The 53625-nt window shown below is 63.9% G+C and carries 63 protein-coding genes (2 of these 63 running past the window's edge); 35 read left to right on the forward strand and 28 right to left on the reverse strand.

The annotated features are described in order from the left end of the window. The 3 genes from AC3CD9_RS03650 to AC3CD9_RS03660 all read left to right on the forward strand — a co-directional run. Nucleotides 1-951 carry the 3' portion of an NAD(P)H-quinone dehydrogenase gene (locus AC3CD9_RS03650; RefSeq protein ID WP_488366346.1) on the forward strand. Its footprint begins 474 nt before the window's first position, so the window shows 951 of its 1425 coding nt (coding positions 475-1425); the start codon falls outside the window, past its left edge; its stop codon occupies nucleotides 949-951. A 121-nt stretch (nucleotides 952-1072) separates the two neighbouring features. Beyond that, on the forward strand, nucleotides 1073-1414 hold the full coding sequence (locus tag AC3CD9_RS03655) for a YciI family protein (RefSeq protein ID WP_139907488.1): 342 nt from the start codon (nucleotides 1073-1075) through the stop codon (nucleotides 1412-1414). Further along, a complete protein-coding gene (locus AC3CD9_RS03660) occupies nucleotides 1414-2691 on the forward strand; it encodes an RNA polymerase sigma factor (RefSeq protein ID WP_488366348.1) in 1278 nt (425 codons plus the stop codon). Before AC3CD9_RS03655 ends, AC3CD9_RS03660 begins: the two co-directional genes overlap by 1 nt. 70 nt (nucleotides 2692-2761) lie before the next feature. On the opposite strand, the gene AC3CD9_RS03665 is transcribed toward AC3CD9_RS03660, so the two are convergent. The 3 genes from AC3CD9_RS03665 to AC3CD9_RS03675 all read right to left on the reverse strand — a co-directional run bounded on the left by AC3CD9_RS03665 (nucleotide 2762) and on the right by AC3CD9_RS03675 (nucleotide 6453). Beyond that, entirely contained in the window at nucleotides 2762-4573 is a 1812-nt protein-coding gene (locus tag AC3CD9_RS03665; protein WP_488366349.1) for an acetyl/propionyl/methylcrotonyl-CoA carboxylase subunit alpha, read from the reverse strand. Between the two features lie 123 nt (nucleotides 4574-4696). Next, complete coding sequence (locus AC3CD9_RS03670; protein WP_488366351.1) at nucleotides 4697-5425, reverse strand: Maf family protein; 729 nt, start codon at nucleotides 5423-5425, stop codon at nucleotides 4697-4699. Further along, nucleotides 5422-6453: an SGNH/GDSL hydrolase family protein gene (locus AC3CD9_RS03675; RefSeq protein WP_488366352.1), complete on the reverse strand. Its 1032-nt coding sequence runs from the start codon at nucleotides 6451-6453 to the stop codon at nucleotides 5422-5424. Before AC3CD9_RS03675 ends, AC3CD9_RS03670 begins: the two co-directional genes overlap by 4 nt. A 64-nt stretch (nucleotides 6454-6517) precedes the next feature. Between AC3CD9_RS03675 and AC3CD9_RS03680 the strand changes: the two genes are divergently transcribed. After that, nucleotides 6518-7978, forward strand: a complete 1461-nt coding sequence (locus AC3CD9_RS03680) for an AI-2E family transporter (protein ID WP_488366353.1) — start codon at nucleotides 6518-6520, stop codon at nucleotides 7976-7978. Between the two features lie 125 nt (nucleotides 7979-8103). On the opposite strand, the gene greA is transcribed toward AC3CD9_RS03680, so the two are convergent. Beyond that, the gene (gene greA / locus AC3CD9_RS03685; protein WP_101546580.1) at nucleotides 8104-8598 is read right to left on the reverse strand and encodes a transcription elongation factor GreA; all 495 of its coding nucleotides are present in this window, start codon (nucleotides 8596-8598) and stop codon (nucleotides 8104-8106) included. Between the two features lie 257 nt (nucleotides 8599-8855). Continuing rightward, nucleotides 8856-9281 carry a DUF4307 domain-containing protein gene (locus AC3CD9_RS03690; RefSeq protein ID WP_139466807.1) on the reverse strand — a complete coding sequence of 142 codons (426 nt, stop codon included), beginning with the start codon at nucleotides 9279-9281 and terminating at the stop codon, nucleotides 8856-8858. Nucleotides 9282-9404: 123 nt separating this feature from the next. Between AC3CD9_RS03690 and mca the strand changes: the two genes are divergently transcribed. Both mca and AC3CD9_RS03700 read left to right on the forward strand, forming a co-directional pair. Beyond that, nucleotides 9405-10415: a mycothiol conjugate amidase Mca gene (mca, locus tag AC3CD9_RS03695; protein WP_488366355.1), complete on the forward strand. Its 1011-nt coding sequence runs from the start codon at nucleotides 9405-9407 to the stop codon at nucleotides 10413-10415. Nucleotides 10416-10471: 56 nt separating this feature from the next. Further along, entirely contained in the window at nucleotides 10472-10795 is a 324-nt protein-coding gene (locus AC3CD9_RS03700; protein ID WP_488366356.1) for a hypothetical protein, read from the forward strand. Between the two features lie 105 nt (nucleotides 10796-10900). Here AC3CD9_RS03700 and trhA read toward each other — a convergent pair whose 3' ends face one another. Further along, nucleotides 10901-11686: a PAQR family membrane homeostasis protein TrhA gene (gene trhA, locus AC3CD9_RS03705; protein WP_488366357.1), complete on the reverse strand. Its 786-nt coding sequence runs from the start codon at nucleotides 11684-11686 to the stop codon at nucleotides 10901-10903. 103 nt (nucleotides 11687-11789) lie between these two features. On the opposite strand from trhA, the gene AC3CD9_RS03710 reads away from it, so the two are divergent. Together AC3CD9_RS03710 and phoH2 are read left to right on the forward strand one after the other, a co-directional pair. Then, on the forward strand, nucleotides 11790-12551 hold the full coding sequence (locus AC3CD9_RS03710; protein ID WP_488366358.1) for an isoprenyl transferase: 762 nt from the start codon (nucleotides 11790-11792) through the stop codon (nucleotides 12549-12551). A gap of 211 nt (nucleotides 12552-12762) precedes the next feature. Then, nucleotides 12763-14070 carry an RNA 5'-3' helicase PhoH2 gene (gene phoH2, locus AC3CD9_RS03715; RefSeq protein ID WP_139466815.1) on the forward strand — a complete coding sequence of 436 codons (1308 nt, stop codon included), beginning with the start codon at nucleotides 12763-12765 and terminating at the stop codon, nucleotides 14068-14070. A gap of 168 nt (nucleotides 14071-14238) precedes the next feature. On the opposite strand, the gene AC3CD9_RS03720 is transcribed toward phoH2, so the two are convergent. The 3 genes from AC3CD9_RS03720 to glpX all read right to left on the reverse strand — a co-directional run bounded on the left by AC3CD9_RS03720 (nucleotide 14239) and on the right by glpX (nucleotide 17545). Then, nucleotides 14239-15642, reverse strand: coding sequence for a class II fumarate hydratase (locus AC3CD9_RS03720; protein WP_488366359.1), 1404 nt, complete (start codon nucleotides 15640-15642; stop codon nucleotides 14239-14241). Nucleotides 15643-15733: 91 nt separating this feature from the next. Beyond that, nucleotides 15734-16360: a carbonic anhydrase gene (locus AC3CD9_RS03725; RefSeq protein ID WP_488366360.1), complete on the reverse strand. Its 627-nt coding sequence runs from the start codon at nucleotides 16358-16360 to the stop codon at nucleotides 15734-15736. A gap of 60 nt (nucleotides 16361-16420) precedes the next feature. Then, entirely contained in the window at nucleotides 16421-17545 is a 1125-nt protein-coding gene (glpX, locus tag AC3CD9_RS03730; RefSeq protein WP_488366361.1) for a class II fructose-bisphosphatase, read from the reverse strand. A 117-nt stretch (nucleotides 17546-17662) separates the two neighbouring features. Here glpX and AC3CD9_RS03735 point away from each other — a divergent pair, with 117 nt between their 5' ends. Next, entirely contained in the window at nucleotides 17663-18313 is a 651-nt protein-coding gene (locus AC3CD9_RS03735) for a DUF4245 domain-containing protein (protein ID WP_488366362.1), read from the forward strand. A gap of 20 nt (nucleotides 18314-18333) precedes the next feature. Here AC3CD9_RS03735 and AC3CD9_RS03740 read toward each other — a convergent pair whose 3' ends face one another. Together AC3CD9_RS03740 and xseA are read right to left on the reverse strand one after the other, a co-directional pair. Further along, the gene (locus AC3CD9_RS03740; RefSeq protein ID WP_025778102.1) at nucleotides 18334-18573 is read right to left on the reverse strand and encodes an exodeoxyribonuclease VII small subunit; all 240 of its coding nucleotides are present in this window, start codon (nucleotides 18571-18573) and stop codon (nucleotides 18334-18336) included. 52 nt (nucleotides 18574-18625) lie between these two features. After that, a complete protein-coding gene (gene xseA, locus AC3CD9_RS03745; RefSeq protein ID WP_488366363.1) occupies nucleotides 18626-19933 on the reverse strand; it encodes an exodeoxyribonuclease VII large subunit in 1308 nt (435 codons plus the stop codon). A 91-nt stretch (nucleotides 19934-20024) separates the two neighbouring features. Here xseA and AC3CD9_RS03750 point away from each other — a divergent pair, with 91 nt between their 5' ends. Further along, nucleotides 20025-21041 (forward strand): 4-hydroxy-3-methylbut-2-enyl diphosphate reductase, encoded by a 1017-nt coding sequence (locus AC3CD9_RS03750; RefSeq protein ID WP_488366364.1) that lies wholly within the window; start codon nucleotides 20025-20027, stop codon nucleotides 21039-21041. 6 nt (nucleotides 21042-21047) lie between these two features. On the opposite strand, the gene AC3CD9_RS03755 is transcribed toward AC3CD9_RS03750, so the two are convergent. Further along, complete coding sequence (locus AC3CD9_RS03755) at nucleotides 21048-22244, reverse strand: DNA recombination protein RmuC (protein ID WP_488366365.1); 1197 nt, start codon at nucleotides 22242-22244, stop codon at nucleotides 21048-21050. 72 nt (nucleotides 22245-22316) lie between these two features. On the opposite strand from AC3CD9_RS03755, the gene ychF reads away from it, so the two are divergent. Continuing rightward, nucleotides 22317-23402 carry a redox-regulated ATPase YchF gene (ychF, locus tag AC3CD9_RS03760; protein ID WP_488366366.1) on the forward strand — a complete coding sequence of 362 codons (1086 nt, stop codon included), beginning with the start codon at nucleotides 22317-22319 and terminating at the stop codon, nucleotides 23400-23402. A 100-nt stretch (nucleotides 23403-23502) separates the two neighbouring features. On the opposite strand, the gene AC3CD9_RS03765 is transcribed toward ychF, so the two are convergent. The 3 genes from AC3CD9_RS03765 to AC3CD9_RS03775 all read right to left on the reverse strand — a co-directional run bounded on the left by AC3CD9_RS03765 (nucleotide 23503) and on the right by AC3CD9_RS03775 (nucleotide 26517). Next, a complete protein-coding gene (locus AC3CD9_RS03765) occupies nucleotides 23503-24708 on the reverse strand; it encodes an MFS transporter (protein WP_488366367.1) in 1206 nt (401 codons plus the stop codon). 67 nt (nucleotides 24709-24775) lie between these two features. Next, the gene (locus AC3CD9_RS03770; protein ID WP_488366368.1) at nucleotides 24776-25405 is read right to left on the reverse strand and encodes an isochorismatase family protein; all 630 of its coding nucleotides are present in this window, start codon (nucleotides 25403-25405) and stop codon (nucleotides 24776-24778) included. Nucleotides 25406-25446: 41 nt separating this feature from the next. Then, nucleotides 25447-26517 (reverse strand): LLM class flavin-dependent oxidoreductase, encoded by a 1071-nt coding sequence (locus tag AC3CD9_RS03775; RefSeq protein ID WP_488366369.1) that lies wholly within the window; start codon nucleotides 26515-26517, stop codon nucleotides 25447-25449. Nucleotides 26518-26611: 94 nt separating this feature from the next. Here AC3CD9_RS03775 and AC3CD9_RS03780 point away from each other — a divergent pair, with 94 nt between their 5' ends. The 4 genes from AC3CD9_RS03780 to AC3CD9_RS03795 all read left to right on the forward strand — a co-directional run bounded on the left by AC3CD9_RS03780 (nucleotide 26612) and on the right by AC3CD9_RS03795 (nucleotide 28355). Next, nucleotides 26612-27208: a CGNR zinc finger domain-containing protein gene (locus tag AC3CD9_RS03780; RefSeq protein ID WP_488366370.1), complete on the forward strand. Its 597-nt coding sequence runs from the start codon at nucleotides 26612-26614 to the stop codon at nucleotides 27206-27208. Between the two features lie 154 nt (nucleotides 27209-27362). Beyond that, a complete protein-coding gene (locus AC3CD9_RS03785; protein ID WP_488366371.1) occupies nucleotides 27363-27644 on the forward strand; it encodes a type II toxin-antitoxin system RelE/ParE family toxin in 282 nt (93 codons plus the stop codon). Next, nucleotides 27619-27933, forward strand: coding sequence for a HigA family addiction module antitoxin (locus AC3CD9_RS03790; RefSeq protein WP_488366372.1), 315 nt, complete (start codon nucleotides 27619-27621; stop codon nucleotides 27931-27933). Before AC3CD9_RS03785 ends, AC3CD9_RS03790 begins: the two co-directional genes overlap by 26 nt. A gap of 131 nt (nucleotides 27934-28064) precedes the next feature. After that, nucleotides 28065-28355 carry a hypothetical protein gene (locus AC3CD9_RS03795; protein ID WP_488366373.1) on the forward strand — a complete coding sequence of 97 codons (291 nt, stop codon included), beginning with the start codon at nucleotides 28065-28067 and terminating at the stop codon, nucleotides 28353-28355. 41 nt (nucleotides 28356-28396) lie between these two features. On the opposite strand, the gene AC3CD9_RS03800 is transcribed toward AC3CD9_RS03795, so the two are convergent. The 3 genes from AC3CD9_RS03800 to AC3CD9_RS03810 all read right to left on the reverse strand — a co-directional run bounded on the left by AC3CD9_RS03800 (nucleotide 28397) and on the right by AC3CD9_RS03810 (nucleotide 31304). Next, nucleotides 28397-28912, reverse strand: coding sequence for a GNAT family N-acetyltransferase (locus tag AC3CD9_RS03800; protein ID WP_488366374.1), 516 nt, complete (start codon nucleotides 28910-28912; stop codon nucleotides 28397-28399). Between the two features lie 341 nt (nucleotides 28913-29253). Then, entirely contained in the window at nucleotides 29254-30294 is a 1041-nt protein-coding gene (locus AC3CD9_RS03805; RefSeq protein WP_488366375.1) for a methionine synthase, read from the reverse strand. Between the two features lie 17 nt (nucleotides 30295-30311). After that, nucleotides 30312-31304: a putative oxygenase MesX gene (locus tag AC3CD9_RS03810; RefSeq protein ID WP_488366376.1), complete on the reverse strand. Its 993-nt coding sequence runs from the start codon at nucleotides 31302-31304 to the stop codon at nucleotides 30312-30314. A gap of 123 nt (nucleotides 31305-31427) precedes the next feature. Between AC3CD9_RS03810 and AC3CD9_RS03815 the strand changes: the two genes are divergently transcribed. Further along, entirely contained in the window at nucleotides 31428-32375 is a 948-nt protein-coding gene (locus AC3CD9_RS03815; RefSeq protein WP_488366377.1) for a LysR family transcriptional regulator, read from the forward strand. A 313-nt stretch (nucleotides 32376-32688) separates the two neighbouring features. Here the strand turns inward: AC3CD9_RS03815 and AC3CD9_RS03820 are convergent, their stop codons facing one another. Beyond that, nucleotides 32689-33543, reverse strand: coding sequence for an SDR family oxidoreductase (locus tag AC3CD9_RS03820; RefSeq protein WP_488366378.1), 855 nt, complete (start codon nucleotides 33541-33543; stop codon nucleotides 32689-32691). A gap of 128 nt (nucleotides 33544-33671) precedes the next feature. On the opposite strand from AC3CD9_RS03820, the gene AC3CD9_RS03825 reads away from it, so the two are divergent. From AC3CD9_RS03825 to AC3CD9_RS03840, 4 genes are all read left to right on the forward strand, one after another. Beyond that, complete coding sequence (locus AC3CD9_RS03825; RefSeq protein WP_488367495.1) at nucleotides 33672-34304, forward strand: TetR/AcrR family transcriptional regulator; 633 nt, start codon at nucleotides 33672-33674, stop codon at nucleotides 34302-34304. Between the two features lie 207 nt (nucleotides 34305-34511). Beyond that, nucleotides 34512-35741, forward strand: coding sequence for an alpha/beta hydrolase (locus tag AC3CD9_RS03830; RefSeq protein WP_488366379.1), 1230 nt, complete (start codon nucleotides 34512-34514; stop codon nucleotides 35739-35741). A 221-nt stretch (nucleotides 35742-35962) separates the two neighbouring features. Continuing rightward, nucleotides 35963-36316 (forward strand): DUF1801 domain-containing protein, encoded by a 354-nt coding sequence (locus AC3CD9_RS03835; RefSeq protein ID WP_488366380.1) that lies wholly within the window; start codon nucleotides 35963-35965, stop codon nucleotides 36314-36316. 164 nt (nucleotides 36317-36480) lie between these two features. Continuing rightward, a complete protein-coding gene (locus tag AC3CD9_RS03840) occupies nucleotides 36481-36921 on the forward strand; it encodes a YtoQ family protein (RefSeq protein WP_488366381.1) in 441 nt (146 codons plus the stop codon). Nucleotides 36922-36998: 77 nt separating this feature from the next. Here the strand turns inward: AC3CD9_RS03840 and AC3CD9_RS03845 are convergent, their stop codons facing one another. Continuing rightward, a complete protein-coding gene (locus tag AC3CD9_RS03845) occupies nucleotides 36999-37472 on the reverse strand; it encodes a phage tail protein (RefSeq protein ID WP_488366382.1) in 474 nt (157 codons plus the stop codon). 145 nt (nucleotides 37473-37617) lie between these two features. On the opposite strand from AC3CD9_RS03845, the gene AC3CD9_RS03850 reads away from it, so the two are divergent. The 4 genes from AC3CD9_RS03850 to AC3CD9_RS03865 all read left to right on the forward strand — a co-directional run bounded on the left by AC3CD9_RS03850 (nucleotide 37618) and on the right by AC3CD9_RS03865 (nucleotide 40537). Then, nucleotides 37618-38013, forward strand: a complete 396-nt coding sequence (locus AC3CD9_RS03850) for a hypothetical protein (RefSeq protein WP_488366383.1) — start codon at nucleotides 37618-37620, stop codon at nucleotides 38011-38013. A 124-nt stretch (nucleotides 38014-38137) separates the two neighbouring features. Next, nucleotides 38138-39109 (forward strand): alpha/beta fold hydrolase, encoded by a 972-nt coding sequence (locus AC3CD9_RS03855; protein ID WP_488366384.1) that lies wholly within the window; start codon nucleotides 38138-38140, stop codon nucleotides 39107-39109. A gap of 34 nt (nucleotides 39110-39143) precedes the next feature. After that, nucleotides 39144-39671 (forward strand): GNAT family N-acetyltransferase, encoded by a 528-nt coding sequence (locus AC3CD9_RS03860; RefSeq protein ID WP_488366385.1) that lies wholly within the window; start codon nucleotides 39144-39146, stop codon nucleotides 39669-39671. After that, a complete protein-coding gene (locus AC3CD9_RS03865; RefSeq protein ID WP_488366386.1) occupies nucleotides 39668-40537 on the forward strand; it encodes a GNAT family N-acetyltransferase in 870 nt (289 codons plus the stop codon). Before AC3CD9_RS03860 ends, AC3CD9_RS03865 begins: the two co-directional genes overlap by 4 nt. Nucleotides 40538-40543: 6 nt before the next feature. Here AC3CD9_RS03865 and AC3CD9_RS03870 read toward each other — a convergent pair whose 3' ends face one another. From AC3CD9_RS03870 to AC3CD9_RS03885, 4 genes are read right to left on the reverse strand one after another with little or no spacing between them, the layout of a single operon-like run. Beyond that, entirely contained in the window at nucleotides 40544-41038 is a 495-nt protein-coding gene (locus AC3CD9_RS03870) for a mycothiol transferase (protein WP_488366387.1), read from the reverse strand. 45 nt (nucleotides 41039-41083) lie between these two features. Next, the gene (arfB, locus tag AC3CD9_RS03875; protein WP_488367496.1) at nucleotides 41084-41527 is read right to left on the reverse strand and encodes an alternative ribosome rescue aminoacyl-tRNA hydrolase ArfB; all 444 of its coding nucleotides are present in this window, start codon (nucleotides 41525-41527) and stop codon (nucleotides 41084-41086) included. Nucleotide 41528: 1 nt separating this feature from the next. Then, nucleotides 41529-42134 (reverse strand): 1-acyl-sn-glycerol-3-phosphate acyltransferase, encoded by a 606-nt coding sequence (locus AC3CD9_RS03880; protein ID WP_488366388.1) that lies wholly within the window; start codon nucleotides 42132-42134, stop codon nucleotides 41529-41531. 33 nt (nucleotides 42135-42167) lie between these two features. Further along, complete coding sequence (locus tag AC3CD9_RS03885; protein ID WP_488366389.1) at nucleotides 42168-42749, reverse strand: hypothetical protein; 582 nt, start codon at nucleotides 42747-42749, stop codon at nucleotides 42168-42170. Nucleotides 42750-42837: 88 nt separating this feature from the next. On the opposite strand from AC3CD9_RS03885, the gene AC3CD9_RS03890 reads away from it, so the two are divergent. Next, a complete protein-coding gene (locus AC3CD9_RS03890) occupies nucleotides 42838-43524 on the forward strand; it encodes an SDR family oxidoreductase (RefSeq protein WP_488366390.1) in 687 nt (228 codons plus the stop codon). 137 nt (nucleotides 43525-43661) lie between these two features. On the opposite strand, the gene AC3CD9_RS03895 is transcribed toward AC3CD9_RS03890, so the two are convergent. Next, the gene (locus tag AC3CD9_RS03895; protein WP_488366391.1) at nucleotides 43662-44300 is read right to left on the reverse strand and encodes a dihydrofolate reductase family protein; all 639 of its coding nucleotides are present in this window, start codon (nucleotides 44298-44300) and stop codon (nucleotides 43662-43664) included. A gap of 120 nt (nucleotides 44301-44420) precedes the next feature. Here AC3CD9_RS03895 and AC3CD9_RS03900 point away from each other — a divergent pair, with 120 nt between their 5' ends. Continuing rightward, on the forward strand, nucleotides 44421-44912 hold the full coding sequence (locus AC3CD9_RS03900; protein ID WP_488366392.1) for a winged helix-turn-helix transcriptional regulator: 492 nt from the start codon (nucleotides 44421-44423) through the stop codon (nucleotides 44910-44912). Nucleotides 44913-44923: 11 nt separating this feature from the next. Here AC3CD9_RS03900 and AC3CD9_RS03905 read toward each other — a convergent pair whose 3' ends face one another. Next, nucleotides 44924-45784: a sigma-70 family RNA polymerase sigma factor gene (locus AC3CD9_RS03905; RefSeq protein ID WP_488367497.1), complete on the reverse strand. Its 861-nt coding sequence runs from the start codon at nucleotides 45782-45784 to the stop codon at nucleotides 44924-44926. A gap of 77 nt (nucleotides 45785-45861) precedes the next feature. On the opposite strand from AC3CD9_RS03905, the gene AC3CD9_RS03910 reads away from it, so the two are divergent. The 3 genes from AC3CD9_RS03910 (at nucleotide 45862) to AC3CD9_RS03920 (ending at nucleotide 47150) form a co-directional block, all read left to right on the forward strand. Continuing rightward, nucleotides 45862-46251, forward strand: coding sequence for a DoxX family protein (locus AC3CD9_RS03910; RefSeq protein WP_488366393.1), 390 nt, complete (start codon nucleotides 45862-45864; stop codon nucleotides 46249-46251). Between the two features lie 103 nt (nucleotides 46252-46354). Beyond that, entirely contained in the window at nucleotides 46355-46687 is a 333-nt protein-coding gene (locus AC3CD9_RS03915) for a VOC family protein (protein ID WP_488366395.1), read from the forward strand. Further along, complete coding sequence (locus AC3CD9_RS03920) at nucleotides 46680-47150, forward strand: SRPBCC domain-containing protein (protein WP_488366396.1); 471 nt, start codon at nucleotides 46680-46682, stop codon at nucleotides 47148-47150. Before AC3CD9_RS03915 ends, AC3CD9_RS03920 begins: the two co-directional genes overlap by 8 nt. Here AC3CD9_RS03920 and AC3CD9_RS03925 read toward each other — a convergent pair. After that, nucleotides 47140-48042 carry a carbohydrate kinase family protein gene (locus tag AC3CD9_RS03925; RefSeq protein ID WP_488366397.1) on the reverse strand — a complete coding sequence of 301 codons (903 nt, stop codon included), beginning with the start codon at nucleotides 48040-48042 and terminating at the stop codon, nucleotides 47140-47142. The genes AC3CD9_RS03920 and AC3CD9_RS03925 overlap by 11 nt on opposite strands. Before the next feature lie 119 nt (nucleotides 48043-48161). Between AC3CD9_RS03925 and AC3CD9_RS03930 the strand changes: the two genes are divergently transcribed. The 6 genes from AC3CD9_RS03930 to AC3CD9_RS03955 are packed head-to-tail and all read left to right on the forward strand — an operon-like array spanning nucleotide 48162 to nucleotide 53502. Further along, nucleotides 48162-48620, forward strand: a complete 459-nt coding sequence (locus AC3CD9_RS03930; protein WP_488366398.1) for a DUF2695 domain-containing protein — start codon at nucleotides 48162-48164, stop codon at nucleotides 48618-48620. Between the two features lie 27 nt (nucleotides 48621-48647). Next, the gene (locus AC3CD9_RS03935; RefSeq protein ID WP_488366399.1) at nucleotides 48648-49808 is read left to right on the forward strand and encodes a nucleoside hydrolase; all 1161 of its coding nucleotides are present in this window, start codon (nucleotides 48648-48650) and stop codon (nucleotides 49806-49808) included. Continuing rightward, nucleotides 49805-50677 (forward strand): histidine kinase, encoded by an 873-nt coding sequence (locus AC3CD9_RS03940; RefSeq protein WP_488366400.1) that lies wholly within the window; start codon nucleotides 49805-49807, stop codon nucleotides 50675-50677. Before AC3CD9_RS03935 ends, AC3CD9_RS03940 begins: the two co-directional genes overlap by 4 nt. Beyond that, a complete protein-coding gene (locus AC3CD9_RS03945; RefSeq protein WP_488366401.1) occupies nucleotides 50674-51513 on the forward strand; it encodes an energy-coupling factor transporter transmembrane component T family protein in 840 nt (279 codons plus the stop codon). Before AC3CD9_RS03940 ends, AC3CD9_RS03945 begins: the two co-directional genes overlap by 4 nt. A gap of 1 nt (nucleotide 51514) precedes the next feature. After that, the gene (locus AC3CD9_RS03950; RefSeq protein WP_488366403.1) at nucleotides 51515-52921 is read left to right on the forward strand and encodes an ATP-binding cassette domain-containing protein; all 1407 of its coding nucleotides are present in this window, start codon (nucleotides 51515-51517) and stop codon (nucleotides 52919-52921) included. 41 nt (nucleotides 52922-52962) lie between these two features. Next, nucleotides 52963-53502, forward strand: coding sequence for an HXXEE domain-containing protein (locus AC3CD9_RS03955; RefSeq protein ID WP_488366404.1), 540 nt, complete (start codon nucleotides 52963-52965; stop codon nucleotides 53500-53502). Here AC3CD9_RS03955 and AC3CD9_RS03960 read toward each other — a convergent pair. After that, a protein-coding gene (locus AC3CD9_RS03960; protein WP_488366405.1) for a YrhK family protein crosses the window boundary here: on the reverse strand, nucleotides 53435-53625 show its 3' portion. The gene runs 97 nt beyond the window's last position; 191 of the gene's 288 nt are visible here — the last part of the coding sequence; the start codon falls outside the window, past its right edge — the gene reads right to left on this strand; it ends in the stop codon at nucleotides 53435-53437. The two genes, AC3CD9_RS03955 and AC3CD9_RS03960, sit on opposite strands and share 68 nt — an antisense overlap.

Genomic DNA, 53625 nt, shown 5'->3' on the forward strand with positions numbered 1-53625 from the left:
GGCGCCCACCCGCGTGAGCTGCCCACTGCGCAGCCTGACGGTGAGCGCATCCTCACCTGGACCCAGCTCTACGACCTCGACGAACTGCCCGAGCACCTCATCGTCGTCGGCTCCGGTGTCACCGGTGCCGAGTTCGCTTCGGCCTACCGGGCACTGGGCACCGAGGTGACGCTCGTGTCCTCGCGTGAGAAGGTCCTGCCCGGCCAGGACGAGGACGCGGCCGATGTGCTCGAATTCGTCTTCCGCAACAAGGGCATGAATGTCCTCTCCCGCTCCCGCGCCGCCTCGGTGACCCGCACCGACGACGGAGTCGAAGTGGTGCTCGCCGATGGTCGCCGTGTCGAAGGATCCCACTGCCTCATGGCCGTCGGCTCGATTCCGAACACCGAAGGACTCGGCCTGGAGAAGGCCGGTGTCCGCGTCAGCGAGTCCGGACACATCGTCGTCGACGGCGTTTCGCGGACCTCGCGGGCAGGAATCTACGCGGCCGGTGACTGCACCGGAGTGCTGCCCCTGGCCTCGGTGGCAGCGATGCAGGGGCGGATCGCCATGAACCACGCGCTCGGCGACGCCGTGCAGCCGCTCAAACTGCGCAATGTCGCATCGAACGTGTTCACCGCACCCGAGATCGCCACCGTTGGCTTCACTCAGCAGAACTATCGCGAGAACCCGACGGACATCGACACCGTGATGCTGCCGTTGGACACGAACCCACGCGCCAAGATGCTCGGCATCGAGGACGGCTTCGTCAAGATCTTCGCTCGGCGCGGATCCGGCTCCATCCTCGGCGGAGTCGTCGTCGGTCCCCGAGCCAGTGAGCTCATCCTGCCGATCACCATGGCAGTCGAGAACCGGCTGACCGTGGACCAGCTCTCCGCCTCCTTCGTCGTCTACCCCTCGGTGAGCGGTTCGCTGACCGAAGCGGCACGGAAGCTCCACCGTCACCTCTGAATCGTCGATCCGACGATCGCAGGAAAGTTTTTCTCCGCAGCTGTCGATCCGGTCGCTCCTCGACCGTCATCATGGTGTCAGGCCGCCCGGCATGACATGAGGAATGACGAAGGAGAACGACATGAAGTACGCACTTCTGCTCATGGGACGCACACAGGATCCTGACTGCGGTGAGGACGGCGGAGCGGATCCAGAAGAATTCATGGCATTCGACAAGGAGATCAGCGAGGCGGGGATCGTCGTCGGCGGCTTCGCTCTGGAAGGACCCGAACTCGGGGTCCGGGTGAGCGGATCAGGAGGCGAATCGCTTGTCACCTCGGGCCCGTTCGCCGAATCGAACGAGTTCGTCGGCGGCAGTTACGTCATCGACGTCGCCGATATCGACGAGGCGATCGCCTGGGCGAAGAAGAGCCCCGCAGCCAAGGCCGGACACATCGAGATCCGTCCGGTGGCCGACTACTGATGGACTCCGACCCCGATGCGGCCGCCCGCGTCCTCAGCGCCATCGGCGAGGAGGATTACGGGCGGCTGCTCGCGGCGTTGGTCACCCGGTTTCGTGACTTCGACCTTGCCGAGGAGGCCCTCCACGACGCCGTGCTGCGCGCGGTCGAGACATGGCCGGGCAGGGGAGTGCCCGAACGCCCTCAGGCGTGGCTGATGGCCACGGCGAAGAACCGCGCCATCGATCTCATCCGCTCCGATGAGGTGCGCACCCGGCACCTCGCCCGCCTGCGCATCGAGGACGATCTGCGATCAGGTGACCACGACGATCACGCGGAGCGCCTCGGCGAGGAGATGGATGCAGCGGATCTGCCCGACGAGCGCCTCGGACTGTTCTTCACCTGCTCCCACCCGACCCTGCGCCAGGACGAACGCATCGTGCTCATCCTGCGCTTCCTCTCGGGGCTGACCACCGCCGAGGTAGCCGCCGGGTTCCTCATCGAGACCGCGACGATGCAGCAGCGGATCGTCCGTGCCAAACAGCGGATCCTCAAGACCGGGATTCCCTTCGGCCGCCCCGCGCCCGCTGAGGTCGGCGACCGGTTGCCAGGTGTGCTGCGCGTCCTCTATCTCATCTTCACTCAGGGCATCAACGCCACGGCAGGGCCCGCACATACGCGAGTCGATCTGCAGCACGAAGCCATCCGGCTGACCCGACTGCTCGTCGGATACCTGCCCGAGCAGACCGAAGCCCGTGGCCTGCTGGCTCTGCTTCTGCTCACACGGGCACGTGGGGCCGCGCGCGTGACGCCGGATGGCCAGCCGGTGCCGCTGGCCGAGCAGGACCGCAGCCTGTGGGACTCACGCCTCATCGCCGAAGGGACCGGACTCGTCGACGTGGCCGCCGGCGAACTGGGAGCCGGGGCATTCACCATCCAGGCGGCGATCGCGGCCCTTCACGCCGACGCCGCGCGATTCGCCGACACGGACTGGAAGCAGATCCTCGTGCTCTATCGGATGCTGTCCGGCCTCGAGTCGTCGCCGGTCGTCGCTCTCAACACCGCGATCGCCCTCGGGCGGGTCTCGGGCCCCGAAGCTGCCATGAGCGCCCTCGACGAACTGGCCGACGATCCGCAGCTGCTGCGTTACAGGCCCTTCCACATCGCGCGGGCGATCACCCTCGATGAACTCGGTCGCACGGCGGAGGCCGAGGACGCCTATGCCGCCGGTCTGGAATGCCCCGGCAATGACGCCGAGTCCGAATACATCACTGCCCGGATCACCGATCTTCAGCGGTGACCCGGGCAGGAAGGTTATGAACTCGGCTCCTGTTCGGCACGAAGCGACCGGCGGCAGGAGGCAGTTCGGCTCAGGCGGCGAAGCGGATGATCGCCTCACCGGACTTCACCGAGGCACCTGCATCGACGAGCACCTCGGAGACGGTGCCCGAGTGACCGGCCTTGAGCGGCTGCTCCATCTTCATCGCTTCGATGACGGCGAGAGTATCACCGGCTTCGACGGTGTCACCGGGATTGACGGCGACCGAGACGATGGTGCCCTGCATGGGAGCGTTGACCGCGTTCGAGTCGTCGACGATCTTCGCACCCTTGCGGCTGCTGAGCCCGCGCTTGCGCCGCGGCACACTGGGGCTGGGAACATGACCGAGGTCGGAGATGACGTCTTTGGGGACCGAAACGGTCATCCGGCGACCATCGACCTCGACCACAACACTGAAGCTGTCGGCTGCAGTACTCATCTGTTCTCCTAGTTGTGGATCGGCAAGCGGATTGACGAAAGCGGTTTCGAGCCAGTTGGTCCAGACCTTGAAGTCGGTGGCGAACGCCGGCTCGTTGACGAGCACACGATGCAGCGGCAGCAACGTCGAGACTCCCTCGATGCGGTATTCGGCCAGAGCGCGGCGGGCTCTGGCCAGAGCCTCGTCACGGGTGGCACCGGTGACGACGAGTTTGGCCATCATCGGATCGAAGTCCGTGCCGACGACACTGCCTTCGCCGATGCCCGAGTCCAGACGCACACCGGGACCCGAAGGCGCACGGTAGTTCTTCACCGCACCGGTGGCGGGGAAGAACGTTGTGGGGTCCTCGGCGTTGATGCGGAACTGGAAGGAGTGTCCGCGCACGGCGGGGAATTCGTCGGGCAGGGCCTCGCCCGAAGCGATGCGCACCTGCCAGCCGACGAGGTCGACTCCGGTGACCTCCTCGGTGACGGTGTGCTCGACCTGGATGCGCGCATTGGCTTCCATGAAGATGATCGTGCCGTCCTCGCCGAGGAGGAACTCGCACGTCGCTGCGCCGACGTAGCCGACGTGGGCGAGCAGGCGTGCCGAGGCTTCGGAGACGATGCGCTCCTGTTCGGCGGTGAGGAACGGAGCGGGTGCTTCCTCGATGATCTTCTGGTTGCGGCGCTGCAGAGTGCAGTCACGCGTGGACACGATCCGCACGTTGCCGTGGGCATCGGCCAGGCACTGGGTCTCGAGGTGACGGGGGCGCACGATCTGCTTCTCGATGAGGCACTCACCGCGCCCGAAGGCACTCTGTGCCTCGCGGGTCGCCGCAGTATAGGCGGCTTCGAGATCCTCGGCGGCAGCGCAGGCGCGGAAACCACGCCCGCCTCCGCCGTGGACTGCCTTGACGACGACGGGGAACCCGATCCGGCTGGCCACCTCGGCGGCCTCAGCCAGATCGGCTACGGCGCCGTCGGAACCGGGCGCAACCGGAGCGTCGACGGCTTCGGCGACGGCACGGGCTCCGGACTTGTCACCGAGGAGCTCGATCGCCGCCGGGGGAGGACCGACCCAGATCAGCCCGGCATCGATGACGGCCTGCGCGAATTGCGCGTTCTCGGCCATATAGCCGTAACCGGGGTGGACGGCATCGGCGCCGGAGCGCTTGGCCAAGGCGAGGATCTTCTCGATATCGAGATACGTCTCCCCTGCTCCGGAACCGTCCAGCAGCCACGCGTCGTCGGCGAGTTCGACGAAGTCGGCATCGGAGTCGGCACGGGTGTACACGGCGACGGCCTTGATGCCGAGGTCGTGGGCGGCCCGGATGATGCGCAGAGCGATCTCACCGCGGTTGGCGATGAGGACTCGGCGGACGGCCCCGGTCGGAACAGTGGTGCTCAGTACCGAGGTCGTGGAGTCGGAGAGGACTGTTGTCATGGTGCTCCTTTGTATGATCACAGAACAATTTAGAGAACAGCACCAAGGGTTTGTAGGACAGCGATAAAAAATTGGGACGAGAACTTCAATGTCCTCGGGCGTGTCACCGGACCAGGGTCGAGTCTACCGCTTGAGAGCCCACAGATCGGGCCAGAACAGCCCCATGTCGGTGACCAACTCGCGCACGACGGGCAGACTGAGGCCGAGGACGGTGAGATGGTCGCCGTCGAGCCGGTCGACGAACGCCCCACCGTAGCCGTCGATCGTCAGCGCCCCGGCCACGTGGAAGGGCTCTTCGGTGGCGATGTACGCTTCGAGCTCCTCCGTGCTGGGTGAGCCGATGAGCACCGAGGTGGCCGACCGCTGCGAGCGCAGAGCGCTGAGTTCGAAGGGTGCTGAGCCGGTTCGATCGGCATCGTCGCCGCGGTCGTCAGCTCCCGCTCGCCCGACTGCGCCGTTCGCCTGCTGCGCCCGCGTGAGCACGGCGACCGTATGGCCCGAATGCAGCTGTGTCCACTGACCGGCGATCGCCGACCACACGTTGCGAGTGCGTTCGGCCGTTCCCGGTTTGCCGATGGCCTGTCCGTCGAATTCGAGCAGGGAATCCCCGGCGACGACGACCACGGTGTCCGCGCCGTCAAGTGTCGGGGGAGCGGACGCGATGATCCGGTCGATGACCGCTCGAGCCTTCGCCTCCGACAAGGCTGTGGTGAGTTCGCCGACGGAGCCGGTGAAATCGTCCTCGAGGGCGCGTTCGTCGACCTCGGAGACGATGATGACCGGGTCGATCCCGCCGTCCCGGAGGATCTGGCGACGTGAAGGGGACTGGGAGGCGAGGACTACAGGGATCACGAGGCGGCTTCCGAACGGTTCGGGACCGGTTCGGCCCTGACGTCCTCTGTCACCGCTGTTTCTTCGGCATCTGGCTGCGCCTCGGCGCCGGTCTGCGCCTCGGCATCCGAACCGTTCTGGGCAGCAGATTGCGCCTCGGCGCCGGGGGCCAGTTCGTGTCGGCGGGCGGTTTCGCCCTTCTCCGGGATGTCGAGGCTGCGGTCGACGACGACCGGTGCATCGATGCGTTCGGCGATTGCGGCCAACAGCGTCGAGGACAGCTGCGCATAGCCGAGTTCGCTGGGGAACCGGCCCGAGCCGTTGAGCAGAGACCGGCGTGTCGTTCCGCTCAGCGATCCCGTCGACCGCAGCGGAACCGCACGCGCGGCCAGGGCGGCCAGCCATTGAGAGCCGGCGAGGACCCGAGAGGTTCGGCGCAGCGACGTCTTGAGCGGATCGCGCAGCCCCGGCAGACCGCCGAGATTGGGGCAGACGAGAACGAACACGGTGTAGCGGCCCTCGCGTTGGAGCCGGTTGATGGCCTGGTTGAGCACGGGTACGCCGATGGTCGCCTGGATCGGGTGGATGATGTCGCCGGTGCCGATCGAGATGATCGCGAACCGGCGGTCGTCGCTCCAGCGGTCCGAAAGCTGACGGGAGAGCCACGGCGAGCGCAGGACTTCGTCGACTTGTCGGTGCAGATCATCCGACAGCGCCGAGGGGCGGGCGGTTGTCTGGACCCGGACGGTGGTGCCGAGCATCCGCGCCAGGCCTCGCCCGATGAAAGTCGGGGGCGCCTGCTCCGGGTCGACGTCGACCCCGCACAGCCAGGAGTCGCCGATGATGGCAAGGGCGGCGGAGTCGTCATCGTCGTTGTCACGTGGGGCGGCGATCGCCTCGGTGAAGGTGGAGAAGCGACGGTTCTTGTCGTCGTCGAAGGAACGGCGCAGCGATCCGGCCTGGTGGCGGAGCAGTCCCGCCGCCGAGGCGCCGGCACCGACGACGGTCGCCCCCATGGTCGCCAGCGTATAGATCAAGCGTCTTCCCACTGATTTCCCTCCTCCGGCGTCATCATTGCACCTTTGTCAGTGCATCAACAACTATTGTTGAGTCATGAGCAAAAACGATCAGCAGCATCCTCCGAACCGATTCCGAGGGGCATGGGAGGCGTTCCGGCGCGGACGCGGATCCTCTCACTCCGAGTCCGAACCCGACGTGACCCCGTCGGAGGCGGTCAGTCCCGAGGAGATCGCACTCAGCCGAATCGAAGCCGAGGCCAAACCGTATGTGGCTCCCGGTCTCAAGCTCGCCGCTGCGTGGTCGTGGCGGTCGATCGTCGTGCTCGTGGCGATCGGTGTGGCACTCTGGCTGCTGTCGAAGATCTCCAGCGTCGTGCTGCCCGTGCTCATCGCCCTGCTGCTGGCCGCTCTGCTCGCGCCCCTGACCGGATGGCTGAAGAAGAAGGGCGTGCCTCGAGGCGGGGCCGCGGCGATCTCCTTCGTCGGGTTCATCGTCGTCGTGCTCGGACTCTTCGGCCTCGTCGGTCAGCAGATCTATTCCGGCATGCCCGACCTCGTCAAACAGGTCATCGCCGGTGTGTCCGGGATCAGCGGCTGGCTGGCTTCAAGTCCCTTCGGCATCGATGCTTCGACGATCTCGAGCTATATGAACGATGCGATCGATACCGCGACGAACTTCTTCCAGAACAACAGCAGCCAGCTCCTCGGCGGTGCCCTGGAGGCCACCTCCTCGGTGGGCACCTTCCTCACCGGTATGGCCGTGTGCCTGTTCGCGACGTTCTTCTTCCTCTATGACGGGCAGAACATCTTCAGGTGGGTGATGAACCTGCTGCCGGTCCCGGCCCGTCCCGTCGCCACGGGTGCCGCTCTGAAAGGGTGGACCACCCTGGTGCAGTACGTGAGGGTCCAGATCCTCGTCGCCGCCGTCGATGCGATCGGCATCGGCATCGGCGCTGCGTTCCTCGGGATCCCGCTGGTCATCCCCATGACCGTGCTCGTCTTCCTCACCTCGTTCGTCCCCGTCGTCGGCGCCATCGCCTCCGGCGCGGTGGCCGTGCTCGTGGCGTTGGTCTCGAACGGTCTGGTCAGCGCCGTCATCATGCTCGCGGTTGTCATTGCCGTCCAGCAGATCGAAAGCCAGGTCCTCCAGCCGTTCCTCATGGGCAAGGCAGTGTCGGTCCATCCGCTGGCTGTAATCCTCGCAGTCACCGGAGGTGGCTTCCTCTTCGGCATCGTCGGCGCTCTCTTCGCCGTTCCCCTTGTGGCCGTGCTCAACAGCGTCGTCAGCTATATCGTGCGCACGAACGCCGGTGATTCGGACGAAGACGAAGCGGAAGACGACGCCGAGCGTGACCCGGACGAAAGCGAGGCCACAGCAGTCCTCGAGACGGCGAAGGAACGGCTCACCGATGCCGTCCACGAGGCCGCGGAAGACGAACGTGCATCAGGTTCCGAACCGACCGATTCGACAGAAACCGGAACAACCGGTTCGACTGCCTCGGGTGAGACCGGTTCGGCAGAACCCGGACGGCCGAAGAAGGGCCCTGACGCCTGAACCTCGGACCAGGCGATCCGGGGGAGCGCGTCCGAATCAGGGTCCAGCAGGACGCGTCTGAACCGGAATGAATAGAGAAGTGGGCGGGTGCGATCGCACCCGCCCACTTCTCTATTCGGTCTCGATCAGCCGGTGAAGGCTTCGACGGAATCGACCTTGACCTCGATGGTCTTGCCGTTCGGAGCCTCGTATGAGGTCTTGTCTCCGGCCTTGACGCCGAGGACAGCCGCTCCGAGCGGCGACTTCTCCGAGAAGACGTCGATATCGGAGTCTCCGGCGATCTCGCGGTTGCCCAGCAGGAATCGCATGGAGTTGCCGGCAACGCTGGCGGTCACGACGGTTCCGGGTGCCACAGTCTTGCCGTCGCTGTCGCTGGAGCCGACCTTCGCGTTCCGCAGCAGCACCTCGAGCTGGCGGATGCGTGCTTCCTGTTTGCCCTGCTCATCACGCGCTGCGTGATAACCGCTGTTCTCCTTCAAGTCACCCTCGTCGCGGGCGGCTTCGATCTTCTCAGCAATCTCTGCACGACCCGGTCCGGAGAGATGCTCGAGTTCCTTCGACAGGCGGTCAAAGGCTTCCTGGGTCAACCATGTCTCTTCCTGGGTGACTTCCTCGGTCATGACTTCTCCTTCTTCGGTCGGTGCACTGACGGGCGTGTCAGGCAACGAAAAAACCGGGCGTATGGGCACGCCCGGAAGTTGAATGAAACTACAGTGTAACGCATCTGCGGAGAAAAACGATGAGTTCGATCACGTCCCCGGCCGTGAGTCGGAGGTTCGCGACCGCAAGATGCGTCCCCGTGCGAGAACTATTCGAAGGTTCTCGAGACCCGGCTCCTGTGGTTCCACCAGGCGGCCGATGCGGTCGAACGTTCGGCCTATTCGAACCAGCAGGAGTCCACGTGTCCGGAGGCGGCCAGCTGAGTCGTGGCCAAGTCCACGTCGATGCGCTTCGGCGAGTTCGGATCGGCGTTCGGATCGGCGGGAACGGTCACCTCGGTGAATCCGACGATCGCTTCCTGCTCATTCGTGGCCTGGACGATGCAGTGCACGTCGCGTTTCTGATCAGGAAATATTCCGACGCTGACGCGCGTTGAAGAATCGTCGACAACCGAATAGTCAAGAGTGCGCGGTGTTGTGGGATTCGTCTGCGGGCGGAATGCCCAGACGGCGATGACGGCGACCACCACGGCGAGGACGATGACGGCGATGATCTTCGCCCGACGACTCAGCTCTCGCTTGGGTCTGCTGGTCCGGCCGTAGCGATCATCATGCAGTGGTGGTGCCACTGTTACCTCAGTCATTGAATTCCTCTTTAAGTACTTCGCGCACTAATCTAGAGTAGTCGATCCTCTGCCGGCGATCATGTCAGCCGCAGCGCCGGCAGCAGGTGGCCACCAGGCTGAATCGAAAGGGACATTTAGGATATGACTTCGCTTCCGTACCATGGGCTGCGCCTGTTGGCCGTCCATGCCCACCCCGACGACGAATCCTCCAAGGGTGCGGCAACGAGCGCGAAGTACGCTTCACTGGGTGCCCGGGTGCTCATCGCCACCATGACCGGCGGCGAGGCCGGCGACATCCTCAACCCTGCTCTCCTGCAGAGCCCGAAGGCCAGCCGCGACATCGCCGGTCTCCGTCGGGAGGAGATGGCGACCGCTGCCGCAGCCCTCGGCGCCGAACATGTCTGGGTCGGTCACGTCGACTCGGGACTGCCCGACGGCGATTTCGACAACAAGACTCCTCCCGGATGCTTCTATCGGGTCCCCGACGAGGTGGCGATGCTTCCCCTCGTGCACATCATCCGCACATTCCGTCCTCAGGTGGTGACCACCTACGACGAGCTCGGCGGATATCCTCACCCTGACCACATCAAGAACCACGCCGTGACCATGGCCGCCGTGGAAGCCGCCGCAGATGCGACCTCGCATCCCGAGCTCGGCGAACCGTGGCAGGTGCAGAAGATCTATTTCAACCAGGATCTGTCGGCCAAGAAGTGGATCACGATTCACGAGAAGATGCTCGAGGCGGGACTCGAGTCTCCGTTCGCCGACCACCTCGAGGATTTCAAGAAGCGTGACAACCAGCGCCACAACTGGCTGAGCACCCGCATCGCCTGCTCCGAGTTCTTCTCGTCCCGTGATCGCGCGCTGCTGTCCCACGCCACTCAGATCGATCCCGAAGGCGGTTTCTTCTCTGCATCGCGCAAGGCCGCTCGCACGTACTGGCCGACCGAAGAGTTCGAGCTGGCTCTCGACCTCACCGGGCGTGAGCCGCTGAACCGGGAGCTGGACTTCCAGGAGACCGACCTGTTCGCTGCTGTGACCTTCGATGACGGTCGTCGCGTTCCCGACGAGGGAATGCTGCCGGACTCGCCGGCTGCCGACGACCTCGACGCTGATTCCGCCGTCCCGACCGAAAGCGACACCCGCGCATGATCTTCGCGTCCTCTCCAACCCCGACTCCGGACGGAGGCGCACCGGACCCGGATCTGGTGACACCCGGAACCGTCGGCTTCCTGGCCACTCTCGCCATCGTCGTCCTGACGATCTTCCTCATCAGGGACGCCTTGCGCCGTGTCCGTCGGGTGCGGGCGCACTCGGGCGCCAGCGATGCCTATCCGATCCCGCTGCGCAGGCATGTGGTGCCCAACCAGTCGAAGCTCTCAGGGCCGGAGGCACCCGAACCGGAGACCGCTGACAGCGACTCCGACGCGGCCGCCGATACCGGACCCTCCGATGTAGATCGCCGAGGCGGCTCGTCGACAGAGCCGATCGATTCCTCCGAATCCACCGACGAACGGAATGAACGAGCCTGAAACTCTGAGTTCTGAGGCTTTGAGGTCCTGAGCCGACAGACAACGGCGCGATCACCGATCGGTGATCGCGCCGGGTGCGTCCGTGCGGACTCAGCCGAATGGAGTTCAGTAGGCTGCGACGGCGGCGATGATGAGTGCGGCGAGGTGGCAGCCGTAGCCGAGGATCGTGAAGATGTGGAAGATCTCATGGAAGCCGAGCCACTTCGGTGACGGGTTCGGACGCTTGATCCCGTAGATCACCGCGCCGGCGATATAGCACACGCCGCCGAGGACGACGAGGAGTCCGACGGGGAAGTTCGTGGCCCAGATCTGGGGAATGTACCCGACTCCGGCGACGCCGAACCCGACGTAGATCGGGACGAAGAGCCACCTCGGCGCGGTGGTGAAGATCGTACGGAAGGCAGCGCCGAGTGCGGCGGCACCCCACAGCACGGACAGCAGGAGGACTGCCTGGTCGGTGCGGAGCATCAGCACCGCCAGCGGTGTGTACGTTCCGGCGGTGATGAGGAAGATATTCGCGTGGTCGAGGCGCCGCAGGACGAGGCGGACGCGAGTGCGCCAGCGGCCGCGGTGATAGACGGCAGAGGTGCCGAAGAGCAGCATGCCGGTGACGGCGAAGATCGCGGCGGCGATGCGCGACTCGATGGTCGGGGCGATGATCACCAGTGCCAGGCCGCCGATCATCGCCAGCGGGAACGCCCCGGCGTGGAACCAACCGCGCAGCTTCGGCTTGACCTGACCCGCCAGCTTCGTCAGTTCGGCGCGCAGCGCCGAGCGGCGACGGGCGATGCGGTGGTCATCGGCGGGCGGAACAACATCCGCACCTGCTGAACCGACCGGCCCGGAGCCGTCGGGAACGACCGGAGAGGAATCGGTGAGCGAAGCATTCATAACTCCATAGTAGCCAGCGGACCTGAGGCCTCATTCAGCATCGTCGGCTAGTAGTCTGTACAGTATTCGAACCGACCGACGACCCATGTGGAAGAGGACAGCTGTGGCGCGACCCGTGAACCTGCTCTATCGGCTGTACGAGCGACGGCTCAAACGTGAGCTCGACAAGTCGGTTCCGGTTCCGCGTCACGTCGGAGTGATCACCGACGGCAACCGTCGATGGGCCAAGGAATTCGGTGCGACGACTGCTGACGGTCACCGCGCCGGAGCGGCGAAGATCGTCGAGTTCCTCGGCTGGTGCCACGAGATCGATGTGGAGATCGTCACTCTCTACGTTCTGTCCAAAGAGAACCTCGCCCGCTCGGCAGAAGAGGTGTCGATCCTCATCGAGATCATCTCGGACCTGGTGGAGAAGATCGCGGCACTCGACGGCGTCGGCGTCCAGCTGGTCGGTGATCTCGATATCGTTCCCTCGGATCTGCGGGCCCGCCTGGAAGCGGTGACGACGACCGAGGACTGTGGAATGCGCGTCAACGTCGCCGTCGGCTACGGCGGTCGGCAGGAGATCGTCAATGCGGTGAAGTCCCTGCTGCGCACACGGACCGACGACGGCACGGACCTGGAGTCGATCATCTCCGAATTGTCTCCGGAGCAGATCGGCGAACACCTCTACACCAAGGGCCAACCCGATCCCGACCTCATCATCCGCTCCTCGGGAGAACAGAGGCTCTCCGGATTCCTCATGTGGCAGAGTGCCTATTCGGAGTTCTACTTCTGCGAAGCCTATTGGCCGGACTTCCGCCGCACGGACTTCCTCCGGGCCGTGCGCGACTACGGTCTGCGGCAGCGACGCTTCGGCAAATAGGCCGTGCCCGCCGCCGGGGAGACTTACCGGCCGACTGACGGCGGAATCCCGCATTCACTCGAAGTTCATGACCCCGACTTGCCCGAGCACGCGTGCCGCTACCGCCTGCGGGGGCGAACCGGGTTAGGTTGACTGTAGTTGGTCGACACCAACCCGAGATCGGGGGATGTCAGAACCGGATCTCGGCGGAACTCACGCCTCAGAGGTCCTCATGGCTGAAAAAGTCCACACCTACGTTCTCGACACCTCGGTGCTGCTGTCGGATCCCGGAGCGCTTCTGCGCTTCGCCGAACACCACGTCGTCATCCCGCTCATCGTCGTTTCCGAACTCGAGGGCAAACGCAATCATCCCGAACTGGGATTCACCGCGCGCAAAGCCCTCCACATCCTCGACGACTTCCGTTCCGACTACGACCGATTGGATCAGCCCATTCCGGTTGGTGATGCGGGCGGAACGCTGCGGGTCGAGCTCAACCACATCGACGCCTCCACGATGCCGGTCGGCTTCGACCGGACGGAGAACGACACTCGCATCCTGGCCGTGGCCCGCAACCTCTCTGCCGAAGGCTGTGACGTGGTCGTCGTGACCAAGGACGTGCCGATGCGAGTGAAAGCATCGGCCCTGGGTCTGCACGCGGAGGAGTATCTGGCGGAGCTGGCCGTCGACTCCGGGTTCACCGGGATGAGCGAGCTCGGCCTCGACGACGAGCAGATGAGCGAGTTCTACGATTCGGGGTCGGTCGTCACCGAGGATGTCTCCGACGAGGTGGTCAACACCGGGGTCGTCATCACCTCACCGCGCGGATCCGGACTGGGACGGGTGCGCAGCGGCAACCGAGTGTCGATGGTGCGCGGGGATCGTGACATCTTCGGCGTCCACGGACGGTCGGCGGAACAGCGGATCGCCATCGACATGCTGCTCGACGACGCCTTGGGGATCGTGTCGATGGGAGGGCGAGCCGGAACGGGGAAGTCTGCGCTGGCCCTCATGGCGGGCCTGCAGAAGGTGCTCGAAGAGAACAAGCATTCGAAGATCATGGTCTTCCGGCCCCTCTACGCCGTGGGCGGGCAGAACCTCGGCTACCTGCCCGGCAGCGAAGGGGAGAAGATGAACCCCTGGGCGGAGGCCGTGTTCGACACCTTGAGCGCGCTGGTGAGCAAGAACGTCATCGACGAGGTGGTCAACAGGGAGATCCTCGAGGTGCTTCCGCTCACCCACATCCGCGGACGGTCCCTCCACGATGCGTTCGTCATCGTCGATGAGGCGCAGTCACTGGAGCGCAATGTTCTGCTGACTGTGCTCTCACGCATCGGGATGAACTCGAAGGTGGTGCTCACCCACGATGTCGCCCAGCGGGACAACCTGCGGGTGGGCAGGCACGACGGAGTCGCCGCGGTGATCGAGAAGCTCAAGGGCCACGAACTGTTCGCGCACGTCACGCTGACGCGGTCGGAGCGGTCGGAGATCGCCGCTCTGGTCACCGATGTGCTCGAGGAATTCGACCCGTTCCGGTCCTGAGCCTCTGCTCCGGTCGCCGACCGCTCACGTTACCGCCGAAGTCTCGCGCCACGCGGTGAGCGGTCGACGCTGGGGTGACCGGTCGACGGGACTCTGAGCGGCCGCCGACACGAAACGGCGCCCGGACAGTATCGTCCGGGCGCCGTTTCGTTCTGTCAGATCGGAGGCTTACTTGTAGCTGCCGATCATCGTGGTGACGTCGAGGGCCTTGTCGAGGTCCGCCTCGGTGATGGAGCCGTTCTCGACGAAGCCGAGCGCGATCGTCGCTTCCTTGACGGTCATCTTGTTGGCCACGGCGTGCTTGGCGATCTTCGCGGCCGCCTCGTAGCCGATGACCTTATTCAGCGGGGTGACGATGGAGGGACTCGCCTCGGCGAGGAAGCGAGCACGCTCCTCATTGGCGGTGAGCCCGTCGATCATCTTCTCGGCCATGACGGTCGAGGCGTTCGCGAGCAGGCGGATCGACTCGAGCAGGTTCGAGGCCATGACGGGGATGCCGACGTTGAGCTCGAACGCGCCGTTGGTCGACGACAGCGACACGGAGGTGTCATTGCCGATGACCTGTGCGGCGACCTGAATGGTGGCTTCGCAGATGACCGGGTTGACCTTGCCGGGCATGATCGACGAACCGGGCTGCAGGTCGGGGATGGCGATCTCGCCGAGGCCGGTGTTCGGTCCCGAACCCATCCAGCGCAGGTCGTTGCAGATCTTCATGTAGCCGTAGGCGATGGTCCGCAGCTGACCGGAGGCCTCGACGAGTCCGTCGCGATTGGCCTGCGCCTCGAAGTGATTGCGAGCCTCGGTGATCGGCAGTCCGGTCTCCTCGGCGAGGATCTCGACCACGCGGGAGGAGAAGCCATCGGGGGTGTTGATGCCGGTGCCCACAGCGGTTCCGCCCTGCGGGACCTCTGCCACGCGCGGCAGGGAGGCCTCGATGCGCTCGATCCCGTAACGGACCTGAGCCGCGTAGCCGCCGAACTCCTGACCGAGAGTCACCGGAGTGGCATCCATGAGGTGGGTGCGTCCGGACTTGACGATGGAGGCGAATTCCTTCGCCTTCTTCTCCAGCGAAGTCGCGAGGGTGTCCATGGCCGGGATGAGCGTGTTGACCAGGGCCTTGGTCACGGCCAGGTGCACCGAGGTGGGGAAGACGTCGTTCGACGACTGCGAGGCGTTGACGTGGTCGTTCGGGTGGACGTTGATTCCGTCGGCTTCGAGCGCCTTGGTCGCCAGCGAGGCGAGGACCTCGTTGGTGTTCATGTTCGACGAGGTTCCCGAACCGGTCTGGAACACGTCGATGGGGAAGTGGGCGTCGAATTCGCCTGCGATGACCTGATCGGCGGCGTTCTGGATGGCTGTGGCGCGGGCTTCGTCAAGGACGCCGAGTTCGGCGTTGGCCTTCGCTGCGGCCTTCTTCACCTGTGCCAGTGCGGCGATGTGGGCTGATTCGAGGGTCTTGCCCGAGATCGGGAAGTTCTCGACGGCACGCTGGGTCTGTGCGCTGTAGAGGGCGTCCTTGGGGACTTTGACCTCACCCATGGTGTCGTGTTCGATGCGAAATTCTTCGGTCATTGTTGTCCTTTCCGTTGGGTGCCTGGGAAATGATTGCGGAGCTCAGGCTCGTTGGGAGACTGAACGGCTGACCACCGAGGTGGCCGGTCGCTCAGGAAGCATAGGTGGAGACCGCGGCCTCGTCGCCTCCGTACTGGGCGACGACCGTGGTGTGGCCATCGTGGAGCTGGTAGGTGAGTCCGACGATGATGAGTCGGCCCTGTTCGACGGCGGTCTTGATGATCGTGGACAGCTGCATGATCTTGTCGACCGTGTCCATGGTGTTCTGCCCGACGGTCTCGTTGATTGTGGTGCGCCCGTTCTTGCGCGCCCGGGCCACCGTCGGCAGGATGCGGGCGACGACGTCGGAGATGAATCCCGGGGGAGTCTCACCCGAGTCGTAGGCGTTGTAGGCCGCGGTCACGGCACCGCAGCTGTCGTGGCCGAGCACGACGAGCAGGGGAGTGCCGAGCATCTCCACTCCGTATTCGAGCGAGCCCAAGGTGACAGGATCGACGACCTGTCCGGCATTGCGCACGACGAACATGTCACCGAGGCCGACATCGAAGATCATCTCCGCGGCGACTCGGGAATCCGAGCAGCCGAAGAGAGTGACGAACGGGGTCTGGCTGCCCGACAGCGACTCACGTCGTGCCGTGTCCTGGTTGGGGTGCTCAGGGACATCGTCGACGAAACGCTGGTTTCCCTCGAGGAGTCGCTTCCACGCCTGATTGGGCATTGCTTTCGCACCTGCTTCCGAGTTGTGTGCATCGCGCCCGGGACCGGGTGCGTTTGGAGGTCAGACCAGTCCGCGGCGTGCGGCTTCTTCGGCGGCCTCCACGTAGGAGTGGGTCTTCGCGGCCTGGTGCTCGGCGAAGACCTGACGGACGGTTCCCGACTTCGACCTCATCACCAGGGAATGCGTGGTTACGTGGCTGCCCTGGAACTTCACACCGTCGAGCAGGTCGCCGTTCGTGATGCCCGTGGCGACGAAGTAGCTGTTGTCACCGGTGACGAGGTCGTCGGTGTTGAGCACCTGATTGATGTCGAGGCCGGCCTTGGCAGCGGCTTCGCGTTCGGCGTCGTCCTGCGGCCACAGACGGCCCTGGATGACTCCGCCGAGTGCTTTGATGGCGCAGGCGGTGATGATGCCTTCGGGGGTACCGCCGATGCCCATGAGCATGTCGACGCCGGTTCCCGGACGGCAGGCGGCGATGGCTCCGGCGACGTCGCCATCGGTGATGAGCTGGATGCGGGCTCCGGCGGCGCGGATCTCATCGATCATCTGCTGGTGGCGGGGGCGGTCGAGGATCATCACCGTCACCGAGGCGGGATCCTTCGTTCCCTTCGCCTTGGCGACGCGGCGGATGTTCTCAGCGATCGGCAGACGCATGTCGACGGCATCAGCGGCATCGGGGCCGGTGACGAGCTTCTCCATGTAGAACACGGCAGAGGGGTCATACATCGCACCGTCTTCGGTCACAGCCATGACCGAGATCGCATTGGGCATGCCCAGAGCGGTCAGGCGAGTGCCATCGATCGGGTCGACAGCAACATCGCAGTGCGGTCCTCCGCCGTCGCCGACCTGCTCGCCGTTGAAGAGCATGGGAGCTTCGTCCTTCTCACCTTCGCCGATGACGACGGTGCCGGCCATGCGGACGGTGGAGATGACATTGCGCATCGCGGCCACGGCTGCTCCGTCGGCTGCGTTCTTGTCGCCGCGGCCGACCCAAGGGGCGGCGGCGATGGCTGCGGCCTCGGTGACTCGGACGAGCTCCAGAGCCAAGTTGCGGTCGGGAGCATCCGACTCGACCTGAGCCTTCTGTGACCATGAGTCGGTCACAGCGACAGGCGGAGCCTCCTCATCAACTCGTCCTCGGTCATGGTGAGATTTCACGTCAACAGGCTCTTTGGAGTCACTCATGCCTCCAATTGTGCCACCCCTGTGATCGGGGTCGCGACAGCGGTGTCCGCTTGTGGCCGCAGTCACGTCCTCGGGCCGGAATTGGCCCTTCGCGCGCGAGCCGAGGACAATGGCGGTGTGAATGTCCGAAATGCTGCCGACGAGACGGGTACTCGAACGGTCGTCGACGAGGCGACGCCGAGTCCTAGGGGAGAGTCCATGGCTGATGAGTCCGGGGTGATGCTGCCGGGGTCCCGGGAAGAGATGCGCTTCCTGCGCAAGAACTCGAACTGGGTCAATATGGTCATCGCGATCCTCGCCTGTCTGGCGGTCGCCGTCGGGATCCTGTTCCTCGCCCCGCAGCCCGAGGTCGACTCAGAACGTGTCGTCGACTATCAGGGGATCGCCGAGCAGTCCCAGGGCAACGCCGAGTTCGACCTCATCGTTCCGCAGATCCCGCGCGGATGGACGTCGAACGAAGCCAGCCTCGATCGCGTGGGCGACTCCGAATACACCTCGTGGTACATGTCGTTCATCGGCCCCGACGACCAATGGGTGAGCATCGAACAGGCCGAAGCGAGTGCGAACTGGGCGAAGCGGAAGACCGATGAGGCTGTAGCCGCCGAGAAGGTGACCGTCGGCGGCGCCGACTTCCAGGTCTACCGCACCGAGGAAGCTAAGGAATACTGGGTCACGCACAAGGGCGATATGTATGTCGTTCTGACTGCCACTGCTGCGCCGGACACCGTCAACAGCTTCGCCGATCAGGTCGCCGCCGACCTGAAGTGATCCCAGGCTGACTCGAAGTTCTACTCGGTGTCGTCCGAGGTCTCCTCACGGGCCTTGTCGAGGCGTTCCCGTGCTCCGTCGAGCCACGCCTGGCACCGGTCGGCCAGAGCCTCGCCGCGCTCCCACAGTCGCAGTGACTCTTCGAGCGGCAGGTTGCCGGTCTCCAGACGCTTGACGGTCATGACGAGTTCTTCGCGCGCCTGCTCGTAGCTGAGCGTGCTGATATCGGGCTGGTCCTGTTGGGTCGTCGGTTCGGTCATCGGTGTCTCCTTCGCAGAGTGTGTGGAACGTGGACAGAGTATGGAGTTGTGGTCAATCGTCGGTCGTCGAATCGTCGGTCTCCGGAGTGACCTCGGTGATATCTGCGTCGAAACGACCACGAGCGACCCGGACATGGACGGTGTCGCCGGCGGCGACCTCGGCGGCATTGCGGACGGCCTGACCTTCGTCGGTCTGCACCACGGCGTAGCCGCGCTCCAACGTCCGCAGGGGAGAGAGGGATCTGGCTTGGGAACGGAGATGCTGGATCTCGTTCTGAGCTTGGATGAGCAGTCCGTTCGTCGCCTGCAGACTGCGGCGGCGGATCATCGTCAGTTCGTTCTCATGCGCGGTGATCATCGTCTGCGGTTCGGCGAGCACCGGCCGTGATCGCACGGCGGTGAGCATCTCCTGCTCTCGATCGAGGATGCGATTGACGGCGGATTCGAGTTCGGCGCGGGCACGCAGCAGATTCATGCCTTCCTCGGCGACATCCGGAACGATCCTCTTTGCGGCATCCGTGGGTGTTGACGCCCGCATGTCAGCGACCTCATCGAGGATGGGCCGGTCGGCCTCGTGCCCGATCGCAGAGACGACCGGTGTCTGCGCGGCGGAGACGGCACGAACGAGTGCTTCATTGGAGAACGGCAGGAGGTCTTCCATGCTGCCGCCGCCGCGGGCGATGACGATGACATCGATCTGCGGGTCCGCATCGAGCTCGGCGAGATTCTTCATCACTCCCGGCACGGCATCCGGTCCCTGCACAGCACAGTTGCGGACTTCGAATTCGGCGGCAGGCCAGCGCAGATGCACATTGCGGATGACGTCCTTCTGCGCATCCGAATCCCGTCCGGTGATCAGCCCGATCCGGTTCGGCAGGAACGGCAGACGCAGCTTCCGGTTGGGATCGAAGAGCCCCTCGGCGCCCAGCTGCTTCTTCAATCGTTCGAGGCGGGCGAGGAGTTCGCCGAGTCCGACGGCGCGGATATCGTTGGCGCGCATCGTCAGCCGACCGGTCTTCGTCCAGAAGTCGGCTTTGAGATTGGCGACGACGTGGCTGCCCTCGGTGAGAGGAGCTCCGGTGCGGTCGAGGACGTTCTTCCAGATCTGGACCGGCAAGGACATCTCGACATCGGTGTCGCGCAGGGTCAGGTAGCTGGCCTTGCCGCGATGGTTGAGTTCGACGACCTGCCCTTCGATCCACACGCTCGACATGCGGTCGATATAGGACTTCATCTTCGAAGACAGCAGACTCAGCGGCCACGGATTCTCCGCTGTGGTCTCGGCTGCGGTGGCGGCGAGCTCCTTCGGCTCGGCCGTTTCGCCGAGCGTGCCGGGAGTGCCGGAAATTCTTTGCGCCATTTAAGTCCCCTTCCGAATCCCAAGCCTAACGAACGGCACTGACGCAGCCCATTCCTGGCCGCAGTCGATGCCTACGGCTTAGACTGAACGGGTGAGCGTCGTTTCAGTACCTGCCCCGACCATTCCGCGCCGGCGTTTGGCACCTGGCGAGATCCGCACTCCGGTCAGTGCTGACAAAAGGGTGCTGCTGGCCGCACCGCGCGGCTATTGTGCCGGTGTGGATCGTGCTGTCATCGCCGTCGAGCGCGCCCTCGAGCACTTCGGCGCACCGATCTATGTCCGCAAGGAGATCGTGCACAACCGACATGTCGTCGAGACCCTGTCCGAACGCGGGGCAGTCTTCGTCGATGAGACCGATGAAGTCCCGGAAGGTGCTCGGGTCGTGTTCTCCGCTCACGGAGTCTCACCGGCCGTGCACACCGAGGCTGCCCAACGTTCGCTGTCGACGATCGATGCGACATGCCCGCTGGTGACGAAGGTCCACAAGGAGGCCATCCGGTTCGCCCGGGACGGCTTCCGCATCCTGCTCGTCGGCCATGCCGGGCACGAAGAGGTCGAGGGCACCATGGGCGAAGCGCCGGAACGCATCACTCTGGTGCAGAGCCCGGAAGAGGCCCGCACCTTCGCGGTTCCCGATGCCGAGAAGCTGGTGTGGATCTCACAGACGACCTTGAGCGTGGACGAGACCATGGAAACAGTGGAGATCCTGCGTGAGCGCTTCCCGCACCTGCAGAATCCACCCAGTGATGACATCTGCTACGCGACACAGAACCGGCAGGTCGCGGTGAAGAAGATCGGGCCCGACGCGGATCTCGTCATCGTGGTCGGGTCGGCGAACTCCTCGAACTCCGTTCGCCTCGTCGAAGTAGCCCTCGAACATGGTGCGAAGGCAGCCTACCGTGTCGACTTCGCCCGCGAGGTCGACGAGACATGGTTCCACGATGTCGCCACCGTCGGGGTCACCTCCGGGGCGAGCGTTCCCGAGAACCTCGTCCAAGACGTGCTGCAGCTCCTGGCCGAGTACGGTTTCGACACGGTCGAAGAGGTCGTCACCGCCGAAGAGGACCTCATCTTCTCGCTGCCGAAAGAACTGAGAAAACTCGGCTGATCATCCTCAGCTCGTCCCCGTCTGCCGATCACGCAGATGAGTCGGACCGCGTCCATCGAAGTCCATGGCCCGAGGGCGACTGAGTTCTTCTGCGCTGATGCCGCGAGTGCGAGTATCGAGTTCGGCCACGGCATCGAGTTCGTCGGCGACGATACCGGTCGATGGGAACTTTCTGGCGGTGACGAGGAACCGGGACTCCAAGGACGAGACGAACCGGTTGTAGTCCTCGACCGAGCGGTCCAGGCTGGCCCCCATCCGTGACACATGAGTCACCAGCGTGCCGATGCGTTCGTAGAGTTCCGTGCCCAGCCGCAGCACTTCGGCCGCCGAGGTGGACATGTCCGCCTGCCGCCAGTTGAGCGCCACGGTCTTCAACAGCACCAGCAGAGTCGCCGGTGAGGCGAGGACGACGTTCTTGCCCAGGGCATGGTCGATCATCTTCGGGTAGCTTGCCGCGGCCGCGGAGAGGAGACCGTCGGTGGGCACGAAGCAGACGACGAAGTCGGGGGAGGCTTCGAATGCCTTCCAGTATTCTTTCGATGCCAGGGCATCAACATGTCGCAAGAGGGCGCGGGCATGGTCCTGATCGCCCGTGCCGGCGTCGGCCGCCTCGCCGGAATCCTCGTTCATACGCGCCGACAGGGGAGTCTTCGCATCGATGATGATCGTGCCGCCGCCGGGCAGGTGGACGACCATATCGGGTCGGTGGCGCTTACCATCGCGTTCGGCGCTGACCTGCGTGTCGAAGTCGACGTGGGGGAGAAGGCCGGCATATTCGACGATGCGTTTGAGCTGGACTTCGCCCCAGTCTCCACGGTGGGTCGTCGAATTCAACGCGTTGGCCAGTGACCCAGTGGATTCCTGGAGGCGGAGGTTCTGTTGGCTGAGGTGCCCGATCTGGGAGTTCAGTCGGGTGATCTGTTCGATCTGCGTGCGGTCCTGAGAGTGCAGGTTCTCCTGCAGATTCTTCACGCTTGCCGCCAACGGTCCGATGGCCGCGGTGATCTCACCGGCCATCTGGGCATCGGCCTCGAGATCTTCGGTGCGCGCGGACAGGATGCGTGACGTGGTCTCGGCGCGAGTGAGTCTCTCGAGGTACCGGGAACGGGTGAGGCTGCGGCCGAGGAGGAACCCGAGGGCGGCGGCGAGGACGATCGCCACGATGAAGGCGATGATGACTGCGGCAGCGGGGAAAGCATTCATGTTTCCAGGGTGACAGAGGGCACTGACGCGAGAATTCGAGGACCACCTCGGCGACGGCTAGACTTGGATACCGTGGCTTTGACTATTGGAATCGTGGGACTGCCCAATGTCGGCAAGTCGACCATGTTTAACGCACTGACCAAGAACCAAGTTCTCGCGGCGAACTACCCGTTCGCGACGATCGAACCGAACGTGGGCGTGGTCCCTCTGCCGGACGAGCGACTCACGCGACTGGCGGAGATCTTCGGCTCCGAACGCATCCTCAATGCCACCGTCGACTTCGTCGATATCGCTGGAATCGTGCGCGGTGCCTCTGAAGGCGAGGGCCTGGGCAACCAGTTCCTCGCCAACATCCGCGAAGCCGATGCGATCTGTCAGGTCATCCGCGGATTCGTCGACGACGATGTTGTCCACGTCGACGGCAAGATCAGCCCCGCCGATGACATCGATACGATCAATACCGAGCTCATCCTCGCCGACCTCCAGACATTGGAGAAGGCTCGGCCCAGGATCGAGAAGGAAGTCAAGGGCAAGCGCGCTCCTGCTGAGCAGCTGACCGCGATCGATGCCGCCACCGAGATCCTCGAAGGCGGGCGGACGCTCTACCAGGCGATGCAGGCCGACAAGTTCGATGTCAGCGCCTTGCGTGAGCTGCAGCTGATGACGGTCAAGCCCTTCCTCTACGTCTTCAATGTCGACGACGAGGTGCTCGCCGATGAGGACAAGAAGAACGAGATGCGGGCACTGGTGGCTCCCGTCGAGGCGATCTTCCTCGACGCGAAGTTCGAGTCCGAACTCGCCGAACTCGACGAGGAGGAAGCCCGGGAGATGCTCGAGTCGACGGGTCAGGAGGAGAGCGGACTCGATCAGCTCGCCCGAGTCGGCTTCGATACCCTGGGTCTGCAGACCTATCTGACGGCCGGGCCCAAGGAATCCCGTGCGTGGACGATTCCGAAGGGAGCCACCGCCCCCGAGGCGGCCGGAGTCATCCATACCGATTTCCAGAAGGGCTTCATCAAGGCCGAAATCGTGTCGTTCGATGATCTCGATGCGAACGGTTCGATGGCTGCCGCGAAGTCCGCCGGCAAGGTCCGGATGGAAGGCAAGGACTACATCATGGTCGATGGGGACGTGGTCGAATTTCGTTTTGCGCTTTGACATCTGCGGGTCGGCCGTCTGATGCGACAGGTGGAATGGAATGCCAGAAGGCAGACACCCGACACCGTGCGGTCGGGCATCTGCCTTCGTTCAGACGCGGTCAGCGTGCAGCCGTGACGGCTTCGGGGTTCACTGTCTGCGGTTGTGAAGCCCGGTCGGTCTTGGAAGCCTGCAAAGTCGTCAGGAGCACGACGAAGGCGAGTGCGGCGAACGCGGCACCGACCCAGATGGGGCCGGTGTAGCCCAGTGCTGTGGTGATGACGAGGCCGCCGATCCACACACCGAGGGCGTTGCCTATGTTGAGCGCGGCGATATTCGTGCCTGAGGCCATGGATGGCGCGTCGCCGGCCAGTGACATCATTCGCAGCTGCATGCCCGGGAGGTTGGCGAACGCGGTAATACCCATCAGCCCGGTCATGATGACGGCCAGTGCGGCTACCTGTGCGGTCAGGGCGAATACAGTCATGACGGCTGCGGCGACGGGGATGAAGATCAACAGCGTGCGGTTGATCGACCGATCTGCGAGATTCCCACCGAGAGCGTTGCCGAGGAATGTGCCCACCCCGAACAGCAGCAGGAGCCACGGGATGGCGGTTTCGGCGATTCCGCTGACGTTGGTGTAGGTGAAGGCGATGTAGGTGAACGCAGTGACTGCACCACCGGAGACGAGCATGCTGATGACCGCCGCGGCCAGGACCTGGGGGCGGGTGAAGATGCGGAACTCGTCGCGCAGGCGCACCGTGCGTTCGGCGGGGGTCGCTGCGACGGAGCGCACCAACAGGGTGATTCCGATCAGGGAGATCGCGGCGATGACGCTGATGGCCCAGAAGGTGGAGCGCCAGCCGGCGATCTGCCCGAGGAAGGTACCGGCGGGCACGCCGAGGATCATCGCGACGGTCAGCCCGGCGAACATGAAGGAGATAGCGCTGGCCTTCTTGTGCTCGTCGACCAGACTCGCGGCGACGACGGTGGCCACGCCGAAGAACGCGCCGTGGCACAGCGCGGCGATGATCCGTCCGATCAGTATGATCTCGAAGTCGGGCGCGATCGCACTCAGGACGTTCCCGATGATGAAGGCCGCAATCAGGGCCAGCAGGACACGTTTGCGGTCGAGACGGGAGACCGCGGCGGTGACGGCGATCGCGCCGATGGCGACTGCGATCGCGTATCCGGATACCAGGATCCCTGCGGTGCCCTCCGAGACCGCGAATTCTGCGGCGACTTCGGGGAGCAGTCCGACGATGACGAACTCGGTCATGCCGATGCCGAAGCCCGCGAGGGCGAGGGCGAACAGGCCAATGGGCACAGTCTTCTCTTTCCTGGCTACTTCTGCAGCCTGTTGCTTGTCGTGGTATTTCGTGTGTCGCGTGGAATCAGTCGTCGACGCGGCCGTTGGAGGCGGAGGTGACGAGGTCGCTCTTGCCCAGGGCCTGTCCTGTCTGAACCGCGGTCGTCCAGGTGCCGGTGTCGGCGACGGCGGCCCAGTTGGAGTGGAGCAGGGCCATGAGGGTCTCGTGGACCTGCCGAGCAGGAGCGCGGCCGGCGTCGTTGACCAGGTCGATCGCGCCGGTGGCATCGGAGAGGACCTCGACGGTGAATCCGAGGGGCTCGGCGTCGGCTGCGGAGGCGAGGACGCAGTTGTTGGTCATGTACCCGACGAGGGTGACGGTGTCGATGTCGTGCTCGCGCAGCCAGTCTGCGAGTCCGGTCCCGGCGAAGACGCTGGCGTACTGCTTGCTGATCCGGAGGTCGGCTCGGTCTTCATAGGTGGCGATGTCGGGATGGTTCCGGTGCGTGGACGACCCCGCAGCGAATGCCGGGGCATCCGCGGGCAGTTCGTGCTGGACGATCACCACGGGGATGTCGACGTCCTCGGCGGCGTCGATCGTGGCCTTGATACGGGCGATAGACTCGTCGCGGGGCGGGTACTGGATCGGCAGCAGTCCCTCGAAATACTCCAGCTGGGCGTCGATGACGATCAGGGCGCGGTTCGGGGTGGTCATGGGGTGCTCCATTCAGGTTGCGGTCGTGCAGGGGTAGAGGATCAGGCGTGTGGGAGGTCGTAGTGATCGGCGATGAGTTCGATGCCGCGCTCGTCGAGCGCCGCCGAGTGGCCTCCGCCGACGAGCATCAACTCGTCGACACCGGTCCGGTCGTGCAGTGCCTCTAGACGGTCGGCAACCGTGGCGGGCGTGCCGTGAAACGTGCGGTGGGTATAAGCGTCGAGCACCTGCCTCTCCTGTGTCGTGGCCGGGTATGCCTCGACCTCCTCGGGTGACAGGAGGAGATAGCCCTCGCGCTTGAACATTCGCAGCATCGCCATCGCCGAGGTCGCGGCCTGTCGCTGCGCCTCGGCGGGGTCGTCGCTGATCGCAACGGGCACGCTCGCAAGCGCATACGGCTCGGCGAGCACCTCGGAGGGCTGGAACTGTTCACGGTAGATGCGCAACGCGGTGTCGATGTCGGCGTCGCCGAACTGCAGCGCGAATGCATACGGGCGGCCGAGCTGTGCGGCAAGCTGAGCCGAGAAAGGCGACGAGCCCAGCATCCACACCTCGGGCCCGAGCGTCGGAATTGGCACACGGTTCTGGTCGGCCTGCCACGGCCCGGGCACCGCGTGGACCTCCTGGTAGGGGTGCCCGGCGGGGAACTCGTCGGCCAGGAAGCCGAGGAGTTCGAGCACCTGCTGGCCGAATCCGTCGTTGGCGTCCGCGCCGCGACGCAGTGCCTGAGCGGTCGCACCGTCCGTGCCGGGGGCGCGCCCGAGCCCGAGATCGATCCGATTCGGAGCCAGAGCGGCGAGCATCCCGAACTGCTCGGCCACGATCAACGGTGCGTGGTTCGGCAGCATGACGCCGCCGGCTCCGAGTCGGATGCTCGAGGTCTCGGCGATGAGTCGGGCGATCATCAGCGGGGGCGAGGCGACGGAGACTGCGGGCATCGCATGGTGCTCGGACATCCAGAACCGTCGGAATCCTCGCCGGTCTGCGGCCCGCGCCAGCGAGATGGTGCCTTCCAAGCCCTGCTCGGCAGTGGTGCCGACGCCGGTGCCGCCTCCGGCGAGCGCCGACAGGGCGAATGGTGTCTTGTTGTCGGACTGGTCAGCGTGCTGCATGCAGCACCCCGATCTCACGGAAACAACTTCTATTTAACATGAGTCGATCGTAGCATTCAGATCACGGAAAAAGTCAACTGATACCATGAGAGACATGGATGAGATGACGCAGACACCAGTGCCCGGTGCGACCGCGCACCCCAGTCTCGCGCTGGTTAACAGCGCGGGAGAGTTGCCAGGTGGTAAGCGTTTCGACGAGTTGTCCACCCCGGCTGCAACGACAGCCTGGTTGGTCGCGCACGATCTGGTTGGGCAGGAGGCGGTGCTCTACGAGCACTGTCAGGGGAGGTTGACCGGCCTGCGTGGTGCCGTGCGCAACCTCTTGGCGGCACGCGTCGAGGGCTCCTCACCGGACCCTGAGTCAGTACGCCTCCTCAACGATGCGCTCACCAGCGCCCCGGGGGCGATGCGTTTGCGATTCGAGCCCGCAACGGGCTTCGTCAGAACCTCCGAGCACCCGGCGACGCAGGTGGTCGAGCACGTCATGGCTGCGATCGCCGAGGACGCTGCTGCATTGCTGACCGGCGACGAGGCTTCGAAGCTCGCGGTCTGTGAAGCGGAGTCGTGTGGTCGCTTCTTCCTCCGCACGCACGCGCGCAGGCAGTGGTGCTCGACGCGATGCGGTGACCGAGTGCGGGCGGCGCGAGCTTACGCGCGCAAGCGTGACGCGCTCAGTGACCAATCCGTTTGAGGCCCGCAGTCCGGTCGGTGAGGAAAGCTCAGAGGCCGTTGGACCTGCGGGGTGGTCGCGTAAGCAGAGGTTGGTATGTGCCGGAACTCGGTGGAGTTCAGGTTTAACGTCTAGCGTTATTGACGCAAAGCGTTAAGTATGTCACCCTGGTGGTGTGATCAGGTCCTTTGCTGACAGGGCGACCGAGCGGCTATGGCACCGCGACAAGGCGCCGTCGATCGATCCCCGTGTTCAGAAGGCCGCCATCCGAAAGCTGACGCAGATTCACGCCGCTAGATTCATTGACTCCTTGCGTGTGCCTCCGGGAAATCGGTTGGAGCTACTCAAGGGTGACCGCGCGGGGCAGCACAGTATCCGTGTGAACGATCAGTGGCGGATCTGTTTCACCTGGACAGAAGGAGGTGCTGAAGATGTCGAACTCGTCGACTACCACTGAGCGGTGGGATCCAGTTCACCCGGGTGAGGTGCTCATGGAGGACTTCATCAAGGGCTTCGGGATCACTCAGAACAAGCTCGCGGTCTCGATCGGCGTGCCGCCACGCCGCATCAATGAGATTGTGCACGGCAAGCGAGCGATCACGGCTGACACGGCGTTGCGTCTCGGGCGCTACTTCGGAATGGACCCTCAGTTCTGGCTCAACCTGCAGGCTCACTATGAGCTGGAACTCGCTGAAGATCGAGTGTCTGAGCAGATCGCCGCAATCACTCCGCTGAATGTTGCGTGAGTGAGGAAGCCGTCGGCGGGCGGCACCTGCTCTCGCTGCGTTATTGGGATTCCGAGGAACTCAAAGAATTCTTTGCGCTGACCGACTGATATGTGGCGGGGGCGGGCCCGCGATTCGACGTAGCGGCGGCTGTGTTCTTTCCGCCGTCGAGTCTGCGCACGCGCGTCTCCTTCGAGCGCGGTGCCAATCTCATGGGGATCCAACCGATTGCGATTCCGCCGGAGTCTCTCGACAAGGCAGAAGTCCTGACGGACGTCGCGGGGCATCTCGCGCAATGGGTCGACCTCGTCGTCGTGCGGCATCCTGACATCGGAGTGCTTGAGGGGCCGGCATCAGGGGATGCATTGCCAGTCATCAACGCGATGACGAACGTGAACCATCCGTGCGAAGTAATGTCGGATCTGGTTGCGGGCATGACTTGAGCCGACGGTCATCCCGCGGACCACGACGTATTGTTCCAACGTCAGGGAAGGGTACGTTCCCATATGACGGTTGAGCTACTCACATCCCCAGCGGCATACGGCATGGCCTCGCCCGTCGACCGGTATCCGAGAGCCTGCCAGAAGGGTTCGGCCACAGCCGCGTTCGTCGCGACGATCCCGAGGCGCAGCACATCGACATCACCCCACTGCACGGCTCGTTCCACGACACCGTCGTGCAGCTGGCTACCGATACCTCGTCCGCGATGCGCGCCATGCACCGCCAGAAGGCCGATGTGAGCGATGCGAGATCGCGGCCATCCATGGAGCACATCCGCGAACCCGAGGAGCTGGCCGGAGTCTTCGCTCCACAATCCAATGTCGAGCTTGCACCGAGGGTCAAGGCCGGGAGGAAGAGCCTCCAGCACCTCACGGCGGTCCGATGGCCGAGGGGCGTTGCCCGTGATACGGCGGGAGTAGTCCGGAGCGGACTCTAACAGTGCTTGAAGTGCTTCAACATCGCGATCTTGCTCGGGACTCAACTCTCTCAACACGGCCATACCAAACGATCTCACGCCCTGAGAACCCCTAATGGGAGCCACGCCCTAGCTGCGTCGTGAGCGTCGGGCGCTGCGCGACACGATCTCTGCGATCAAACTTCTCGTAGTCGCGCAGTCGTTCGACTCTTCGCGGAAACCGGTCAGCCGAAGGTTCCGCATCAACGTCTGAGGCAGGCGCTGATAGGTGGGCACTCTCCGTTCTGCCAGCGTCTGCGGCATAGCCTGGGTTACTGTGGCAACGACAGCTTGAGCTGTCACTGCACTTCCTCGGCTCAGAACGCCCGAATCATTGCGGAGAGGCCCGACGGCTCGGGACATGCGCGGATGGAGCGCGGCGGCGGTCAGCTCCTTGACGCAATCAGCTCCTCGCGGACGATCGCTGTTCCTGCACTCAAGGCGCTCATCTTCGCGAGGGCGACGTCGCGCGCGAAGGGGGCCATGCCGCAGTTCGTGCTCGGAATGAGCTTGTCCGCTTCGGCGAACTTCAGTGCCTTGCGCAAAGTGGCGGCGACCTCCTCCGGTGTCTCAATGGTCTCGTTTGCCACGTCGATGGCGCCGAGCATGACCTTCTTGCCGCGGATCAGTTCGATGAGGTCCATCGGGACATGGGAGTTGTGGCATTCGAGCGAGACGATGTCGAGGCTCGAGCGCTGCAGGAGGGGGAAGGATTCCTCGTACTGGCGCCACTCGGACCCGAGGGTCGTTTTCCAGTCGTTGTTCGCCTTGATCCCATAGCCGTAGCAGATATGCACTGCGGTCTCGGCCCGCAGACCTTCCGCTGCTCGTTCGAGCGCGGCGACTCCCCAGTCCTTCATCTCCTCGAAGAAGACATTGAATGCGGGCTCGTCGAACTGGATGATGTCCACTCCCGCCGCCTCCAGATCCTTTGCCTCCTGATTGAGGACCGTGGCGAATTCCCAGGCCAGCTTCTCGCGGCTCTTGTAGTGGTCGTCATAGAGTGTGTCGATCATCGTCATCGGCCCCGGCAGCGCCCACTTGATCGGCTGATCGGTCTGCTGGCGGAGGAACTTCGCATCGTCGACGAAGACTGGTTTCTCACGGCTCACGGCGCTGACGACAGTGGGTACGCTTGCGTCGTAGCGATCGCGGATCCGAACCGTCTTGCGCTTCTCGAAATCGACTCCGCTGAGATGCTCGATGAACGTCGTCACGAAGTGTTGGCGGGTCTGCTCTCCGTCGCTGACGATGTCGATGCCGCGGTTGGTCTGCTCATGAGTCGAGATGCGCAGGGCATCGTGCCTGCCCTCGACCAAGGCTTCGCCCTGGAGGTTCCAGGGGGACCAGAGGGTTTCGGGCTGCGCGAGCCAGGACGGCTTCGGCAGACTGCCGACGATTGAGGTGGGCAACAACGGCTGCGTCATCGTTTCTTCTCCTGCGGTCATGCGACTGGGACGGGTCGGTCGGACGCCCACTGTTCGAGCATCTCTCGGTGCGGGTTGACGAAGAACTCCTCCGTGAACTTTCCCTGTCTGACGCCGAGCTGATTGCGTTCGACGCGATCATAGGTGACCGGCATCTCCGAGAAGTCGTGCCGGTCCAGTGTCGGCCGGTAGACCTCTCCGGCGGCGGTATTCGCGTTGTAGATCTCGGGCCGATAGATCTTCTGGAAAGTTTCCATCGTACTGATCGTGCCGATGAGCGCCAGGTCGGAATAGTCGCCGAGGAGGTCGCCGCGATGGTAGAAGGCCAGCGGTGCGACGCTGCCCGGCGGCATGAAATACCTCACCTGGAGTCCCATCTTCGCGAAGTAGTCATCGGTCAGTGAATAATCGTCCTGCTGGTATTCGAACCCGAGAATCGGGTGGTGATTCTCGGTCCGACGGTACGACTTGCTTGTGGACACGCTGATGCAGATCACGGGTGCCGTCTGGAACCGTTCCCGATAGGCGGCAGAGTCGAGGAAGTGTTGGAATAGTTTGCCATGCAGATCACCGAAGTCATCGGGGACCGTGAACTCGGTTGCGGCCTCATTGGCAGCCGGCAGCCGCACGCTGAAATCGAAATCGCGGACGAAGGACGAGAAATTGTTCCCCACGATCCCGGGGTGACGTTTTCCAGTCAGTCTGTCGATGATCTGGATATCCAGGACTTCGAGCAGCGGGAACTCCTGTTCCCGGCCGCCCGAGGTGAAGTGAAGTCCTCCGGAGACGATGTCGAGTTCGAGGACATAGCGATCCCGGTCGGGATTGTCCCAGGACGCGAGTTCGTTGAAGCGGCGATTGATGATGCTCAGAGCGGTGCGGAGGTTCTGCTGACGGTCCTCGCCCCTGGCGAGGTTGGCGAAATTCGTCGTCGCTCGGGTGCTCTCTGACGGCGAGTAGTCCTCGTCGAATCGAGTCGTGGTGATGCTGAATGAGAACTCAGGTGTCATGGACGTCCAATTCGGTGGGTGTGCGGCCGGTTGCGGTCGCTGGCATGTCTGTGAGCCATCCTGCCCGTCCCCGGTGGTCATCGGGTAACTCGGGGGAACTATGGATTCCTATAGCCTTGATCTATGTCTCGAGGCCTGAAGAACATCACGCTGCTGCAACTCCAGTACTTCATCGAGGTCGCGTCGGAGGGGTCGATCACCGCCGCCGCCGATCTGCTCTATGTCTCTCAGCCGACCATGTCTGCCGCGATGAAGGACCTGGAGACCCGTGTGGATCGCGCTCTGCTCGTCCGATCCGCCCGCGGGGTGACTTTGACTGACGACGGTGTGGAGTTCCTCGGCTATGCCCGGCAGGTCGTCGAACAGGTGGAACTCCTCGAGCAGCACTACCTAGGGCGACCACCGTCACGGCGTCTGCTCGGAGTCTCGGCGCAGCACTACTCGTTCGTCGTCGATGCTTTCGTTCGGATGGTCAAGGCCAGCGATGCTGCCGAGTACGAGTTCTCACTGCGAGAGACGCGTACCTGGGACATCATCGAAGACGTGCGCACGCTCCGCAGTGAGCTCGGCATCCTCTACCGCAACGACTTCAACAGGAAGGTCATCGACAAACTGCTGCGAGATTCGGGGCTTGCGTTCCACCCGCTCTTCCTCGCCTCCCCGCACATCTTCATCTCTCGTACGAACCCGCTTGCCTCCCGCCACCGCGTCACCCTTGACGATCTCACCGCCCTGCCGCGGCTCACTTTCGACCAGGGGGCGAACAACTCGTTCTCCTTCGCCGAGGAGATTCTCTCCACCCTGTCGAGCAAGCAGGAGATCCGGGTTTCTGACCGCGCGACCATCTTCAACCTGATGATCGGACTCGACGGCTACACCATCTCGACGGGCATCATCAGCGACGATCTCGATCCGGCCATTGTCGCGATTCCACTCGAGGTCGAGGAACGCATCGAGATCGGCTGGATCGATCATTCCGGGATCCCGCTGACCGAACAGGCGCAACGCTACCTCGACGAAGTTCGGGCCGTCGTCGGCGGTTTCGGCATTGCGCTGCTCGATCAGCCGTGACCGAGGACAGCGCCGAGGCGGTCTCGAATAGCCGTACGACTCGCTGCGCCCTTCGTTTGAAGACCACCTCGGTGCAGGGGCCGTGCTCTCTGGGGTTGCAGATCGCGGAATCCGCGAGGCGATGAGCCCTGGGGCCACGGCTGTCGCCGACCTACTCGAGCCAGCGAGGCCGCGTCTGACTCAGTCCCTGGCCGTATGCATCGGGGAGCGAGAGCTGGAAGCGATGGGATTTCACTCCGACGTCGATATGACAGCCTCGTTGGACGTCTCATGGGTGGAACTCAGATCCGACGTCTAGCGGATGGCGACCGTGTCACCGAGTATCGAGACCTTTCAACTGATCCGTGATGCTGCGGGGGCTGCGTCCCAGGAAGTGCGTGAGCGTGGGGTCCGAATCAGAGAAATGCCCGCTCCTTGTTGCCTGGAACATCGACAGGGTGAAACGCGCGACCTCCTCGGGCGTACCGCGGGAGATGGCGTCGGCCACCCACTTCTCGTCGTCCACGACGACGCGCTCGATTCGGCGTCCGGCGATCTCGGACGCGGAAGCGGCGAAATCCGCGAGGGTGACCGGCTCGGGCAGCGTCAGGTCGATCGGGCCCTCAAATGGTTCATCCGCAGTCAGAACCGCAGCGGCGGCCTCCGCCGCGTCGCGGCGATCGATCCAGGAAAATGGTCCGTCGGCGGGCATGGCGATCTCGCCGGTTTCTTCCCACGCGCCGAGCAGCTGAGCCGGGTCTCCGTAGAAGCCGTTTCGCAACGAGGTCCAGGCTGCTCCCGATTCTGATAAATACTGTTCCGTGGCCGCATGGATTCCGAGCGGCGGGTAGGGAGTGTCAAAGCCTGCTCCGTGGGCGCTTGTGTACAGGATCCGCTGAGCCCCTGCATCGACGGCCGCATCGATCGCCCTGCGGTGTTGTGCGACGACGTCGGCAGTAAGGTCGCTGGAGGACACCAGGAGAACCTGTTCGGCGTCCGCGAACGAATGGCGCAGAGCTGCTGGATCGTCATAGCTCCCCTGCCGGACGCGGACTCCTTGATCGGCCAAATGGGACGCACGCGAGGGATCGCGGACACTGACGCCGATCTGCCCAGGCGGAATCCGCTTCAGAAGATGGTCGAGAGTAGCTCCGTTGAGAGTGCCTGTCGCTCCGGTGACGATGATCATCTGACATTCCTTTCGTATGAACTGTGAGCTGACAGCGTGTTTCGCGCGCACGTCAGAGCTGCTGCAATGGCTGAAGTTGACCTATGGGGTTAACTTGCGTGGTCCCATCCTGCACTAACTTGACTGCTATGATCAAGTTATTTGTCACTGCGGGAGGGGGCGTCATCGTGTCTGATCCAAGTGGTGTGCAGTCTCTCCGCTCGGATGCTCGCCGAAACGTCGACCGGATTCGACTTGCGGCGGTCCAGGTGTTCCGGGAGCAGGGGTTCTCTGCGCCCCTCGAGGAGGTCGCCGCTGTTGCAGACGTGAGCAAAGCGACGATCTTCAATCGACTCGGCGGGAGAATCGGGCTGATTGATGCCGTCATCGACGAGGTTGTTGCGGTGGAGCTGCAGACGGTCATCGAGGAGATGCGGTCCATCGGCGAGGTCCGAGAACGTATCTGCTCGTATATCTATGCGTTGCGTGACCTGCAGTATCGAGTTCCTGCGGTCAATGATGTTCTGCTCCAGGAGTATCGCGACTCCGAGCCGTTGCTGGCCCTGTGCCATACCGGAACGGAATTCCATGACAGCCTTGTCGCTCAGGGGCACGCCGCCGGCGTATTGGTCCCCGACTTCACCGCAGAAGACTTCCAATCACTTGCCCGCGACAATGCTCTCGTCCTCAAACACGGGGGCCGATCGCCTCGAGCTGACTATGACCGCCGAACCGCATTCCTGCTCGGTGGGATCTGCAGATCGTCCAGTGTGCCCGATTAGCCTCGCGACATCGATGAGGCTGACTCAGTGCAGGAATTCTCTGCGGACCTCGGCTGCGCTCCCATGGCCGTGGATGCAGGCCGATTCATCTGGGTAGTGAGAGTCGGACTGCGTTAGAGTGGCCCCTGGCGTCAGCAGGTGACCGCCACGATGAGAGCTGCTGCAGCGGGAATCTCAACCCGACAGATCGGAAGGCGAGGACCGAAGATGACAGCCAGCAAGAGTTCGTCACAGCCCGCGGTGCCCCAGCGCGCGGCCAATACAGTTCGGGCAACGGCCCTCATCCTCGCGCTCGTGTTCGGTGCGATCGCTGTAGTCATCGGCCTGGCATCGATCATTCCCGGGCTTGGCCCAGTCAGTTCCGCTGCGGCCCGGTTTGCGCCGACGATTGCGCCGATGGCGACTGTGATCGGAGCGATTGTGCTTGGGTTCGGAATCGTTTGGCTGCGCCGAGGCCGTCGATGGACCGGAGCTGCAATGACAGGATTCGGAGTGGTGAGCACGATCGCGAATCTGGCTGTCGTTATTGTGCTCCTCGTCGCCATCACCTCGGCCGGTGGTTCGGTGAACCTGTTCACTGCGACGTTCGGGCTCTCGGCGATCGACTCGGCATCGCCTGATCGCAAGGAAGTGTACGACAAGTCCAGCTCAGGCGATGACCTCTCGGTATCGATCTACGAACCTGAGGGAGCGAAGGGTTCAGCTCCGACGATCATGTACGTCCACGGAGGCGGTTGGATCGCAGGCGAACCGAACGCAGCAAGTTCAGAGCTGCGTGAACTCGCTGATCACGGCTACCTGGTCGTATCGGTCGAATACGAACTCGCCACCCTGGATAACGCAACCTGGCAGAGCGCACCGTCGCAGGTCGCATGTGCGGCAAGCTGGATTCAGACCCACGCAGATACGATCGGTGCGGATACCGATCGCCTTGCGTTCTGGGGCGAGAGTTCGGGCAGCAACATGGTCGCCAATACCGCCGGTGCCGCAGCGCAGGGCGACGCTGAATCGTCCTGCGGTGGGAAGGTTCCGGTTCCGGCGGCGGTCATTGCCGACTACCCGGCGTTCGACGTGACGGGTCTTTACGAGAACGCCCCCACCGGGCCAGGCGCGGGATCCGGCACGCGCCTGTTCGCGACCAGCTACACGGGTGGCACACCAGAGGAATATCCGGAACGCTACTCAGTGGCCGATTCCGTCACGCATCTGAAAGCACCCGCGCCGCCGATGCTTATGATGACAGCGATGCGCGATGACGTGATCACCCCAACCGACCAGCTTTCATGGGCCGAGTCGGCCCGAAGCCGCGGAGTCGACGTCAAGACCGTGAAAGTTCCCCTTGCCAATCATGCGTACCCGCAGAAGGCGAAGAACTCAATCGGCAGCCAGGGACATCTGAGCATCGCGGAGGCCTACTTATCCGAGCAACTTCGCTAGCCACTCGTCTTTTGTGGATCTCGGCTGTCCTGGCGGCGAGGCGTCGATGCAGGTATCGTGGAAACCGGCAGCATGTACGGTTGCCAGCACTTCCAGGTACCTAAGCCTGAATCATTGCGGAGAGCTCCGGTCGGTCCGGAACATGTCCAGATGGGGTGCGGCGCATTTCTGCGCCGTCTTCAACCGCCGGTGCGACACACCGGCTGACGTAAGGACATGACATGACGACCAAAGACGAGAAGAACCTGTCCCAGGTGATCGACAAGATCGCGAAGATGGACGAGCCGGAACGATCGCTCGTGCAGCGAGCGCACGACATCATCGTGACCGTCGCCCCCCGTCTCAAGCCGCGAATCTGGTACGGCATGCCTGCCTATGCTCTGTCCGCGAGCACTCCTGCACTGGTGACACTGCGCAATGACGAGCGGGTCAACCTGGCCCTCACGGAAAAGGCCGAACTCACCCCGGCCGGTGGTTCCGACGGATCGCTGATGCCCGCCGCATGGTACTTCGAGACTATCGACGAGGTCGCCGAGAAACGCATTGCCGAGATCGTCAGGACGGCAACCTCCTGACGGTGACGACCGCCGGGGCTGAGCCCGCAGACGACACTGCCTGCGACATTTGTGTCTGGGGCTCGGCCGCGCGGTCGGCGCTGAGCGTCTGACCTCCGATTGGCTATGGTGGTGCCTGAGGGACGAACTGGTCCCTTCTGCCATAAGAATGAGGAGTGATCGACATGAGTTTCTCCGTCTACCTGTCCGGTGAGATCCACACCGAGTGGCGCGATGAGATCAAGCGCGGCGCCGAGGCGGCCGGTCTGGATATCGATTTCACCGCACCCGTGACCGACCATCCTGCCAGTGATGCTGCCGGTGACCACCTCGGCGAGAACGACAGTTCCTTCTGGCGTGATCATCAGTCGGCGAAGGTCAACGCCATCCGCACTAGGACGCTGATCGAAAAGGCCGATATGGTCGTCGTGCGTTTCGGGGATAAGTACAAGCAATGGAATGCCGCCTTCGACGCCGGCTATTGCGCGGCACTCGGCACTCCCTATGTGACCCTGCATGATGCCGACATCGTGCATCCGCTCAAAGAGGTCGATGCCGAAGCCAAGGCCTGGTGCCAGACGACCGATCAGGTTGTCGAAACCCTGAGGTACGTTCTCAGAGACTGAACTCGATGAGTTGAGACGGCGAACGACCGAGGAGTGAAAACGGCCGTTCGCGGCCTCAGGACCTGCGCGTCGTGACGCTACGGCAGGGGATGATCACCCTTGATCTTGAAGAAGGAACCACGGATCTCCCCTGCGAGCTTCGACTTCTGACGGGCGAACTTGAACGCCGACAGCTCGGGAGGAACGTCCATCCCCTCCGAAAGTTTGAAGCCGACAGCCCGCTTGCCATCGTCTGCTCGTGTCCATAGGACATTGACTGCGAGCCCGGACTCGTAGAAGACGTGCACCCAGTAGATGCCGTCGACATCATTGATGCTGACCTCGAGAGCCGGCGAGGTCGGGACGATCTCACGTTCGGAGGCAAGGATCTCCTCCACCCAGTCCAGTGCCTCTTGCGCCTCAGCCGCCGGGGCCACGGCGAACGTGTGTTTGTACTTGTTGGAGAAGTACCGTGCTTCGTTGGCACGCAGGCCCGCCAGCGCCTCGGCGACGGGGGAGGATTCGAGTCCCGCGGTGGAGACATCGGTGAATGAAACGGCTTCGAACGGCATGGGTCAAGGATATGCCTGATCCTGGATATCCGCCCACGACCGGGCCCGCGGTCGGCAGGAAGGGTGAGAGACTCGCTCATGCAGCGAATCCGCATGTCGCCGAGGGGCGATGAACATCTGTCAATGAACCTCTGAGGAGAAACGCATGCACAGCGGAACCGACGTCAAACCGTTCACTCCCTCCCGACAATGGCTCGAAGATTGGCCGTTCGACGTGTGGACCGTAGTTCAGGTCCGGGCCTCGATCACAGGTGCTGCCGCCGAGCGCGCGGTGCGCACGTTTCAGGCTGCTCTCAGGCCCGACCCCGACGCTGATGTTGCCGAAGGCACGGAGGTTCACTATTGGGGAGGCTTTACAGCAGAGACGTCCCCGTCGGCTGACGGCAGCGGTTGGCGAATCGTGCTCCTATCCTCGGGTCAGGACGGATTCAGCTCTGTCATCGGAGCGACCGACGACCTCGTCGAGGCGATTCGCGAGACACCGGGAGAGGTGCGACTCACCTGGCACGAGGCGGCCGCGAGCCGGGCCGAAGACCATTGAGCAGGTGAAAGCCTTCGTCCCTGCGCTCAGTTCGAATCGGTGCGGTAGGGTGATCTGCATTCCACAGGTTTTGCGAACCGCACCACGGCGGTGCGGACACACGTGACGACAGAGGAGTCCCACCTTGGCCCTGCACGAAATCGAGTTCACCTCTCACAACGATCGTGACACGGTCTTCGGCTGGCTCTACACACCGACCACTGAACCACGAGCCGTCATCCACATCATCCACGGACTCGGCGAGCATTCCCGGCGCTACCACCACCTCATCGCCACCCTCGTCGACTCCGGATTCGCCGTAGTCGCCGATGACCATTCCGGCCATGGTCGGACGGCCATGCAGTCGGGAATCTGGGTCGATACAGGTGACGACGCAGCTCGAGTGGTCGTCGCCGACGAACTGACGCTGCAGCGCAAGGCTCGCGAGATCCTCCCGAATCTGCCGTACATCGTGTTCGGCCACAGTTGGGGATCGATGATTGCACGGGTCATGGCCTCCGATTCGACTGCTGGCCTCGCGGGGCTGGCTCTGTGCGGAATCGCTGCGCAGATGCGCGGTATCGATCAGACCATCGACCGTGTCGAACTCGCCGAGGCGGCCACCGGCAACCGACGAGCCGAACCTGCATCCGATCAACTGGTGGGCCAGCTCTTCGACGGATTCATCGAACGTTTCGGTCCGGACGCCGGCCCTACCGCCTGGGTCGCCCTCGACGAGGCGGTCGTCTCCGATCACGGCCGTGACCCCTTCAATAATTTCGGTGCCCCGATGAGTGCGCGATTCCTGCAGGGGTTCGTCGACCTCTACGATGAAGCCAATGCCGAGAGCTGGTATGCGATGATCCCGGGCGATCTGCCGGTGCTCATCCTCGCCGGTGACCAGGACCCGGTCGCGAACTACGGCGAGGGTGCCTACCACGTGGCCAACAGGCTTCGGGAGACTGGCCACGCCGACGTGCGCACCCGCGTATTCGCAGGAGTCCGGCACGAAGTCCACAACGAACCGACCACCCGCACCGAGGTCGAGGCGGAGATCGTCGACTTCGCTACCCGCATCAGCGATCGGACGAGGCCCGTTCAATCGAACGAGAGCTGAATCCGTGAACCCGGCAGAAAGCTCGAACCGCAGTGTGAATTGGCCACGGGCGAAACCCATCGTCACCGACAGGCTGCAGCTTGAGCCGCTCGCAGTCCACCATGCGTCGGAGATGGTGGAGACACTGTCCTCACCCGACCTATACACCCATATCGGTGGGACGAGCCCGAGCCTGTCCGAACTCGAACGACTCTATACACTCCAATCCGCAGGTGCTTCACCGACCGGTGACGCCGGCTGGCTGAACTGGATCGTTCGCGAAACGCCTGAGTCCGCTGCAGTCGGATATGTCCAGGCCACAGTGACAAGAGCCCAAACCGGTTATCAAGCCGACATCGCTTGGGTCATCGGCGTCGACAGCCAAGGGCAGGGATTCGCCACCGAGGCGGCCCGAGCCATGGTCGATTGGCTGGCGGATCATCTCGTGACTGTATTGCAAGCGGCCATCCATCCTGACAACGCCGCTTCCGCCCGAATCGCTGTCTGTCTCGGACTGCAACCGACCGACGAGATCGACGACGGTGAAGTCATCTGGCGCGCAGAGGCGAGGACAGAAGAATGACCATGTTGACACCGACTACGACGGACCTGCCGGACATCATCGACACTGTCTCGTCCTGGCAACGCGAAGGACTGCCCGTCCAGGTACATCCCGGAGACCTCGGCTGGTATCAGCGTTTCGGAGCCGAAGCGCTCGCCTCGGCCCTGCGGGTGTGGACTGTCGGCGACGAAACTGCGGCCGTCGGATTCCTCGACGAATCCGAACTCATCCGAATGGCCGTCTCACCCGATCACGCCGATGACCGAGCGCTCGCCGAGGCGATCTTGGCCGACTTCAACGGAGATCTCACCGAACTGCTGCCTGCAGGGAAGGGCATCGTCGAAGCTCGATTCGGATCCGCCCTGCAACATACCCTCACCGAGGCGGGATGGGGATCCGACGAAGCGTGGACCACGCTCCACCGAGATCTGAGCGAACCGATCCCATCCGTTACCCAGCGGATCGAAACGGTCGACCCCGACAGAGCAGATAACCGTATCGCCGACCGTATCGCGGTCGAATCCTCGGCTTTTCCCGGGTCCTCATTGACTGCGGACCGTTGGCGGTCCATGGCCGACGGTCACGCTTACAAGCAGGCCAAATGTCTCGTCGGATTTACCGCCGACGGCGCTCCAGCCGGTGCCACAACCGTTTGGTCGGCCGGTCCTAGGCGCCCCGGTGTCATCGAACCACTCGGCGTCCACGGCGACCACCGGGGTCACGGATTCGGAGTCGAGATGACACTGGCCGCGGCCGCGGCGCTGAGGGAGATGGGGGCGTCGAGCGTCACCGTTGCCACGCCGACATCGAACACAGTCGCCGTCGCCACTTACCGTGCGGCTGGGATGAGCATCCTCGGCGAAGTCAGGGATTTCTGTCGACCCTGAACCGAATCAAACAGTCGCACCTGCGATGAACGCCGCCTGCGCGACATGCTGGATCGCATCGTCGATGATCGAGACCATCCGAACGCCACGAGTGACTGCGGGAGTCCAGTTCCTGTCGATGACTTCGTCGAAGTCATCCTCGGAGAGCGTCTTTGCATCGTCGGTGAACGCGTTCAGAGTAGCGGCGAGGTAGTCGACGAGCAGCTGTTGATCGTCGACCTTGATCTCTGCCGCCTGTTCGGGACTGTGTCCGTAGCCGAAGGTCTCGCCGATCTCACCGAGATCGAATCGATCCCGGAAGTCCTCCCACTGCTCGGGCTTGCCCGTGAGGGCTGAGAGCTGCACGTCGATCTCACGGCCGCTGTGCCACAGCAGCCAGGCGACGGAATTCGGATGACCGCCCAGACGGCTGTTGAGCTGTTCAGGGGAGAGGTCGGGCAGAGCTTGTGCTGCCTGGAGAGGGCGCTGGGACAGGTCGGTGAGAATGTCGATGCTGTTCATGTCGCCCATTCTGCTCTTCACGGCAACCGCTGTCACCACCGGGGCTCAATCGAGACGGGGCCTGCGACGGTTGCGTTTGATCTCCGACCGCCGCTGTTCGGTCCGGACTCGGCGACGACGGGAATTGCGTGACGGCGTCGTCGCTCGCCTCTGCACCGGCGGAGCCAACGCCTCCCGCAGCAGCTGCGCCAGACGCATGCGTGCGTCCTGACGGTTCTTCAGCTGTGACCGCTGCTTCTCCGAAGTCACGGTCACCACGGTGCCCGACAGTCGTGGTGCCAACCGACTGAGCACTCGCTCGCGTTGAACCTCGGTGAGGAATCTCGCTGAGGCCAGGTCGAGGCTCAGTTGCACCCGTGAATCGGAGGTATTGACGTGCTGGCCGCCCGGGCCGGATGACCGGGAGAACTGTTCGGACAGGTCGGATGCGGGGATGACCAGCCCGGCTGGGATTCCGGGTCCAGCGGGGACGCGCAGATCACCGTCCATCTCAGTTCGGCTCCGCTTCGCCTTCGCGATCGTCACCGGCGGAGTCTTCTTCGCGCAGCCTCGGCGTGATCTGCAGGTGCGGGCGGATTCCACGCTTGTCGGCGTAGAATTCGCGGATCCGATCCATGTCCGCGGCGATGTCGCCGGTCATCTCCAGGGTCGGACCCAGCCCCGTCGTCCGGGTCGCGGTATCCAGGTAGCCCAACGTTACGGGCATTCCCGTTGCCATCGCGATGCGATGGAACCCGGATTTCCAATGAGTGTGTCCGCCGCGGGTGCCGTCCGGGGTGATGACGAGCGCGAAGACCTCGCCGTCTCGCATGCGGTCGACCACCTCGGTGACGATCTTGCTCGGATCCGACCGATCGACGGGAATCCCACCGAGTCCCCGCATGATCGGCCCCCGCCAGCCGGTGAACAGGGAATGCTTACCCAGCCAATGGACGTCGACGCGCATGCGCCACGCGATCGCGAGCATGACGACGAAGTCCCAGTTCGAAGTGTGCGGAGCGCCGACGAGGATGGTCGGACGGTTCGGAGCGGGCTCGGTCACGAGGTTCCATTTGCTGAAGGACCAGAAAGCGCGAGCGAGGAGGCATCGGATCATGAACTCAACGGTAAGGCACGCGCATGTGCGGGCCTACCGGTGTCCATGGACGTGTGGTGCGAAACGGGCATGAGCGGCTCTCAGTACCGGGAAGAGTCGCCGATGGCTGAGGACGAATCCGCTTCTGACGAGCAACCGCGGATTATGCCTGCGCCCGCGTCGCCGCCGAGTCGCCTCCTGAGTGAGGATATACGTCGCGACCCTCGGACCACGGCGTGCCGTCTTTTCGAACACAATCGCCTCGATATCGTGCCAGGGCAGCAGAGTCCCGGGCAGAACCTCACCGCGCCGGGCCAACGCGACGCCGGTGGGGGAGACGACGAGGGACTCTCGCCTGGACATCCGCACGAACACCCCGATCGGTGCGACGACGAGGCAACCGACGATGCCGACAACGAAAGCCCACATACGCAGGTTGAGGATGATGAGCCATGGGCTGCGTCCGTCTTGGATCGTTGCAGTGACGATGAAGAGGAAGAAAGCGAGCAGGCCGATGCCGATGACGAGCGCGAGGAGCAGAACGAAGACGACTGAACGATTCGAGGAAGGGATGACGACCTGCTGTCCACGGTCGAGCCGACGCACGACGGCGGCGGGGGAGAAGTCGTCGGTCATGGTCCTCAGAATACCGTCGGACTGGGAATAATCGCGCAAGAGGCATCGCTGTACCGAATGCCAAGCAGCACCGACAACGGAGGTAGATATGTCTGATTCAGCTCGTGTCGTCATTCTCGGCGGCCATGGAAAGATCGCACTTCAGGCCGCGCCCAAGCTCAAGGCTGCAGGCTTCGCCGTCGATTCGGTGATCCGCAACCCTGACCAGTCATCAGATGTCGAAGCCGCCGAGGCCAACCCGGTCTTCCTCGACATCGAAACCGCCGACACCCAGGTGCTCGCCGACCTGTTCGCCGGAGCCCAGGCTGTCGTATTCTCCGCCGGAGCCGGCGGCGGCAGCCCGGAGCGGACGAAGGCCGTCGACCTCGAAGCAGCCAAGCGATCCATCGACGCCGCCGAACAGGCCGGGGTCAAGCGCTTCGTCATGGTCTCCTACGCCAGCGCCTCCGTCGACTCGGACCGCGTCGACCCGGAGAGCTCCTTCTACCCCTACGTGCAGGCCAAGAGTGGTGCCGATGAGCACCTGCGAGCCAGCTCGTTGGACTTCACGATCCTCGGGCCCGGCGGACTCACCCTCGAACCCTCGAACGGCAGCGTCCTCATCGCCGATGCGGCCGGCGACCTCGATGGGCAGAAGCCGGCCGACGATGTGCGAGTGACCTCACGCGACCTCGTCGCCGACGTCATCACCCACGTCATCGCCGAGTCCGCTGCGGTGCGCGAGACCGTGAACTTCTATGACGGTCAGACCCCCATCGCCGAGGCGATCCGCTGACCTGAGTCCGACCGCTCCGAGCCGTCACCCGGGTCCGAGCGGCCCACTGACCCGATGGCTCGCCGTTCCGATAGGGAACGGCGGGCCATCGGCATTGTCGCACCGGCAGGGACCGGACGTCGGAGTCCTCGGGCAGATCAGCCTCGGCGATTCCACAATTGGTGGGTCAGACCGCTGGCCGTGGTGAGGCTCTCGATCGTGAAATCCTTCTCAAGTCCCTCGAGGCCCTCCCAGAGCCAGACCCCGCGGCCGAGGGTGACCGGGACGATGACGAGGTGCATGAAGTCGACGAGGCCGTCCGCAAGGAACTGTCTGACCATCGAAGGACCGCCGCCGATGCGGACATTGCCGCCGTCAGCGGCAACGGTCGCCTCGGCGAGTGCCTCCGCGGGCGACGCGTCGATGAAGTGGAAACTCGTGCCGTTGTCGAACTCCATCGGCACCCGCGGATGGTGAGTGAGAACAAAGCACGGGGTCTTGAACGGCGGTTCCTCACCCCACCAGCCACGCCAGCCGTCGTCGGGCCACGGCCCCGTCTGCGGACCGAACTTCTTCCTTCCCATGATCTCGGCTCCGATGCCCTGTCCCCACATCGCGAACAGAGCGCGGTCTGCGGTCACCGGGGCGTCGACCTTGTCCACACCCTCGATGCCGCGGCCGTCGAAGAAGGAGAACAGTGCTTCGGCTTCGCCGATCGGCTGATCGAAGGTGACGAACTCGCCGGCAGCGAAGCCGTCGAGGGAGACGAAGAGATTGTTGACACACGCTTTGGCCATGAGCACTCCGATGTGGTGGTTCGGCTGATGTCTTCAGTCCGACGGATGGCGTCGGTCCCGGGGAAGTGGACCCAGTGTAAGATTAAGTAGTTTCAGAATGCAATCACTGGAGGTGGATCGATGCCCGCGCAGCCGCGTTCAGGATGTGCGATCAATGCCGCCGTCGAGGTCCTCGGCGACAACTGGTCGCTCATCGTCCTCCGCGACATCATCTTCGGCAATCGTCGGCACTTCCGCGAGCTGCTCACCCACAACGATGAGGGCATAGCCTCGAACATGCTCGCCAGCCGTCTGAGGAAGCTCATCGACGAAGGGCTGCTGACGAAGGCGGAAGCCGCCCGCGGGCAGCGAGCCGAATACTCCCTCACCGAGGCTGGAATCCAGACTCTGGCGGTCATGGTCGCTCTCGGAACGTGGGGGATGACCCACCGGGAGACCTCACCGGAGTTGACGATCCGATCCAGAATCATGGCAGAAGATCCGCAACTGGTGGACGGCCTCATGGATGAACTTCGGGAGACCCACCTTGGTGTGCCGCGCCCGAATCCTGACCAACCGCGTTCCTCAGAGCGACTGCAGGCCGCCTACGAGGCGGAGATCTCCGGAAGCTGATTCGGGTGGGGCTACTGCCCAGGCAGTCTCAGCCGCTCCAGCAGCCTCCTTGAGGTGATCGAGACGATGCCGACCATTCTGCCGTCTGCCACGGTGCATGCCATGAGTCCCAAACGGTGACCGCTTGCGGTCAGAACGAGGAGACCCGGCTCGCCGTTGACGTTGACCTTTCGAACTTCGATCCTGTCCGGATCGCCGCGCCGAATCGCTGCGAGCACCTCGTTCGCACCCATCCGGATTACGTGGCCGTGGGCGTTGCTGCGGTGCCACGTCAGTCCCGGGTCGAGAGTGTGCAGCAGAGCGTCGAAGTCTCCATGCCGTGCGGCAGTGAGGAATGCGTCGACGACAGCACGACGCTGTGAGAGTTCTCCGGACGGTCGTGGTGTGTCCTTGACCTTGCGCCGGGCCCGACTGGCGGCCATCTTCGCGGCGGCTTCCGAAGATCCGATGACGGCCGCGATTTCGGCAAAGGGCACTGAGAACATGTCGTGGAGGACGAACGCGACTCGCTCCTCCGGGCGCAGCGAGTCGAGCACGATGAGCATGGCCGGTCCGAGCGAATCCGACAACGTTGCGTTCTGCTCGGGCGTCGGGTCATCCTCGTCGACGATGGCTTCGCTGGCCCAGGCGTCAAGCGACGATTCTCCCCGAGAGGTGCGTCGGCGGAGCACATCGAGACAGATGCGTCCGACGACCCGGGTCAGCCACCCGCCGAGATTGTCGATGGACTCCGGACCGTTCCGCTCCCAGCGGAGCCATGTTTCCTGAACGGCATCCTCGGCGTCCGAATGCGAGCCGAGCACTCTCGTAGCCAACGCAGTGAGGCGAGGGCGATGAGCTTCGAACTCTGAGGTCGCAGATGACTGCGCGATGGTTGTTACCTTTCCTGGCGGCGGTGCGTCATCAGAGTGAGAGTCCGACCGGGCTCTTTCGGCAAAGGAGAATTGCAATGATGGACATCGTACTATGGGTCGTCGCCTCCGCAATGGCAGTGGCCTTCGGCATCGGCGGAGCCTCGCAGGTGATCCTGTCCAAGGAGAAGTATCGGGCGCTGGCTCGCAGCCAGCACTGGGTGGACGATTTCAGTCCGGGGCACATCAAAGTCATCGGAACCATCAAGCTCCTCGGCGTGATCGGACTGATCGTGCCCCCGCTGGCGGGAATCCTTCCGGTTCTCTCGCCGATTGCGGCGTGTGGACTCATGTTGGTGATGACGGGGGCGGCGACGACACGATTTCGGCGCAGCGAATGGGGCCTGATGGCGGGGGACACCGCGTACCTGCTGGTGTTTGCGTTCCTCGCATGGGGCCGGTTTGCGTCGGCCCCGTTCGGGGGTTGAGCTGAACATCGCTCTTGTTCCCAGGGCCGATATGTGCTTCCATGGAATAAGTGCTTGCAAAATGCAATCACTCAATCTCAGGACTGATCCCGAAGGAGCGATCATGATCACAGGACTCATGGCCAATATCGTTGTCACCGGCGAGAAGGAAGCGACCGAATGGTATTCCCGACTCTTCGAAAGACAGCCGGATAGCAAGCCGATGGCGGGGCTGGCCCAATGGCTCTTCGACGAGAGGTTCGGAATCCAGATCTGGGAGGACCCTCAGCGAGCCGGACGCTCGAACGTGGTTCTCGACGTGGACGACCTCGACAAGATGGCCGAGCATCTGCGAGCGGCCGGAATCGACCACGACGAACCGACCCCAGGAGGCGGACAGCGCATCCTGCCGGTCACCGATCCGGACGGTAACCAGGTGGTGTTCTTCGGTGAGTGAGGCTGCATCCGACCAGGGGGCGCCGGTGACCGCGACGATCAGCCTCAGCGCTGACTTCGAGCATCCGGCCTCGAAGGTGTGGAACGCCTTCGCCGATACGGATCAGCGCGTGCAGTGGGGAGTCCCTGAGGGAGAGGAGATGGTGTGCGACATCGACGAATTCCGTCCGGGCGGTGCGATCCGTGCCCGCTGTGGGTCACCGGGAGAACTCGAGTTCGTCTCCACCGGGCAGTACTGCTCACTTGAGCCGGGACGTCACATCGTCACAACAGAGACTCTCACCAAAGACGATGAGATCCTCTCGACGGCCATCATCACCTGGACCCTGACCGCCATCCCGACAGGCACCCGGGTCGGCCTCGTCGACCAGGTCGTGTCCTTCGCCGGTCAGGGAATGATCGACGGACACCGCAACGGCCATGAAATCTGCCTGCGACAGCTCGGCGAATTCCTCAGTTCGTGAGGTCCGCGGCCCACGGCAGATCCGCACCCTCACGACTGACCGTGATCGCCGCAAGCGCCGATGCACGATCTCCCAGGGCTGTGAGTTCTGCCGTGCTGAGATCGGACACAGCGTTCTCCTGTGCATTCAGGTCGTGGATGAGCGAGACCATGAACGTATCCCCGGCCCCGATCGTGTCTTTGACTTCCACCTTCCTTGAGGTCACCGATGCCCGCGCCGAAGCGGTCGCCACGATCGCACCCTCACCACCGCGAGTCATGGCGACCAGATTCGCCCCGAGGCTGAGAAGACGGTCGACCTGTGCGGACTCGTCGAGATCGGGATAGAGCCAGTTCGCATCGACGTCGCTGAGTTTGAGAACGTCGACTCGACGAGCCAACTCCTCGAATCGCGGCAGCACATCCTCGCGGGCGCCGATGATCGACGGTCGGATATTCGGATCGAATGAGATGAGCGGACGAAGATGCGTACCGGAAGCCCCGGTCGCAGAGGCGAGGACATCATCGATGACTGCGGCGCCGGGCGAAAGGAATGCCGCAATCGAACCGACATGCACAACAGAGCGAGACGCGTCCTTAAGCAGGGAAGAGTCAGGATCCCACCGCAGGTGGAACTCGTACTCGGCCGAGCCATCATCGGCGAGGCGAGCCAGCGCTGTCGACGTGGCGCCACGTGGTGAAGCGAGCACGGCGACCTGAGACTCCTGAAGATGAGCGAGAAGGAACCCACCGTGGAAATCATTGCCGACATCGGTGAGGAACTCGACATCGTCGCCGAGGCGGCCCAGCCCGAGAGCGACATTGGCTGGAGCTCCACCCGGTGCATATCGGTCTGGACTTCCGGGCGTGCTGACGATGTCGATGAGGGCCTCACCGATGACGAGAATGCTCATAGGCACGATTCTAAGGTGAAGGACGTCCACCGGCCGCGATCTGCGAAAATAGGACGGAAATCGGGGGATTCAGTCAATCGACCGCTTTTCGTGTCAGTGCCGTCTGGAACCGTGTGGTCATGGACAAGAACACCATTGACAACGACGTCAGAACGATCATCGACGAGGAGACCGCCCGTGTCTTCGCCCCGCGCCCCGGCGAATGCCTGGCCTGCTACGTGTTCCGCCAACTCGGCGAATACGGCTGCAACGGCACCCACAGGTTCGCAGAAGGCTTCCGCGACCGTACGGCTCCACGCGCCACGGCGCTGCTCGCGCGGCTGAGCAGCATGGGTGCCTGCTGCTGTGACTGTGAAATGTTCCTCAACGCCTTCACCTTCGCGGCCAAACCGTGGATCACCAGCATGCCGTTCGGCGAGCTCATCGGCACTCCCTTCGGCAGCGAGGAAACCATCGACATGAGAGAAAGGTTCGGAATCGACGAGCCTCCCTCGACAAAGCTCTACCTCTGCTGCCGACTGGTGAGACGAGGATCCACCCAAGCCTGCGGAAACTGGGCCCGCATCCGACGGTGGTGACACAGCCGGGTCCGGCAGAATAGAACCATGTCTGCCACTCTGCCGCTCTTCCTCGACTGCGACCCCGGAATCGACGATGCTATTGCACTGGCCTACCTGTGTTGCCAAGACGACGTCGACGTTGTCGGCATCGCCGCATCCGGAGGCAACGTCGCCACCGCACAAGTCGTCGAGAACACCCGCGGATGGCTGTCGCTGGCCGGACGCAGCGACATTCCCGTCCACGCCGGCCACAGTCTTCCGCTGGCACGGCAGGCTCTGCAGATGGATCCGCAGGCAGCGGAGACGGCAATGGGCGAAGACCTGGAGTATGCCGACCTCACCCATGGCGAGACCGGGCGGGGATATGCGCGGCTGCCGACCCCGAGCGGGCCGGTGAGTTCGGTAACGGCGGCTCAGGCCTGGGTCGATGCTGCCCACGCCCATCCCGGACAGCTCCTCGGTGTCGTCATCGGTCCAGCCACGAATCTCGCCCTGGCTCTCGAAATCGACCCGGATCTGCCGAGTCTGTTCAAACGTCTCTTCATCATGGGTGGAGCGTTCAACTACCGGGGCAACACCCACCCGACGACGGAATGGAACGTCACCTTCGACCCCGAGTCCACCGCCCAGGTGCTCGCCGCTTTCGACCGCACCAAACAGGAGGAGAGGCTCGCCCACCTTCCGGTCATCGCCCCGATCGAAGCGACCGAAGCCGTTGAGATGACACCCGCGCGTCTCGCCACCATCCTCGACGGAGCCTCTGCCAACGGTGGCGATGACCGCTGGCAATTAGTACTCGCACAACTGGCCGAGGCGCTCCGGTTCTACTTCGAATTCCACGAAACCGATGGACTCGGCTACCTCGCCCACATCCATGACCCGTTCGTTCTCGCCTGTGCCCTGTCCTGGGCACGACAGCACACCACTGTCTCGACCGGAACAGAGTCCGAAGGATCGGACTCCGACGCCCGGGAGGCGTCCGCCCCGGTCCCCGTGAGGGGAACTGCGGGGGACCTTCCATGGGCATCGACGCTGTGGGCACCCGTCGATGTCGAACTCACGGGTACACTCACACGAGGCGAAACCGTCGCCGACTGGCTGGGGCGGTGGGGCCGCCCCGTGAACGCAGAGATCATCCGCGCCATCGACGCTCCTGCCTTCCTCGACCACCTCAGCACCACCCTGACGAAAGGACCACCCGCATGACCGCACACTCCAGACAGTCTGGGCAGGGGCCGACCACCGCGGTCGGTCCCGGACAAAACCGCAACCGCACTCTTCCCCTCATCCTCACACTGCTCGGCACCCTCATCGTCATCGGCACCTACGTCGCCGTACTCCTCACCCAACCTGCCAACCTCGGCGTCGACCTCGGATACACCACTCTGTGGGTCATGCTCGGCTATCTCGGCGGAGGCATTCTGCTCGCCGCGGGCACTCTCCCGCTCATTCCTCGCAGCGTTCTCGCGCTCATCCCGGTCGCCATCGCCCTCAACGTCGTCATCGGGCAGATCATCGGCAACTACACACCCGTGCCCCTCTACCTCGACTCCATCGGAACTGTGCTCATCGGCGTCCTGGCTGGCCCTGCAGCAGGTGCCTTCACGGGAATCATCTCGAACCTCATCTGGGGCGTGACACTGAGCCCCAGCGTCATCGCCTTCAGCTCAGGGGCCGCCTTCATCGGCGCTGCCGCCGGCTGGGCCGCAAGGCTCGGAGTCTTCCGCGCACCCTGGACCGCGATCCTCGTCGGCGCAGTCGCCGGTGTTCCCGCCGGCGCCATCGGAGCACCCGTTGCCGCCTATGTCTTCGGCGGCGGGCTGGGGGCCGGCACCGGGGGAGTCGTCGCGATCCTCCAAGCGGCAGGACTCGAGATGTTCAACGCCACCTTCGCGCAGAGCATGGTCTCCGACATCGTCGACAAGGCGCTCATCTTCGCCCTCGCCTATGTCGTCATCCAGTCGCTGCCCAAACGCATCGTCGGTCGCTACGAGTTCGCCGCCCACAGTCGTCCCCGGACGAAGAAGACCGACGGCCCTGCCAAACAGGCCGAATCGGCACAGCCGGCGGAATGAGTCCCGCCTCTTCCGACACGCACACCGCCGTTGACGCGGCTGAGGTTCACCGCCCGAAACGTCGTCTGCATCCTGCCACAGAATTGGTCATCCTGGCCTGCAGCCTGCTGCTCGTCTTCGGAATCCCCTCTCCGATCGTGCCGGTCATCATCCTGACCGGCACGGTTGTGACCGTGATGGTCTCCCCGTTCGTGCGACTGCTGTCATGGGCGATGACTGTGGGCCTCCTGTGCCTACCGACTCTGATTGTGCTCATCGTCGTGCAGGGGCTGTTCTACCCCGGCGCCGATGTGCATGTGCTCTGGCAGGCTGGACCGGCTCGCCTCAGCGCCGAAGGACTGAGCATCGCCGCCCAGATCTGGCTGCGGGTGAGCGCCTTGATCGGGCTGTGCGCGCTGTTCGGTCTGGGTGCCGACTCCGCTCGCCTCTTCGACGGTCTGCGTCGACTTCGTCTGCCCTCGGCAGTCGCCTATATGTGTGCCTCGGCCATCGGTCTCATTCCGCTGATCGGTGCACGCACCCGACACATCATCGAAGCCAGACAGGCCCGCGGCTGGGCCACCGACTCCTGGCGGGTGCGCATCCGACTGCTGCCGGGAATCGTCGCAGGCCTCGTCACCGCGATCCTGCTGACCGTCGACCAACGTCACGACGTGATCGAATCCAGCGGACTCGATTCGAACACGACCGCGAATGCGCTCCAGGACCACACCGACGGGACAGGGCAGAGCCTCCTGCGGATCCTGACTCCGCTCGTGACCATCGGACTCATCGTCGCCTCGGTGACGGGAGTCCTCCCGCTGCCGGGCGCCGCGCAGCTGATCGGCGGTGCCTGAGATGACCGTTGCGATCACAGACGCGGGGTTCACCTATCGTGGGCAGGATACTGCCGCGCTGAGCGGAATCACTCTCGACATCATCGGTGGAACCATGACCGCAGTGCTTGGACCGCTCGGATCGGGAATGTCGACGCTGTGCCGCCTGCTGGCCGGACAGCTCGATTCCCGGGGAGCTCTGACCGGCACCATCAACCGAAACGGAACCGTGGCGCTGCTCGGCGATGACCCGGAAGCACAGCTGAGCGGAATGACCAGCCACGTCGGTGACGAGTCACAGCTGGCGTGTCGACTGCACGGGCATGATCCGGCCGATGCCCACCGCCGAGCCCGGGACCTGCTCGAGCTCCTCGGCATCGAAGACCTGTGGAACCGACGGCTGGACATGCTCTCCGGAGGGCAGAGGCAGCTGGTCGCGGTGGCACGGATCCTCGCACCCGGGCCGGACTTGCTCGTTCTCGACCAACCAGCACAGTCCTTGGATCCGCAGATGCGTGTGCGCCTGGCAGCAGTGCTGCAGGAATTCTGTGATCAGGGAGGGGCTGTGCTCATCACCGGTCATCAGACTGACGAACTGACCCGTATCTGCGAAGAGGTCCGCTTCCTCGACGCCGGTCGGCTGCAGACGGCGACTCCCACGGTTCAATCCGTCGGGATCTGGGACAGCCGCCCGAACGATGAGGCGACCCTCTCGACGATGTCGAGGTCACAGGCAGATCCGCTGCTCACGGTTCGCGACCTCACCGTGGATCGGGGGAGCAGCCGAATCCTCGACGGCCTCGACCTCGATCTGCGGCCCGGCGAACTCACCTCAGTCACCGGTGCCAACGGGGCCGGCAAGTCCACGCTTCTGTGGGCCCTCCTCGGCCTGCTAGACCGGTCGGCGTCCGTGACGGGCACGATCACGGTCAGCCGCCTCGGCGAGATGATCCGTTTGGACACCCTGCCCGCCCACACGCGCAGTGCGCACCTCGGATGGGTGGGACAGGATCCAGGGCTGCAGCTCTCCGCCGCCACAGTGGCACGCGAACTGCTCCACGCCGCGCCGCTGCCGCCGCATCGACGGCGAGACCGAAAGCGAGTGCGCAGCCATCGCCTGACAGAAGCAGACAGCGTCCTCGCCGCGACGGACTTGACCGAGGTCGCCGACGACCATCCCTTCGACCTCGATGTGGCCAGGCGCAAAGACATCGTCATCGCCTCGGCGCTGATGACCGAGGCGACGGTGCTGCTGCTCGACGAACCGACGATCGGGCGCGACCTCGCGGCAATGACCCGACTGAACGCGATCATCGAGTCGTTCCTCAACGGTGGAGGTGCTGTCCTGGCGACGACACACGACCAGCGCTGGGCGAACGAGTTCGCGCACCGCAGACTGCGGCTTATCGACGGGCGAGCCCGGTCATGATGGAATGGTGAACAGATGTTCGGGAGGCGACAGGAGTGATCATGATGCGCGGACCCGTGAGCATGTTCGTGGCCTGGGTCCTGCACGACGCAGAGGAAGCTCTGACCTTTCCCGCCACAGCCGACCACCTGGCCGAGGTCTCCGGAATCGAGGCCCTGCGAATGAGCACGCGCCAGAGTGTGGCAGCGATCGGGCTCGTCGGAGCGGTAGTGGCAGCGGCGGGTGTCCGGGGGAAGCAGACACGAGGGAGGTCCGCACTCTATCGATCCACGGTCGCCGGCCTCGAAGCCCACGTGTTCACTCACCTGCTGTCGACGGCAGTCCTGCGACGATATACCGCCGGAGTGATCACCACCGTGCCGATCATGTGGCCCGGGGCCGCCCTGGCGCGACGAGAGCTCGCGGAGCTGGGGCACCCGCTGACCGGCACCGACTTGAAGCGCGGCATCGCCCTGATGGGTGCGGTGGCGGTGGCTGCTCAGCTCACGGTGCGCATTGACTGGCCGAACGCGGTCAGAAGTCGAAGGAATCGTCTCCGGCGGCCGCGGGGCTGCGCAGCCTCTGCAGGTGCAGATGTCTGATGAGGCGGATCACCGGGCGAATGAGCATCTCGACACTGCCGATGACGAACAGCCAGGTTCCCGAATAGGTCAGTGATTCGGAGAAGAACATGAAGCTGCCGATGAGGAACCAGAGGCCGATGA

It is taken from the genome of Brevibacterium sp. MGP-B1 (assembly GCF_057766545.1).

Bases quoted from the DNA above. Each gene is read 5' to 3' on its own strand.
- AC3CD9_RS03835 (WP_488366380.1), top strand. From the start codon at position 35,963: ATGACGACCAAAGACGAGAAGAACCTGTCCCAGGTGATCGACAAGATC.
- AC3CD9_RS03955 (WP_488366404.1), top strand. From the start codon at position 52,963: ATGATGCGCGGACCCGTGAGCATGTTCGTGGCCTGGGTCCTGCACGAC.
- AC3CD9_RS03940 (WP_488366400.1), top strand. From the start codon at position 49,805: ATGACCGCACACTCCAGACAGTCTGGGCAGGGGCCGACCACCGCGGTC.
- AC3CD9_RS03930 (WP_488366398.1), top strand. From the start codon at position 48,162: ATGGACAAGAACACCATTGACAACGACGTCAGAACGATCATCGACGAG.
- AC3CD9_RS03850 (WP_488366383.1), top strand. From the start codon at position 37,618: ATGCACAGCGGAACCGACGTCAAACCGTTCACTCCCTCCCGACAATGG.
- AC3CD9_RS03830 (WP_488366379.1), top strand. From the start codon at position 34,512: ATGACAGCCAGCAAGAGTTCGTCACAGCCCGCGGTGCCCCAGCGCGCG.
- AC3CD9_RS03805 (WP_488366375.1), bottom strand. From the start codon at position 30,294: ATGACGCAGCCGTTGTTGCCCACCTCAATCGTCGGCAGTCTGCCGAAG.
- AC3CD9_RS03870 (WP_488366387.1), bottom strand. From the start codon at position 41,038: ATGAACAGCATCGACATTCTCACCGACCTGTCCCAGCGCCCTCTCCAG.
- xseA (WP_488366363.1), bottom strand. From the start codon at position 19,933: ATGGCGCAAAGAATTTCCGGCACTCCCGGCACGCTCGGCGAAACGGCC.
- AC3CD9_RS03935 (WP_488366399.1), top strand. From the start codon at position 48,648: ATGTCTGCCACTCTGCCGCTCTTCCTCGACTGCGACCCCGGAATCGAC.
- AC3CD9_RS03825 (WP_488367495.1), top strand. From the start codon at position 33,672: ATGATCAAGTTATTTGTCACTGCGGGAGGGGGCGTCATCGTGTCTGAT.
- AC3CD9_RS03840 (WP_488366381.1), top strand. From the start codon at position 36,481: ATGAGTTTCTCCGTCTACCTGTCCGGTGAGATCCACACCGAGTGGCGC.
- AC3CD9_RS03660 (WP_488366348.1), top strand. From the start codon at position 1,414: ATGGACTCCGACCCCGATGCGGCCGCCCGCGTCCTCAGCGCCATCGGC.
- AC3CD9_RS03680 (WP_488366353.1), top strand. From the start codon at position 6,518: ATGAGCAAAAACGATCAGCAGCATCCTCCGAACCGATTCCGAGGGGCA.
- AC3CD9_RS03665 (WP_488366349.1), bottom strand. From the start codon at position 4,573: ATGACAACAGTCCTCTCCGACTCCACGACCTCGGTACTGAGCACCACT.
- mca (WP_488366355.1), top strand. From the start codon at position 9,405: ATGACTTCGCTTCCGTACCATGGGCTGCGCCTGTTGGCCGTCCATGCC.
- AC3CD9_RS03740 (WP_025778102.1), bottom strand. From the start codon at position 18,573: ATGACCGAACCGACGACCCAACAGGACCAGCCCGATATCAGCACGCTC.
- AC3CD9_RS03770 (WP_488366368.1), bottom strand. From the start codon at position 25,405: ATGACCACCCCGAACCGCGCCCTGATCGTCATCGACGCCCAGCTGGAG.
- AC3CD9_RS03910 (WP_488366393.1), top strand. From the start codon at position 45,862: ATGATGGACATCGTACTATGGGTCGTCGCCTCCGCAATGGCAGTGGCC.
- AC3CD9_RS03820 (WP_488366378.1), bottom strand. From the start codon at position 33,543: ATGATCATCGTCACCGGAGCGACAGGCACTCTCAACGGAGCTACTCTC.
- AC3CD9_RS03885 (WP_488366389.1), bottom strand. From the start codon at position 42,749: ATGACCGACGACTTCTCCCCCGCCGCCGTCGTGCGTCGGCTCGACCGT.
- AC3CD9_RS03690 (WP_139466807.1), bottom strand. From the start codon at position 9,281: ATGACTGAGGTAACAGTGGCACCACCACTGCATGATGATCGCTACGGC.
- AC3CD9_RS03725 (WP_488366360.1), bottom strand. From the start codon at position 16,360: ATGCCCAATCAGGCGTGGAAGCGACTCCTCGAGGGAAACCAGCGTTTC.
- arfB (WP_488367496.1), bottom strand. From the start codon at position 41,527: ATGGACGGTGATCTGCGCGTCCCCGCTGGACCCGGAATCCCAGCCGGG.
- AC3CD9_RS03890 (WP_488366390.1), top strand. From the start codon at position 42,838: ATGTCTGATTCAGCTCGTGTCGTCATTCTCGGCGGCCATGGAAAGATC.
- AC3CD9_RS03775 (WP_488366369.1), bottom strand. From the start codon at position 26,517: ATGCAGCACGCTGACCAGTCCGACAACAAGACACCATTCGCCCTGTCG.
- AC3CD9_RS03800 (WP_488366374.1), bottom strand. From the start codon at position 28,912: ATGGCCGTGTTGAGAGAGTTGAGTCCCGAGCAAGATCGCGATGTTGAA.
- AC3CD9_RS03845 (WP_488366382.1), bottom strand. From the start codon at position 37,472: ATGCCGTTCGAAGCCGTTTCATTCACCGATGTCTCCACCGCGGGACTC.
- AC3CD9_RS03865 (WP_488366386.1), top strand. From the start codon at position 39,668: ATGACCATGTTGACACCGACTACGACGGACCTGCCGGACATCATCGAC.
- phoH2 (WP_139466815.1), top strand. From the start codon at position 12,763: ATGGCTGAAAAAGTCCACACCTACGTTCTCGACACCTCGGTGCTGCTG.
- AC3CD9_RS03915 (WP_488366395.1), top strand. From the start codon at position 46,355: ATGATCACAGGACTCATGGCCAATATCGTTGTCACCGGCGAGAAGGAA.
- AC3CD9_RS03880 (WP_488366388.1), bottom strand. From the start codon at position 42,134: ATGATCCGATGCCTCCTCGCTCGCGCTTTCTGGTCCTTCAGCAAATGG.
- AC3CD9_RS03790 (WP_488366372.1), top strand. From the start codon at position 27,619: ATGTCGAACTCGTCGACTACCACTGAGCGGTGGGATCCAGTTCACCCG.
- AC3CD9_RS03815 (WP_488366377.1), top strand. From the start codon at position 31,428: ATGTCTCGAGGCCTGAAGAACATCACGCTGCTGCAACTCCAGTACTTC.
- AC3CD9_RS03780 (WP_488366370.1), top strand. From the start codon at position 26,612: ATGGATGAGATGACGCAGACACCAGTGCCCGGTGCGACCGCGCACCCC.
- AC3CD9_RS03755 (WP_488366365.1), bottom strand. From the start codon at position 22,244: ATGAATGCTTTCCCCGCTGCCGCAGTCATCATCGCCTTCATCGTGGCG.
- AC3CD9_RS03925 (WP_488366397.1), bottom strand. From the start codon at position 48,042: ATGAGCATTCTCGTCATCGGTGAGGCCCTCATCGACATCGTCAGCACG.
- glpX (WP_488366361.1), bottom strand. From the start codon at position 17,545: ATGAGTGACTCCAAAGAGCCTGTTGACGTGAAATCTCACCATGACCGA.
- AC3CD9_RS03900 (WP_488366392.1), top strand. From the start codon at position 44,421: ATGCCCGCGCAGCCGCGTTCAGGATGTGCGATCAATGCCGCCGTCGAG.
- AC3CD9_RS03950 (WP_488366403.1), top strand. From the start codon at position 51,515: ATGACCGTTGCGATCACAGACGCGGGGTTCACCTATCGTGGGCAGGAT.
- AC3CD9_RS03810 (WP_488366376.1), bottom strand. From the start codon at position 31,304: ATGACACCTGAGTTCTCATTCAGCATCACCACGACTCGATTCGACGAG.
- greA (WP_101546580.1), bottom strand. From the start codon at position 8,598: ATGACCGAGGAAGTCACCCAGGAAGAGACATGGTTGACCCAGGAAGCC.
- trhA (WP_488366357.1), bottom strand. From the start codon at position 11,686: ATGAATGCTTCGCTCACCGATTCCTCTCCGGTCGTTCCCGACGGCTCC.
- AC3CD9_RS03720 (WP_488366359.1), bottom strand. From the start codon at position 15,642: ATGACCGAAGAATTTCGCATCGAACACGACACCATGGGTGAGGTCAAA.
- AC3CD9_RS03655 (WP_139907488.1), top strand. From the start codon at position 1,073: ATGAAGTACGCACTTCTGCTCATGGGACGCACACAGGATCCTGACTGC.
- AC3CD9_RS03945 (WP_488366401.1), top strand. From the start codon at position 50,674: ATGAGTCCCGCCTCTTCCGACACGCACACCGCCGTTGACGCGGCTGAG.
- AC3CD9_RS03895 (WP_488366391.1), bottom strand. From the start codon at position 44,300: ATGGCCAAAGCGTGTGTCAACAATCTCTTCGTCTCCCTCGACGGCTTC.